This window comes from Sphingobium jiangsuense, from assembly GCF_014196495.1.
Lineage (GTDB): Bacteria > Pseudomonadota > Alphaproteobacteria > Sphingomonadales > Sphingomonadaceae > Sphingobium > Sphingobium jiangsuense.
The window spans coordinates 167214-218139 of sequence record NZ_JACIDT010000009.1; the positions used below are offsets into that span (position 1 = coordinate 167214).

The window sequence follows — 50926 nt, forward strand, 5'->3', positions numbered from 1 at the left end:
GGATGGAGGTGCTGCGCGGCCCGCAGGGCACGCTGTTCGGCCGCAACACGGCGGGCGGCGCGGTGCGCTACATCACCAAGAGGCCCACCGACGAGTTCGAGGGCAATGCGCGCGGCGTGCTCGGCTCCCGCAACCGGCGCGATCTCAGCGCGACGGTCAACATTCCGCTCGCCGATACGCTGGCGACGCGCATTTCCTTCTCCAGCAAGAACCGCGACGGCTATATCACGCGGCTGGTCGACGGCATCAAGACCGGCAACGAAAACAGCACCGCCGTGCGCGGGCAGGTGGAATGGAAGCCCACCAGCCGCCTGACCGTCAACCTTTCGGCGGATTCGGTGCGGACCAGCGACCATGGCTCTCCCACCACCATTTCCAGCTATTCGGTGACGGATATCTATCCCAGCGCCCTCTACGGCATTCAGGGGCCGGGGCATCCGCCGCTCAGCGCCGCGGCCTATCTGTCGATGCGCAACCTCAACCCGTCGGCCTCCGCCTCGGGCTGGACCAACGCCGCGTCCGACTTCGCGGGCTATACGACGACCGGCAAATATTCGGTCTATGGCGGCGATCTCGACCGCAACACCTATCGCGGCCTGGGTCTGGCGGCGACCATCAGCTATGAGCTGACCGACGACATCACCTTCAAGTCGCTGACCGGCTATCGCGATGTCCACCAGACGATGAAGCAGGACTGGGACCGCACGCCCATCTGGCTGAACGCGCTGTGGGAGACGATCGACATCGAATATTATACGCAGGAATTCCAGTTCACCGGCAACTCGCTGGACGGGCGCCTGAAATGGGTGGTCGGCGCCTTCTACTATCACGACCAGGCGGACGATTATCGCCGCCGCTTCGACCCGTCCGGCGGCGCGATCGGCTCCGACGGCCAGCCCGGCCAGATGGAGAACAAATATATCACGACCGAGAGCCTCGCCGTGTTCGGCCAGGGCACCTTCAGCTTCACCGACCGCTTCAGCGCGACGGTCGGCCTGCGCTGGAACAAGGACAAGAAGGACTATACCACCGAGCGCGACGGGCGGAACATCGTCGGCGGCCTGCCCGCGCCCTATTCGGTGTCGGGCAGCTGGAGCAACGTCTCGCCGCGCTTCAGCCTGGAGCAGCGCTGGACGCGCGACATCATGACCTATCAGTCGGCGGCGATGGGCTTCAAGGGCGGCGGCTTCAACGACACGATCCAGCGCAACTGCGCCGCGCCGGGCATCGTCAATTGCGGCCTGACCGAATATCAGCCCGAGAAGCTGTGGACCTATGAGGCCGGCATCCGTTCCGAATTTCTGGACCGCAGGCTGCGCGTCAACATCACCGGCTTCTACACGACCTATAACGACATGCAGGTCCAGCTGATCGACAACACGCCGCCGCCTTTCGCCTACACCACCAATGCGGACGCCACCGTCAAGGGGCTGGAGATCGACGCGCTGGCCGCCGTGACGCCGGAGCTGATGGTGCGCGGCAGCTTCGGCTACACCAAGTCGAAATATGACGGCAATATCGCGGCGCAGACCGCGGGCACCATCGGCGTGGGCACGCCGTTCCTGCGCAGCCCGAAGATCTCCTACTCCATCGGCGCCACCTACCGGCATCCGCTGAAGGACGACGCGGAGCTGGTGTTCAACACCGACTGGGGCTGGAAGGACAAGCAGGCCAGCACCTCGACGCCGACCAACATGCTGATGCTGCCGTCCTACGGGCTGCTGAACGGGCGCATCGAATATCGCTCCGGCAGGAACTGGAGCTTCGCGCTGTTCGGCACCAACCTGCTCGACAAATATTATCTCACCGGCGGCTTCGACCCGTCCGGCCCGGCATCCAAGCCCGCCTATGGCACGACCAAGCCGCACGACGCGCTGTTCGGCTTCACGATGCTGGACGTCGGCCGCCCGCGAGAACTGGGCGTCGAGCTGAACATCAGCTTCTGATCCCCTTGGGGCCTTTCCACCGGGAAAGGCCCCTTTTTTGTGGTGGCTATGCGGCGTGCAAAGCTGCTTGCCCCTCCTGCATTCGTCACCCCGGCGACCCGAAGGGGGCCGAAGGTCAACGCTGGGGTCTCAGGCCATGTCGCGCGCCGCCTCCCGAGATGCCAGCCTGCGCTGGCATGACGGGGGAAAATATATGACCGCTTCGGGGTGGTCAGACGACATAGCCTCACCCGTCATGCTGAACTTGTTTCAGCATCCATCAAGCCTGACAGACCAACGGTCAATCCGCGAAATGGACCCTGAGCAGGGCCAGCGCAGCCAAACAAGTTCAGGGTGACGGTAACGGCAAGGCCCCGTTTCTGCTGCAAACCCCGACTTTTCATCCCCAACATCGGAGATCAGCTTCATGGCCAATGAAATAGTTTTCAGCAGACGCGCGCTCGCGGCGGTCGCGGGCCTTGGCGCGGCGATGGCGGCGGGTGGGGCGGCGGGCGGGGCGGATGCCGCGCGGCCCGCCGCCTTCACCGAAAGCGACCGGGCCGCCGTGATCGACCTGTTCTCCGCCTTCTGCTGGAGCTTCGACTGCACCAACGAGGAGGCGTTTCTCGACCTGTTCACCGGCGATGCGCTGGTCGTCGGCATGGGCGTCGCGCATCGGGGCAGGGAGGCCATCGCCCGATGGTTCCGCTATCTGGTCGCGCTGCGCGAGAAGGATGGCGACGACTGGCTGCACGAGGCGGGCCAGTTCCGCTTCGTGCCCGATGGCGCGGGCTGCATCGCCTATGCTTATGCGACGCATTTCGGCGCCAATCCGCAGACCGGGGCCCGCTTCGTCCGCAGCCTCGGCTATTTCGTCGCCGACTGCGTGCGCGCGGACGGGCTATGGCGTTTCCGCCGCTTCAGCATCAGCGGCTGGGACAAGGCCCTGCTGCCCTGGAAAAAGCCGCTGCCGTGGGACGGCCTCTGACGGCTGCTAGCCAGCCTGATGTCCGCCCTTGGCCGCCCATAGCAGGATGGCCGCCGCGCATCCGACAAGGCAGGCGGCGATGGTGATCGCCAGTCCCGCGCCGCCGCCCCAGCCCAGCGAACTGGCGATCCACGAGGCGAGCGTGCCCGCCGCGAAGGTCGCGCCGCCGAACAGCGCGGATGCCGCGCCGGATCGCGTGGCGTCCACCGCCAGCGCTCCCGCCAGCGTATTGGCCTGCACCACCGCCACGCTCGATATGACGAGGAACAGCAGCAGCAGCAGCGTCCACAGCCCGCCCGCCCGCGTCAGCGCGAACAGCGTGAAGGCGATGGCGAGCAGGATGGCGTTGCGCGCCGACCCGCGCAGCATCCGGTCCGGCGAGCGGCTTTTCAGCAGGATGCGGTTCAATTGGTTCGCCGCGACCAGCCCGATCGCGTTGAGCGCGAAGAGCAGCCCGAAATGGGTGCGGCTGACGCCATAATCCTCCATCAGCACGGCGGGCGAGGTGGCGATATAGGCGAACATGCAGGCGCTGTTGCACGACGCGGCCAGCAGATTGCCGAGGAACAGCCGGTTGCCGAGCAGCTGGCGGTAGGAGCGGAACGGATGCTCGCCCCGCGCCTGCGCGGCGGTGGCGGCGGAGCGGGTTTCGGCAAGGCGGAAGGCCGCCCCGGCGAGCAGCAGCACGCCGCCCGCCGCCATCGCGCCGAAGATGGAGCGCCACGCGCCGAAGCTGATGACCAGATTGCCGAGGCTGGGCGCGAGGATCGGCGCCACCCCGCCAATCAGCGCGAGGAGGGAGAAGAGGCGCGCCGATTCCCGGTGATCCAGCTTGTCCCGCACCACCGCGCGCCCGGCCACCGTCACCGAGCAGGCCCCCAGCGCCTGAAGCAGTCGCGCGGCCATCAGCATCGCGAAATCCGGCGCGAGGCAGGCGGCGACCGATCCGGCGAGATAGAGCAGCAATCCCCCGATGATGAGCGGCTTGCGCCCCAGCCTGTCCGACAGGGGACCGGCGATCAGCTGCCCCGCCGCCAGCCCGGCGAAGAAGATCGACACGCTCTGCCCGGCCTGCTGCGCGGTGATGCCGAGCTCCCCGGCGAGCTGGGGAATGGCGGGCAGGTACATGTCGATGGACAGCGGGGCGAGCGCGCCGAAACCGGCGAGCAGCAGCACCTGGGTTCGGGTGAGCATCGGGGTGGATCGTTTCAGAGGCCCGGCCGCCTGCCCGCGATCAGCGCGGCGAGCGCCAGCAGCACCGACCCCGCGACGAGGGAGAAGAAGCCCTGCGTGCCCAGCAGGCCGAGCGCCTGCGCGCCGGTCAGCGCGCCGAGTATGGCGCCGACCCGCCCCATGGTCGCGGACAGCCCGATCCCGCTCGCGCGCACCACGGAGGAGAAGCTGGCGGTGGCGAGCGCATAGAGCGACGTCAGCGTCCCGTTGAGCATATAGCCGCCGATCGCGATCAGCCCGTAGAAATAAACGGGCGGATAGCCGTGATCGGGCGTCGGCAGCGTGATCGCCAGCAGGATGAGGGCGGCGGCGCCACCGGCCAGATGCCCCCGCAGCACCCGGCCGACGCCATATTTGCCGGTGAGCAGACCGGCGAAGAAGATCCCGCCGATGCCCGCGATGCTCCAGATGAAGAGGGCGGTCCCGGCGACCTTCTGCGAAAAGCCTGCGCTGGAAAGCAGCGCGGGCAGCCAGCTCAGCACCATGGTCATCGCCAGATAGGCGAAGAAGAAGGCCGTCAGCAGCGAAACCACCCGCGCCCGCTCGCCGGGGGCGAACAGCAGGCCGAAGCGATATTTCCCGGCCTTGCCCTCTTCCCGGTCGGCGGCGGGCGGTTCGGGCGCGGGCATGTCGAGCTTGCGCAGCAGATCCTCCAGCTGCTTCGCCTTACCGGGAAAGCGGATCAGATAGGCCGGGGATTCCGGCAGCGCCGCCAGCAGAATCGCGGCGGCGGCGATCGGCAGCAGGCCCGCGACGATGAACAGCATCTGCCAGCCGAAGGCGGGCAGGATCGTCATCCCGGCAAGCCCGGTCAGCGAAATGCCGAGCGGATGGCACAGCATGGCGAAGGACACGACCAGCCCGTGCCGCGCCTTCGGCATGGTTTCGGTCAGCAGCGCCAGCACCGGGGGCAGGCATCCGCCCAGGCCGAGGCCGGCGATGAAGCGGATCACCGCCAGCTGCCCCGGCGTGTGCAGGAAGGCCATGACGAGCGTGGCGAGGCCGAACAGCACCGCGCCGCCCACGGCGGTCGGCTTGCGCCCGAAGCGGTCGCCCAGCAACCCGCCCAGCAGCGCGCCCGCGGCGGACCCGGCATAGCCCGCCGCCATCGCCGTGCCGAAGCTCGAAAGCGGCAGGCCCCAATCCTGCGCCAGCGTGGATACCGCGACGCTCAGCACCTGCGTGTCGATGCCGTCGATGACGTAGAGCAGCAGCACCAGGAAGAGGATGCGCAGCTGCATCCTGCCGAAGCCGGATACGGAAAGCCCGCGCGGCGCGGGGAGCATGGTTTCGACGGGGCCTGACACTTGGTTTTCCTCTCGACTTTTCGCACTCGCTTCGGCTGGCGGCGGCGCGGCGGGCTTCGCCTCTGTCCGCGCCGTCGGCCGCGATGATCAGGCCCGGTGGAGCACGATGTCGCGCACGTCCTGCGCCGTGGTCATCCGGGGCCGGCTGTGCATCGCGAAGATCGGCAGATAATTGGGCAGATGCGCCAGCATCAGCGCGAACTGGGGCACCGCCAGCAGCATCGCGAATATCCATGTCTCCGCCGTGCCGATCAGCACGATGTCGGCATAGAGGATCACCACCGTCAGCGGCAGCATCAGCAGCAGCGAGAACGGAACGAAGCGGTTCGCCAGCAGCAGCACTCCCGCCGCGATCTCGACGAATTTGACGATTTCGAACAGGCCGGAAAAGACCAGTCCGTCCATCAGGCGGTTGGCGGTTTCCTGCGTCGGGGGCGTGATCGGGATCCAGTGGAACCAGAAGTTCAACCCGTTGGCCAGCAGGAACAGCCCCAGAAAAACGCGGAGGACAATTTCCAGCACTCTCATCTTCTTCTCCGTCGTTCTTTCCCGTTGCCTGTCGCGGTCACAGGGCTTTCCAGTCCTCGCTGTCGAGGACGACGCGATCATAGGACAGCGCGTGGCTGATGTCCTGAATATCGGATGCCTGCGGCGGCGACCCGTCCTGATGCTTCTTCACCGCGGTCAGCAGCATCTGGCGCAGCCGCATGACCGCGATATCCGCCGCCACCAGATTTTCCTCGCCGCGATCCCATTCCCGATCGTTGAGCGACATCGCCATCGCGACGTCCTCGAATTCGATCGCGTCGAAGCCGCTCCAGCTCGTCGTCGCCATCGCCGCGCGGTTCTGGCCCATGTCGTGCGGCCAGCTCATCGTGACCTCGCAGCTCTTCTCGTCATAGCGGGGGCCGTTGAAGCCCAGGAAGGCGCGCATCCAGTCGCGGTCCACCGGCTCGTCGCGGGTATAGGCGATCTGGTAGGTCGCGGTTTCCTGATCGTTCATCGGCACCTCGATGATCGCGATCGCGAAGGCGAGATGGCCGGGGATGATCCGCATATTGGGCAGCATCACCGGCACCGCGCGGGCGTGGCGCGCGTCGTCGCGGCCCGGAATGCCGCGAAAGGCGACATAGCGATAGCCATAGTCGGTATCGACCACCTCATAGGTCGGGGCGAGGCTGTCCCATGCCGAGCTTTCGACCTCCTCGCCGCGCCGCGCCGCGCCCCAGCTGGGCCGGGCGTCGTTGGTGTGCAGCATGCCGACGTGCGAACTGTCGACGCCGCCTTCCCACAGGGCGAGATAATTGGCCTTGCTGTTGGCGCGGAAGAGGGTGCGGTGGTCGTCGGGCACCCTGTCGAAATCGAAGCGGCGCAGCGGCGGCTGCCGATCGGCGGGGCCGATATAGGTCCAGATCAGGCCGGACCGTTCCTCGACCGGATAGGCCTTGGCGCGCTTGCGCTCGCGATAGACGGCATTGTCGTGGTTCGGCGTTTCCATCACGCGCCCGTCCACCGCGAATTTCCAGCCATGATAGATGCAGCGCAGCCCGCATTCCTCGTTGCGCCCGAAGCTGAGGGAGACGCCGCGATGGAGGCAATGGTCGTCGAGCACGCCCACCTTGCCCTCGGTGTCGCGAAAGACGACGAGCCGTTCGCCCAGCAGCCAGGTGAGCAGCGGCGCGCCGTCCGCCTCCACCTGGGAGGAGAGCGCCACCGGGTGCCAATAGCCGCGCATGAAATCGCCCATCGGCGTTCCCTTGCCAACCTGGGTGAGAAGTCGATGCTGTTCGCTGTTCATGGAAATATCCTCGTCCTGACTGGGCCCGCGCCGCATGCCCGACGCGGCGGGGCCGACCTTATGCCCTCAATATCGTCGGACAATCTTTCGTGTCAATCGAAATTGGATAAGTGTAGGATGATAAGGCTTATGTCTGTGGTCGCGATTATTATGACGATAAATCAATATTTTATCACGAAATTCAGGCATATGGAGCGGCTAAGCCGGTGCTTTTCACCACCAGAATTTTCGATTGACATGAAATATTGTAGGACGATAAAGTTCATTATCCAGAACAGATGAGATGGCAGGCGCGCCCGCTGCCATCGGCACCCAGGAGGGGGTTTCCATGAGTCAGTTACCGAGCAACTATGTCGACACGCTGGGCTATCGCACCCATTATATCGAGGCGGGCGCGGGCAAGCCGCTGCTGCTGATCCATGGCGGCGGCGCCGGGGCGGACGCGCGCGGCAATTGGGAAAGGCTGTGCATGCCGCTGCTCGCCGGGGAGCGGCGCGTGATCGCCTATGACATGGTCGGCTTCGGTTCCGGCGACGCGCCCGATCCCGAAAATTTCGCCTATACGCCGGATGCGCGGGTAGACCAGCTCGTCGCGCTGATCGAGGCGCTCCAACTCGGCCCGGTCGATATCGTCGGCAATTCCATGGGCGGGCGCACCGCGCTCGCCACCGCGATCCGGCGGCCCGATCTGGTCGGCGACATCGTGCTGATGGGGTCGGCGGGCCTCGACCGTTCGATGGGCGGCGCGCTCACCGCGCTGACCGAATATGATTTCACCTATGCCGGGATGGAGCGGATCGTCCGCGCGCTCACCAACGACCGGTACGAGCCGGACCCGGCGATGGTGCGCTATCGCCTCGACCTGTCGGTGCAGCCCGCGCAGGCGAAGGCGTTCGGCGCGACGATGAAGATATTGAAGGAACGGCAGGGCCTGTGGATCGAGGATGAGGAGATCGCCGGCGTCAAGCACCGCATCCTCGTCGTCAACGGCAAGAACGACAAGGTCGTGCCGATCGCCCATGCCTATTGCTATCTGGAACTGCTGGAGAATTCGACCGGCGTGATCCTGCCGCATTGCGGCCACTGGGCGATGATCGAGCACCCCGAAACCTTCGCCAATATCGTCAGCGCCTTTCTGGCGCGCAAATTCTGAGCGGCCCGGCCATGATCTTCGACACCCATGCCCATCTCGTCTGCGAGGACCGGCAGGCCTATCCGCCCAGGCCGCTGAGCGGGAAGCTCGCGCCGGGCGAGTTCGACCTGCCCAACAGCAAGGAACGCTTCCTTGCGCTGATGGACGCGAACGGCGTCGCCGCCGCCTGCGCGGTGCAGCGCGCGCATATCTATGGCTATGACAACAGCTATATCCTCGATTGCGCGGCGGAGCTGCCCGATCGCCTCCGCGCGGTCGTGGTGCTCAACTCGGCGGACCCGGCGACGCCTGCGCTGTTGCGCGATCTGGTGAAGCAGGGCGGCGCGGCGGGCGTGCGCTATGTCTCGCCCGGTTTCCCCTCCGCCTCGCTCGACTGGCTGGCGTCCGGCGAGGCGGCGGCGTCGTTCGCGGCGGCGGCCGATCTCGGCATTCCGATCTGCATCCATGTGCTGCATGTGCAGCGCGAGGCGGTGCTGCCCGAAGTGCGGCGGCTGGCGGAGCGCTATGGCGAGGCCGCCTTCGTGATCGACCATGTGGGCGGCGCCCATCCGGCGGTGATCGAGCAGAAATGGCTGGGCGAGCAGGGCCTGCCGATCGGCGCGGAGTTCATCGAACCGGCGCTGGCGCTGGCCGACTGCGCCAATGTGACGATGAAGATGTCGACGATCAATTTCGAATGCACGCCGGATGCGCGGGCGTTCGTGCGCACGGTGGTCGGCCGCTTCGGGGCGGAGCGGGTGATCTGGGGGTCGGACATCGGCCAGTCGCGCGGCGATTACGGCCATATGGTGGCGCAATTGCGCGATGCGGTGGCGGATCTGGAACCGGATGCGCGCGAAGCGGTGCTCTATCGCAACGCCGCCGCCCTTTATGCACCGGAAAGGAGTTGAGATCATGCGGCTATGTCGGTTTTCCTATGAGGACAGCGTGCGCAGCGGCGTCGTCGTCGGCGACGGCGTGCGGCCGCTCGGCGACCTGCTGCCGCGATTGGCGGCGAACGCGGCGGCGGGTGACATGCGGGCGGTGCTGGAAGGCGGGCCGGGCCTGCTCGACGCGCTGCGCGCCGCCCTTGCCGCTGACGGCGGCGCGGCGATCCCGCTCGACGCGGTGAGGCTGCTCGCGCCGATCGCCAATCCGTCGAAGATCATTTGCAGCTGGGTCAATTATCTCAACCCGGCGATGGCGAAGCTGCCGGACTCGCCGATCTTCTTTTCCAAATATGACAGCGCGATCATCGGCGACGGCGAGGCGATCCGGCTGCCCAGGGCGGGCAGTGACATCGTGGTCGAGCCGGAAATGACCGTGGTGATCGGCAAGCCGGGGCGGGAGATCAGCGAGGCGGACGCGATGGCCCATGTCGGCGGCTACACCATCGTCAACGACGTGACCGCGTTCAGCCACCGCCTCCAGATCCTCGTCGGCGCGACCGGCCCCTATATGATGGCCAAGACCTTCGACACCTTCGCGCCGATGGGGCCATGGCTGACGACGGCGGACGAGATCGCCGATCCGCATGCTCTGGAGGTGCGCCAATATCTCAACGGCGAGTTGAGGACGCATGCCAATACATCGGGCGCGGTGTTCAGGATACCGGCGCTGATCAGCTATCTCTCGAACTTCTTCGAGCTGCGGCCGGGCGACATCATCCTCACCGGATCGCCGCCGCCCGACAGCGGCAAGCCCGATTTTCTGACTGAAGGCGACGAGGTCAGGATCGAGATCGAGGGGCTGGGCGTGCTGCGCAATCCGGTCGTGGCCGCCGCGTGACCGGGCAGGCGCGATGAACCCTGCGCAGAAGCGGCAGATCCGCAATGAGATGATCGCGGGCGCGGCCGTCAACGCGGCGCTCAGCCTTGCCGCCGCCTGGCTGGTGTTCGGCGGCATGGACAGCGTGCCCTATTGCTGCGCGGTCGCGTCGCTGGCGGTCGACGCCGCGCCCCATGGCTTCGCCATATCCTTCATGGCGACGCTGGTGCCCTCGCTGTTCGTGCTGGGCCGCATCCGCAAGGGTCGGGTCGAGGGATGCCCGCCCGCCGCCGCCCTGCTGCCCGGCATACGCGGGCGGATAGCGGCACGGGCCATCGCCGCGGGCGGCATCGGCGGGCTGGCGGGCATCAGTGCGCATCTCGCCATGGTGGGAGTGGCGCCGCCGCACTGGCCGCTGGCCGCCGTGCTGCTGTTCAAGCCGGTCTATGGCGTGGCGGTGAGCCTGATCGCGACCGGCATCGCGCTGCGCCTGCTGTTCGCCCGGCTTTCGGCTGCCGCGCCGGGGACGGGGCGATGAACGCTTGATCCCGGCTTTTCCCGTCGCCGCCGCATGACGCCCGAACCGCTTTCCCCCGCCGCGCGGCGGATCACGCTGGCGGTTTCGGTGACGCTGTTCATGGCGCTGATGGACGAGGCGGTGCTAGTGACGGCGATGCCGGGCATCGCGCGGCACATGGGGGTGTCGCCGCTGGCGCTGGGGCTGGCGGTGTCGATCTACATGGCGGCCGCCGTCGCGGTGCTGCCGGTCAGCGGCTGGATCGCCGGGCGTTATGGCGCGCGCCGCCTGTTCGTGCTGGGCAATCTCGCCTTCGGGGCCGCATCGCTGTGGTGCGGCCTTGCCGACAGCTATGGATGGTTCATCTGCGCCCGCGCCTTTCAGGGCGCGGCGGCCGGGCTGATGACGATGGTGGGCCGCCTGATCCTGCTGCGCGCCATCCCGCGCGGCCAATATGTCGCGGCGCTCAACCTCACCACCGTGCCGATGCTGATCGGCCCGACCATCGGCCCCGCGATCGGCGGGCTGATCGTCACCTATGGCCAATGGCCGATGATCTTCTTCCTCAACCTGCCCGCGGTGCTGCTGGTCGCCCTCGCCGCGCCACGGCTGATCCCGCCGGTTCCGGTCGAAGGCAAGACGCCGTTCGACTGGATCGGCGCGCTGCTGAGCAGCCTGTCGCTGGCCCTGCTGCTCGCGGGCCTGCATGGCCTTGAAACGCCGGACCGGCTGCCGCAGGCGCTCGCGCTGCTCCTCGCCGGCCTGCTGACGGGCGCGGCGGCCGTCCGGCATTTTCGCGGCCATCCCGCGCCGCTGCTCTCGCTCGCCCCGCTGCGCTGGCCGCGCTTTCGCGCCGCGACGATCGCGGGGGGCATGCTGCTGCGCCTGCCGCTGCGCGCGCAATCCTTCGTCCTGCCGCTGATCCTCCAGCTCGCGCTGGGGCTGGAGCCGCTGCGCACCGGCCTGCTGATGCTGGCGCTCACCGCCGGGGACCTGCTGTTCAAGCCGCTGGTCGTGCCGGTCTATCGCCGGGTGGGGCAGCACCGGGCGCTGCTCTGGTCCGGCCTGTTCGGGCTGGGCGCGGTGGCCGCGACGCTCGGCTTTGCCGAGGGGACCGGCGAATGGATCATCGTGCCGGTGATCGCGGCCTGCGGCATGGCGCGCTGCGTGCTGTTCACCGGCCTGTCGGCACTGGGCCTTTCCGACCTGCCCGCCGCGCAGCTGGGCGCCGCCAATGTCCTGATGAACATCAGCCAGCAGCTTGCGGGCACCCTTGCGGTGGCGACGACCGCGATCGTCATCCAGCTGGCCGGGGCGGGCGGCACGGCGACCCTTGCCGATTTCCGCCGGGCCACGCTCTGCCTGCTGGCGGTCGGGCTGGCCGGGCTCGTCTCGCTTGCCCGGATGAAGGCGGATTCCCCTGCCGCCGGGGGCGGGGGGTCATGAATACGGGTCGTTGCACCTTGTCATCCGTAGTCGTATTGCGGTGCTGCGCGAATTTTTGAAGAAATCGGGAGAAAGTCGAAAATGGCGAGGTCTGGTTCTGATGACGATGATGCGAAGCGTTCTGTCGCCAGTCTGGTCTATGACAGAATATCGGCGCGCATCACTTCGGGCGATTTCGGCGCGAACGAGCGTCTGACCGAAGCCGAGCTGGTCAAGGAACTGGGCGTCAGCCGGGGCGCGGTGCGCGAGGCGATGAGCAAGCTCGCCGCCGACGGCCTGATCGAGATAGAGCTGAACAAGGGGGCCATCGTTCAGGCGATCACCCGCAAGGACATGTCCGATTTTCTTCAGGTGCGCGCGCTCTACGAATCCTTCGCCGCCCGTCTTGCCGCGAAACGGATCGACGAGCCGGGCTCGCGCGAGCTGGTGCACAGCGTGATCGAGGATTACGGCGCGCTGATCGACAACCCCAATTCCGACGCGCTGGTGGATGTCGACGCCCGCTATCACAGCGTGATCATGGACCTTTCCGGCAACGGCATCATGGCGGCGGAATGGCGGCGGCTGCGGCGGTCCCGCTATCGCGTGGCCTACATCCGCTCGCTGACCCAGGCCGAGATCATCGAAGCGGCGGAACGGGACCGGGAAACGCTCTACGCCATTCTGGACGGCGACGCGGAGCTGGCCGCGTCCTGCGCCGAGCGCAACGTGACCATGACCAACCGGCGCATCCAGCGCCTGCCGAACGAGCAGTTCGACGCGATCTTCAACCCTTCGGGCAAGCGCAAGTCGGGCGGCGGGCGGCTGGGCCGGGGGCGCAAGGCGGCGGCATCCGCCGACAGCTGACGCCCGCACCCGATCAGCGCGCCGCGCCATCGCGGCGGCGCGTGCGCCAGCGGCCGGGGCTCAGGCCGAAGCGGCGCACGAACGCCCGGTTGAACGCGGCCTCCGCGCTATAGCCGACGCGTTCGGCGATCGTCTTGACCGGGCTGCCCTCGCGCATCAGCATGTCCGCCGCCATGTCCATCCGCAGGCCGGTCAGGCAGTGCAGCGGCGGCACCCCCAGCAGTTCCTGAAAACGCACGGCAAAGGCGGTGCGGGACATGCCCGCCACCTTCGCCAGCCCCTCGACCGTCCACGGCGCGGCGGGCGCGCGGTGGAACGCCGCCAGCGCGCGCCAGATGCGGGAATCATGCAGCGCCGTGGGCAGGGCCTTGCGCAATTGCTCGGTTTCCTCCGACATGTGGCGGACCAGCACGATCACGATCAGCTCGGCCAGCCTTTGCAATATGCCCGCCCGGTCTATCCGCTCCCGATCGGATGAAAGCTCTAGCACGATCAGATCGCCCAGCTGCGCGATCCAGCTGGCGGCCGGCCCCGGATGATCGCTCGGCACATGCACCGTCGCCCAGAAGGACGCCAGCAGCAGATTGGCCTCCAGCGGCGCATGGCCCGCCACCAGTTCCAGCGGATGATCCGTATCGGGGACCCAGGGTTCGAGCTGCGCGAAATTGCGCGACCCGCCGGGCCGGGCCGATATTTCCGTGAACTCGAACGAGCGGCGGCCGTCGATGCCGATGCAGCTGCCGCACTCGACGAGAATCGGCGGTTCGTTCTCCAGCCGGACCGACACCGCCCCCCGGCGCACCTGAAAGAACCAGCTTCGCGGCGAGGGCGGAAATTTTATCCGTTCGCCTGCGCGGAAGCGCAGAAAGCCGAAATCGACCCCCTCCATGCGCGGTTCGGGCAGCCGCGCGAGCGATGTCATTTTGAACGATCGGTCAAGTGTTTTCATGTCGCAGCCAAAGCCTGAACGGGTGGTCAAGGATATAGATTTCTCCAGAAACGAAAATCAAAAATTCAGGAGACGGCAGTGACGGGCTTTGACGCCGCCATGGCGCGAGAGAAGGCGACGCGTATCTTCGACAGGGACGCCGGGACGATCGAGGCCAGCGCCTATGTCGATCCGGACATCTACCGGCTGGAGCTGGAGAATATTTTCCGGCGCACATGGCTTTTCCTCGCGCATGAAACGCAGATCCGCGCGCCCGGCGACTTTCTGGCGACCTATATGGGCGAGGATCCCGTCATCGTTGTCCGCCAGAAGGACGGCGGGGTCAAGGCGTTCCTCAACCAGTGCCGCCACCGGGGCATGCGCCTGTGCCGGTCCGACGCGGGCAAGGCCAGCAACTTCACCTGCGTCTATCATGGCTGGGTCTATGGCCTGGGCGGCGAGCTGGTCGGCGTGCCGCTGGAGGAACCGGCCTATGGCACGGTCGACCGCGCCGCGTGGAGCGCCCGCCCGGTGCCGCGCATCGCCCGCTACAAGGGGCTGATCTTCGGCTGCTGGGATGAGAATGTCCCCGATTTCACCGACTATCTGGGCGACGCGGCCTTCTATCTCGATATCTTGCTCGATCGTTCCCCGGCGGGCACCGAGGCGATCGGCGGCATCCATAAATGGGTGATCCCCTGCAACTGGAAATTCGCCGCCGAACAGTTCGCGTCCGATTCCTACCATGCGCTGTTCGCCCATCTTTCCGCCGCGGCGGTGACGATGCCAGACGGCAGCTATTCCGCCGACTGGGGCGGGGAGGGGTTCCAGTTCACCAGCGACCGGGGCCATGGCACCGGCTTCCTGCTCGACGCCGGGCGGCGCGAGATGCTCACCGCCTTCGTCGGGCCGGAGGTGGCGCGCTATGCGATGGAAGAGGGGATGGGCAGCGCGATCGAGCGGCTGGGCGCGATGCGCGGGCAGCGGATGCATGCGCAGCATATGACCATCTTCCCGAATTTCTCCTTCCTTCCGTCGGTCAACACCGTGCGGGTGTGGCACCCCAAGGGCCCGAACGAGATAGAGGTCTGGGCGTGGAACCTGGTCGAGGCGGATGCGTCGGACGCGGTGAAGGAAGCCTATCGCGTCGGCGGGCTGCGCTCGTTCAGCGCGAGCGGCATCTTCGAGCAGGAGGACGGCGAGAACTGGGTCGAGATCCAGCGCTGCCTGCAAGGGCCGGTGGCGCGCGACACGGTGTTTCATGTCGGCATGGGCCTCGGCCGTCCGGACGCCGCCGATCCCGATCTTCCCGGCCGACTCGGCTGGGTGTTCTCCGAAGTCGCCGCGCGCGGCTTCTACACCCAGTGGCAGCGCCTGCTCGCCGACCCGGACGCGCCGGTTATCCCTTCCGCCGACCATGGGGAGGCCAACCATGCCGCGCAATGACGCCGCCATGCTCGAAACCCTTATCCTGCACCATCGCATCGAGCGCTTCTATTATGACGAGGCGGCGCTGCTGGACGACCGCCGCTATGAGGAGTGGCTGGCGCTGTTTGCGGAGGACATTCATTATGTCATGCCGCTGCGCACCAACCGCGTGCGGCGCGAGCGGAAGCTGGAATATTCCGCGCCGCAGGAAAGCGCCTATTTCGACGAGGACCATGCCTCGCTCGACATGCGGGTGCGCAAATTCGCCAGCGGCACCAACTGGGCGGAGGAGCCGCCGTCGCGCACGCGGCACCTGATCGGCAATGTGCGGGTCGATGCCGGTGAGACGGGCGGGGGTGAGGCGAGCGAGATCGCCGTGCGCTCTGCCTTTATCATCTACCGCAACCGGCTCGAACGGCAGACCGAGGTTTTCGCGGGCGAGCGGCAGGACGTGCTGCGCGCGGAGGGCGACAGCTTCCGCATCGCCCGCCGCCGCATCCTGCTCGATCAGGCCACGCTGCTCACCAGCAGCCTCAGCTTTTTCTTCTGAACGGGGAGGCGCTTATGGGCAGGCTTGCAGGCCAATCCGTCTATATCACCGGCGCCGCCGGGGGGCTGGGGCTGGCGATCGTGCGCCGCTTCGTGGCCGAGGGCGCGCGCTGCGTGGTGCTCGACCGCCGGAAACCCGATCCGGACGTCGCGGCGGCGCTCGGTGAGGCCGTCCGCTTCCTGGAAGGCGACGTGCGCGACGCCGCCGCGCATCGCGGCGCGGTCGAAACCGCGCTCGCGCAGTTCGGCGCGCTCGATTGCTTCATCGGCAATGCGGGCATCTGGGATTTCAACCGCTCGCTGCGCGCGATGGACGCGGCGGCGCTGGAAAGCGGCTTCCACGAACTGTTCGGCATCAACGTGCTGGGCTATCTGCTCGGCGCGAAGGCGGCGGCGGCGGCGCTGGCGGATAGCGGGGGCAGCATGATCTTCACCCTGTCCAACGCCGCGACGATGAGCAATGGCGGCGGCGTGCTCTATACCGCGTCCAAGCATGCGGGGCTCGGCATCGTGCGCCAGCTTGCCTATGAGCTTGCGCCGAGGGTGCGCGTCAACGCGGTCGCGCCCGGCGCGATCCTCACCGGCCTCAGCGGCCCCGCCAGCCTCGGCCTCGATGATCAGACCATCCGCTCGCTGGGCTTCGAGGCGGTCGCCGACAAGATCGTGCCCTTGGGCCGGATTCCCGAAATCGAGGACTATGTGCCCGCCTACGTCTTTCTGGCCGCGCGGGACGAGAATGTGCCCGCGACCGGCATGGTGCTCCGCTATGACGGGGGCCTTTCCGTGCGCGGTTTCCTGTCGGCCAATGGAGACGGACAATGAATGGCGCTTGGAATGAAGAGGCAGCGGTGGGCGCGCTGGGCTATATCGGCATCGGCGTATCGTCGCCTGAGAAATGGGCGGATTTCAGCGCCCTGCTCGGCCTGATGCCGGGCGAGCCGGGGCCGGACGGGTCGATCCGCTATCGCATGGACGAGTGCGCCTGGCGCATCGCGCTGCATGCCGACGATATCGACGATTGCCTCTATGCCGGTTTCGATTGCGGCACGCAGGCGCGGTTCGAGGCGGTGCTCGCGCGGATCGCGAAAGCGGGCATCGCCGCCACGCGCGACGAGGATCTGGCGCGGGTGCGCGGCGTCATGAAGCTGGCGCGGCTGACCGACCCGGACGGCGTGCCGCTGGAGCTGTATTACGGACCGCGCGTGGTGCCGGAGCAGCCTTTCCGCTCGCCGCAGCCGCTCTCCCGCTTCATGACCGGCGCGAACGGCCTCGGCCATGTGATCGTCAACGCCGACGATCCGGCGGCGAGCGCGGCCTTCTACAGGGACGTGCTGGGGCTGTCGCTGTCCGACCGCATCCTGTTCGAGGCCGCGCCGGGCGTGGTCATCCCGCTGACCTTCCTGCATTGCAACGAGCGGCATCATTCGATCGCCATCGCCCCCAGGATGCCCGACAGCAAGCGGGTGCATCATCTGATGCTGGAGGTGCCGGGGATCGACGATGTCGGCTTCGCGCTCGATCGCGTCATGGCCGCCGGGCTGGAGATTTCCGCCACGCTGGGCCGGCATTCGAACGACCGCATGATCAGCTTCTACGTCCGCACGCCGAGCGGCTTCGAGGTCGAATATGGCTGCGAGGGCCTCGCCGTCGACCGCGCGACATGGACGGTCGCCGATCATGCCAGCATCAGCGTCTGGGGCCACCGGCGCGAACGTATCTGAAGAAAGCGCGGGAAACGCGCGACACGAATAACGGGGAGAATAGCAATGACCTCTCAACCCATCGGAGCCGGCCGGATCGTCGATGTCGACGGCATCGAAACCCATGTGCACGAGGCCGGGTCGGGCCACCCGATCGTGCTGATCCACGGCGCGGGGCCGGGCGCCACGGGCCTTTCCAACTGGTCGCGCAATATCGAGGCGCTGGCGCGCGATTTCCATGTCATCGTCGTGGACCTGCCCGGTTTCGGCCAATCGCGGAAGATGCGTATCCCGCCCGCCTTCTTCGAATTTTACGGGCTGCACATCGGCAAGCTGCTCGACGCCATGGGCCTGGAGAAGGCGCATATGGTCGGCAATTCGCTGGGCGGCGGCGCGTCGATGATGCTGGCGCTGCGGCGGCCGGAAAAGGTCGGCAAGCTGGTGCTGATGGGATCGGGCGGGGGCTTTCCGGTCACTTCGGTCATGCCCACCACCGGGCTCAAGATGCTGATGGGCTTCTACGAGGCGCCCGGCCCGTCGCGCGAGCGGCTGGCCGCGTTCATCGGCGAGATGGTGTTCGACAGGGCGATGATCACCGAGCAACTGCTGGAAGAAAGGCTGAGCGCGGCGCTGGCGCCCGATCTGGTCGCCTGCCCGCCCTTCGGCTTTCGCGACGGCCGCCCGCCGGTGCCGGACGATGTGTGGCGCGAGCGGCTCGATCGGCTGCCGCACAGGACGCTGATCGTCTGGGGCCGCGAGGATCGCGTGATGCCGCTCGACAACGGCTTCATCCTGCTGAAGCAGATCCCCGGTGCGCGCATGCATATCCTGCCCCATTGCGGCCATTGGGCGCAGTGGGAGAAGGCGGAGGAGTTCAACGCGCTGGTGGGACAGTTCCTCCGTGACTGAGACGCGCGTTTCCGCCGGACGGGTGGACGACTGGCCCGATGGCGACATTCGCCGGATCGAGGGCGAGCCGCCGATCGCCGTGTGCAACGACGGCGGCACCTTCTACGCCACCGCCGACTGGTGCACCCATGACCGCGCCTCGCTGGCCGAGGGCTGGGTGGAGGACGGGGCGATCGTCTGCCCGTGGCACATGGCGAAATTCTGCCTGCGCACCGGCGCGGCGCTGAGCGCGCCCGCGTTCGTCGACATCGAATGCTTCAAGGTGACGGTGGAGGATGGCGAGGTGTTCGTCATCCGGGAGGCGGCGGCATGATCGCGCTGCACCGGCGGCTGGCATGGCTGGCGCAGGCGCAGCCGGACGCCCCCGCGATCATCGACGCGCGCGGCCTTATGACCTTCGCGCAGGCCCGCGCGCTGGCGGACCGCATGGCGGCGGCGCTGGTCCGCGCGGGGCTGCGGCCCGGCGACCGTTTCCTCGTGCTGTCCGCGAACCGGCGCGAGAGCCTGCTCGCCTATGTCGCGGCCTCCGCGACCGGCACCGTCTGCACCCATCTCAACACCCGGCTCAGCCCTGTGGAGCTGGCCGAGATCGCCGCCGACGCCGGGCCGATGCTGGCGCTGGCGGATGCCGAGGGCGCGGCGCGGCTGATCGCCGGGCAGGGGGATGGGGCGGCCTTCCCGGTGCTGCGTTTCGACCGCGAAGATTTCGGCGCATGGCTCGAAGCGGGCGGCGGCGAGGATGCCGCGCCGGATTTCGCCGCCGATCCGCACACGCCGCTGTTCCAGCTCTACACCAGCGGCACCACCGGACGGCCCAGCGGCATCGTCATCGCGCAGGGCGCATGGGCCGCGCAGATCGAGCAGTTCCGCATGTCCCAGCCCTATGGCCCCGGCGACGGCGTGCTGGTGGTGACGCCCCTGTTCCACATCGCCGCCGCGATCACCGCCTTTGCCGCGCTGGTTTCCGGCGCGCGGATCGAATTGCCGGAGCGCTTCGACGCCGATCGGGCGCTCGACGCCTTTGCCGATGGTTCGGTCGCGGGCACGATGATGGTTCCGGCGATGATCGACAGCATCGTCGCGGCGGCCGACCGCCGGGGCCTCGCCCGTGTCGAGGGCGTGCGGCGCATCTGCTACGGCGCCTCGCCGATCACCGAGGGGCTGCTGCGCCGCGCGCTCGACCTGTTCGGCTGCGATTTCATCCAGGGCTATGGGCTGACCGAGACGGCCGGGGTCGCCACGCTGCTGCTGCCCGCCGATCACCGGCTGGCGCTGGCGGGCCGCGCTGAGCTGCTGCGCTCGGCGGGCCGCCCGGTGATGGGCGCGGACGTGCGGATCGCGCTGGAGGACGGAGGCATCGCCGCGCCCGGCGAGGTCGGCGAGATCCAGATGCGCGGACCCAACCTCTTTTCCGGCTATTACAACAATGCGGAGCGCACCGCCTCGGCGTGGACGGAGGATGGCTGGTTCCGCTCCGGCGATGCGGGCTATAGCGATGCGGACGGCTATGTCTTCGTGATCGACCGGATCAAGGATCTGGTCATCACCGGCGGCGAGAATGTGTTCCCGCAGGAGGTCGAACGCGTGATCGCGGCCCATCCGGCCGTTGCCGAGGTGGCGGTCTACGGCGTGCCGGACGCGCGCTGGGGAGAGGCCGTCGCCGCCGCACTCGTGCTGAAGGACGGGCAGGCATTCGACGAGGCGGCGATGCGCGCATTCGTCGACCGGCGCCTCGCCCGGTTCAAGGCGCCCCGGCACTATCGCCTCCTTGCAGAGCTTCCCCGCAACGCCACCGGCAAGGTCCTGCGCAGGGCGCTGGCGGGCGCGCATCGGGAAGAAGGGGCCGTGGCCGGCTGATCCGGCGGCGGAAGATAACGAGAAGAGAGACAGGAGAGAGAATATGATGAGGAGAGTGAAAACCCTGTTGGCCGGGTCGGGCGTGCTGCTGGCTGTCGTTGCCAGCCCCGCGCTGGCGCAGCAGGCGGGCGGGCAGGGCGCCGAATCCGAATCCGGGAATGTCGGCGTGGGCGATATCGTCGTCACCGCGAACCGGCGCTCGGAAAATCTGCAAAAGGTGCCGGTGACGGTGGCCGCGCTCGGTGCGAGCGAGCTGGAGGCGAAGGGCGTCAGCGACGCGACCGCGCTCAACGGCATCGTGCCCAATCTGCGCGTCAATTCGCCCTTCTCCGAAACCCAGCCCAATTTCACCGTGCGCGGCATCGGCGTCGCCAACGAGTTCAACCCCAATGCGCAATCGCCGATCGGCGTCTATTTCGACGAGGTCTATCAGGGCTTCCGCGCCAGCCACGGCGCGGCGCTGTTCGATCTGGAACGGATCGAGGTGCTGAAGGGGCCGCAAGGCACGCTTTACGGGCGCAACACCACCGGCGGCGCGATCAACATCATCACGCGGCGGCCGGAACTCAGCGGCGCGAACGGCTATCTGACCGCAGGCTACGGCAATTATAACCGCTTCACCATGACGGCGGCGGCGGAGGCCACGCTGGTCGAGGACAGGCTGGGCGTGCGCGCGGCGGTGACGCGGCTCTATCGCGACGGCGTGATCAGGAATGTGACCGGCCGCTATGGCGCGGCCAACCCCTATGTGGGGAACAAGGATTATGATTCGATCGACAGCTGGGCGGGCCGCCTGACCGTGCGCGCCCGGCCGACCGAAACGCTGGACATGACGCTGCGCGGCTATTTCTCGAACCAGAAGCCGATCGGCACCACCGGCGTCGTGGTCCAGCTCTCGCCCGGCGGCGCGGACCTTTCCGGGCGCACGCTGCCCGGCCTGGGCGAGCGCGAATCCGCCGCGACCAACCAGGGGCGCTATCGCACCAAATCCTGGGGCGTCAGCCTCAAGACCGACTGGGCGCTGGGCGCGGTCGATCTGACCTCGGTCACCGGTTACGATCACGGATCGCTGAACCAGCCGTTCGACTTCGACGGATCGCCCAGCCTGATCGGCCAGTGGGATCCCAACACCGCCAAATTCCGCTCGGTCGGGCAGGATCTGCACGCCACCTATGAGGGCGGCGGCTTCAAGCTGATCGGCGGCGTCTATTATGGCTGGCAGCGGGTGGACCTGCTCAACCGCTATTTCTACCTCGGCGTGTTCAACGATCTGGCGGGGCCGGGGCAGTTCAACCCGGCGGGCCAGTTCTTCCCCGGCCTGCCGCCGACGGCGATCGACGCGCGCCAGCAGATGCGGCAGTCGCAATCGACTTATGCCGCCTATCTCGAAGCGGAGATCAGGCTGGCCGAGCGCGTCAAGCTGACGCTGGGCGGCCGCCTGACGCATGAGAAGGTGGGGCTGACCGATTTCAGCTCGCTGCTCTACGACAGCAGCCGCAACCCGGCGCTCTACACTTATTCGTCGAGCGGGGCGAACAGCGCCGCGCCGGGCGCGCCGGTGCTGACCGGCATCGTTCCCGACGTCACGCGCAAGATCACCGAGCCGACGGGCCGCGCGATCCTGAGCTATGAGGTGACCGACAGCGCGATGCTCTACGCCAGCTACAGCCACGGCTATCGTTCGGGGTCGTTCAACGGCCAGTCGATCGTGCCCGTGCCGAACTTCGTGCCCGCCGAGTTCGCCGACGCGCTGGAGGCGGGCTTCAAGGCGCGCTTCTTCGACAACGACCTCCAGATCAACGGTGCGTTGTTCTACAACAAATATAAGGGCCAGCAGGTTCAGGAAATCCAGAACGGCGCGGCCTTCCTCCGCTCGCTGAACGGGCGGATGTACGGGTTCGAACTGGACCTGAAGGCGCTGCCGCATCCGCGTGTCCGGCTGGAGGCCTCGCTCGGCTATCTCAACACCCGCTATGACGACGGCCAGTTCCTCGCGCCCGGCGATCCGGCCGCGACCGACCCGCGCGGCATCGCGCTGGGCGGCAACGCCTTCCCCTTCGCCCCGCAATGGACGGCGAGCTTTTCGCCCGCCTTCACGCTCGCGCAGTTCGACCGGTCCAGCGTCACCTTGCAGGGCGACGTGACCTATGTGTCGCGGCAATATTTCGACCCGTTCAACGACCGGCAGGCCGCCGGGCCGCTGCGTGAGGGGCAACGCGGCTATGCGCTGGCCAATGCCAGCCTGCGCTACGACGCGGAGGCGTTCAGCGCGTCCTTCTGGGTGCGGAACCTGTTCGACAAATATTACAACGCCTATGGCCTCAATATCGAAAGCTTCGGCTTCGACTTCTTCACCCCCGGCGCGCCGCGCACCTATGGGGTGGAGGCGACGATCCGGTTCTGATTTTGGTCCCTCCGTCCCGGTGCTTTCAGCGGGGCGGAGGGGCTTTGTTTTGGCGATGATAGTCTTTGCAAACGGGTTCGGGCGGGCGACCGCTTTTGGCCAGGAGCTTATCTGATCCTTACCGTCACCCTGAACTTGATTAGCTGCGCTGGCCTTCGGCTCAGGGTCCATTTCGCCGGATTGGTCATTGGTCTGTGGGGCCTGATGGATGCTGAAACAAGCTCAGCATGACGATGGGCTATGGCAATCCCCCAACCCGGTTTCCAAACCCTCTATACCCACCTTTTTTCCCAAGGAGATATCCATGCGTGAGGCCGTTATCGTTTCCACCGCGCGCACGCCGATCGGGCGGGCCTATCGCGGCGCGTTCAATGCGCTGCCCTCGCCGTCGCTGGCCGCCCATGCCATTCGCGCCGCAGTGGAGCGGGCCGGCATCGCGCCGGAGACGATCGACGATGTGATCCTCGGCGCGGGGCTGCCGCAGGGGGTGCAAAGCGCAATCGGCCGCACCGCCGCCCTGCGCGCGGGCCTGCCGGTGAGCGTCGCGGGCGTCACCGTCGATCGCCAATGCGCGTCGGGCCTGATGGCGATCGGCATGGCGGCGCGGCAGGTGATCGTCGACCGCATGGACGTGGTGGTCGCGGGCGGGGTGGAGTCGGTGTCGCTGGTCCAGACCAGGGAGCTGCGCACCGGCACCGACCCGGAGCTGCTCGCGATCGCGCCGCATGTCTATATGCCGATGCTGGAGACCGCCGAGGTCGTCGCGCGCCGCTACGGCATCTCGCGCGAGCGGCAGGACGCCTATGCGCTGCAATCGCAGCAGCGCACCGCGCGGGCGCAGGCGGAAGGCGCTTTCGACGAGGAGATCGTGCCCGTCACCGCGACGATGGCGGTGCAGGATCGCGCCACCGGCGAAACGGCGATGCGCGTCGTCACCATCGACAGGGACGAAGGCAACCGGCCGGAAACGACCGCCGAGGGCCTCGCCGCGCTGAAACCGGTGGTCGAGGGCGGGGTGATCACCGCGGGCAACGCCTCGCAGCTGTCCGACGGCGCATCGGCCTGCGTCGTCATGGAAGCGCGCGAGGCCGAACGGCGCGGCCTGCGCCCGCTCGGCCGCTATGTCGGCATCGCGGTCGCGGGCACGGAGCCGGACGAGATGGGCGTCGGCCCGGTCGCCGCCGTGCCGAAGCTGCTCGACCGCTTCGGGCTGAAGATGGACGACATCGGCCTGTGGGAATTGAACGAGGCGTTCGCCGTGCAGGTGCTGCATTGCCGCGACCGGCTCGGCATTCCGGACGAGCGGCTGAACGTCGACGGCGGCGCGATCTCCATCGGCCATCCCTATGGCATGTCGGGCGCGCGCATGGTCGGCCACGCGCTGATCGAAGGCCGCAGACGCGGCGCGCGCCATGTCGTCGTGACCATGTGCGTGGGCGGCGGCATGGGGGCGGCGGGGCTGTTCGAGATAGTCTGAGAACAAGCTCCGAAAGGGCTGGGTGGACCTGCGGGCGACCGCAGGCCCACCTAATGCACCCTAGCCCGCCTGCGCCTTCAGCATGTCGAGCGCGACGTCGACGATCATGTCCTCCTGCCCGCCGACCATCTTGCGGCGGCCCAGTTCGACGAGGATCGCGCGGGTGTCGATGCCATATTCGGCGCTCGCCTTCTCCGCATGGCGAAGGAAGCTGGAATAGACGCCCGCATAGCCCAGCGTCAGCGTCTCGCGGTCGACGCGGACGGGGCGGTCCTGCAACGGGCGCACCAGATCCTCGGCCGCGTCCATCAGCGCATAGAGGTCCGTCCCGTGGTTCCAGCCATGGACGTCCGCCGCCGCGATGAACACCTCCAGCGGCGCATTGCCCGCGCCCGCGCCCATGCCCGCGAGGCTGGCGTCGACGCGCACCGCGCCGTTCTGCACCGCGACGATGCTGTTCGCGACGCCGAGCGACAGATTGTGATGGGCATGGACGCCGCGCTGCGTCTCCGGCTTCAGCACCCGGTCATAGGCTTGCAGCCGCGCCGCATACTGGTCCATCGTCATCGCGCCGCCGCTGTCGGTCACATAGACGCAATGCGCGCCGTAGCTTTCCATCAGCTTCGCCTGCTGCGCCAGCGCCTCCGGCTCGCTCATATGGCTCATCATCAGGAAGCCGGACACGTCCATGCCGAGGCCGCGCGCATAGTCGATATGCTGCTTGCTGACGTCCGCCTCGGTGCAATGGGTGGCGACCCGCACGGAGCGCACGCCCATCTCATAGGCATGTTTCAGGTCGTGGATGGTGCCGATGCCGGGCAGCAGCAGCGTGGTGAGCACGCTATGCTCCAGCACCTCGGCGACCGCGCCGATCCAGTCCCAGTCGGTATGCGCGCCGAAGCCGTAGTTGAACGAGCTGCCCGACAGGCCGTCGCCATGGGCGACCTCGATCGCGTCGACCTTCGCGCGGTCGAGCGCGCGGGCGATCGCCTTCACATGGTCGAGGCCATATTGGTGGCGGATCGCGTGCATCCCGTCGCGCAGGGTGACGTCCTGGATATAGAGCTTGTCCGTGGCGGGATCGAAGGTCATGCGTTCACTCCTTCACGCAGGCGCGCGGCGATTTTCTCGGCGGTCTTGAGCGCGGCCGAGGTCATGATGTCGAGATTGCCGGCATAGGCGGGCAGATAATGGGCCGCGCCCTCCACTTCGAGGAAGGTGCTGACCTTGAGGCCGGTAAATTCGCCGTCCATTTCCGGTATGCGCAGCGGGCGGTTGGAGCCGATATGCTCGAACTGCACCGCCTGCTTCAGGCGATAGCCGGGCACATAGGTCTGCACCTCGGCGACCATGTCGGCGATCGAGCGCTCGATCGCGGCGGTGTCGGTTTCCTCGCACAGGCAATAGACGGTGTCGCGCATGATCAGCGGCGGCTCGGCCGGGTTGAGGACGATGATCGCCTTGCCCCGCGTCGCGCCGCCGACATCGACGATCGCCTGGCTGGTCGTCTCGGTGAACTCGTCGATATTCGCGCGGGTGCCCGGCCCCGCGCTCTTCGAGGCGATGGAGGCGACGATCTCGCCATAATGCACCTTCGCCACGCGGCTCACCGCATGGACGATGGGGATCGTCGCCTGCCCGCCGCAGGTCACCATGTTGACATTGGCCGCGTCGAGGAAGCTGTCGCCATTGACCGGCGGCACCACATAGGGGCCGATGGCCGCAGGCGTCAGGTCGACCACGCGCTTGCCGTGCTGTTGCAGTATCTCGTTGTGCCGCGCATGCGCGCCCGCCGAAGTCGCGTCGAACACGATGCCGATGCGGTCGAAGCCGGGCATCGCGACCAGCCCCTCAATCCCCCCGGCGGTGGTGGGCACGCCCAGCCGCGCGGCGCGCTTCAGCCCGTCCGATTCCGGGTCGATGCCGACGAAGGCGCCCATTTCGAGGCTGTCGGACAGGCGCATGATCTTGATCATCAGGTCGGTGCCGATATTGCCCGATCCGATGATCGCCACTGGCAGTTTGTCGCTCATCTTCTCAATCCTTATACTGGAAGGAAACCGTGCCGAGGCCGCCGATGCTGACGCGGATATCGTCGCCCGGCGCCATCGGCACCATGGGCCCAAGCGCGCCGGTCAGCACGATATCGCCCTTGCGCAGCGGTTCGCCCTGCGCGGCGAGGGTGTTGGCAAGCCATGTCGCCGCCTCCAGCGGATGGCCGAGGCAGGCCGCGCCCGCGCCGAGCGAGGCGACCTCGCCATTCTTCTCCAGCACCATGCCGCAGCTCCACAGATCGAGCCCGGCCAGCGGCTTGCGCTCGCGCCCCAGCACGAACAGCGCGGAGGAGCCGTTGTCGGCGACGGTGTCGGCGAAGCTGATCTTCCAGTCGGCGATGCGGCTGTCGACGATCTCGATCGCGGCCATCGCCGTGTCGACGGCGGCCTCGACCTCCGCGCGGGTGACCGCGCGGGCGGGCAGGTCCGCGCCCAATATCACCGCGATCTCCGCCTCGGCCTTGGGCTGGATGAGGCGGGAGGGCGAGACGTTGGCGCCGTCGGCCACCTCCATGTCGTCGAACAGCACGCCGAAATCGGGCTGGTCGACGCCGAGCTGCGCCTGCACCGCCTTGGCCGTCAGCCCGACCTTGCGGCCGACGATGCGGCGGCCTTCCGCTTCCCAGAAGCGGGTGTTGATCGCCTGCACCGCATAGGCGCCCGCGCCGTCCGCCGGGTCGAGGCTGTCGCGCAGCGGCGCGATCACGCCCTCGCTATAGGCCCGGCGCAGCCGTTCCGCCGCCTGTTCATGATCGGACATCAATCCTCGTCCCTTGCCTTCGTTTCGTTGCAGCCTGTTTATCACCGGCAAGGGGTTGCAGCCATAGGAGGCGCCAGTCTATCTCCCACTCTATGAGAGATATGGAATCGCCGGACAGGGTGCTCGACCGGGGGCTGCGGCTGCTGGCCGCGCTGGTGCAGGATGGCGGGCGCAGGCCGCTGACGGAGGTGGCCGCCGCCATCGGCCTCTCCCGCGCCAGCGCGCACCGCGCCGCCTCGATGCTTCAGGGCAGCGGCTATCTGATCCGCAGCCGCAGGGGATATTATCATGCCGGCCCCATGCTGGCCGCGCTGGGGCAGGCCGCCCGCGCCGAGGCGGTGGTGGCGGGCATCGCCCGGCCCATCCTCGCCGGTCTGGCGCGGCGGCTCGGCTGCCTCGCCCATCTCGGCGTGTTCGAGCAGGACATGGTCACCTATCTGCTCAAGGAGGGCGCGGGCAAGGACGTGCTGTTCACCCGCGCCGACATGCAGCTGGAGGCCTATTGCTCCGGCCTCGGCAAGGTGCTGCTGGCGGCGCAGGAGGAGGAGGCGCTGGCGGCCTATCTGGACAACGGCCCGTTCGTGCGGCTGACGCCCCATACGCTTGTCGAGCCTGACGACCTGCGCCGGGAAATCGCGCGCGCGCGCGACCAGGGCTTCGCGCTCGACCGCTTCGAGGCGGCGGAGGATCTGTTCTGCATCGCCGTGCCGCTGCGGGACGGGGCGGGGCAGGTGTTCGCGGCCGTTTCGCTGTCCTTTCCGTGCCCGGACAAGACGCCGCCGGACTGGAGCCGCGCGCTGGAGTCGCTGAAACGCGCGGCGGGCCAGATCGAGGAGCGGATGAGGGACTATTGGGGTGGAGAGCGAAGCTCAGGCGCGGCGCCATAGAGCGTTTTCAAGTCAGATGGAACATCTGACGGCTCGGAAAACGCGGAAAACAAGGAACTTCCAGACTCTGTCCGGTTCAATCTGAACAGGACAGAGTCTAGAGTTCACGCGGAGGCGCGGAGACGCGGAGATAATGGCGCGAAGCGCTGTTTCTCCCGCTGACATCAGGAGCTGAGGCAGCTTGGACTCAGGGGGGCCTGCGGCTCGGACTCTCTCCGCGTCTCCGCGTGCTCATCATCTTCCGGGCTGGCCGCGCCTATTTCAAATAGCCCTTCCCCGCCTCGATCCGCGCGAGCAGGCGGTCGAGCGCCGCGCGGTCGTGCCAGAAGCCCGCGCGCACCACGCCCGCTATGCGGTGGAGGTTGCGCACGTCGGCGGTCGGGTCGCCGTCCAGCACGACCAGATCGGCATCCGCGCCGGGCGCCACGCGGCCCATCGTCGCGGTGCGGCCGAGGAAGCGCGCGGCGTCGCTGGTCGTCATCCGGAGGATGCGCAGCGGGGCGAGGCCCGCTTTCGCCAGCTCGTCGAACTCGGCATGGAGCGAAAAGCCCGCGACCGCCCACGCCCCGCTTTCGTCGCTGCCGGTCAGCATCGGCACGCCTTCCTCGTCGAACAGCTTCACCAGCCGCAGGTCGAGATCATATTCGCGGCGCATCAACGCGCGGGCGTCGGCCGGGACCTTCTCGACGAACTCGGCGGTCACGTCCTTCCACAGTTGCAGCGTCGCGGGCGGAAGATAGCGCAGCGCGGGATCGCGGGCGAATTCCGGGCGGTCGGCCTGCTCGGTGGTCTTGCGGCGGATCAGCGTCGGCACCTGCCAGTTGCCCGCGTCGCGCAGCGCCCGCGCCATCCGGCGGCAGCGCGCCTCGTCGAAGCTGGCGATCATGATCGCGCGCCGCCGCGTGTCGGCCGGGGTGGTCGCGGCGGCCGGGTTGATGATCAGCCGGTGCAGCAGCGCGTCGGCGAGCTTGTCGGAATAGGGTATGGTGAAGGGCGGCCCCTTCATCACCGGGATCGCGTCCAGTTCCCTGCGCAATTCGGCCTGGCGCGTGGAGCAGGCGACGAGCGCGGCCCCGCCCGGCCCCAGATGTTCGATCGCATGCATGCCCCGGCGCGCGGCGTCGACGATATCGACGCCCTGCGGCACATGGCCCGCGACCGGCAGGCCGAGCCGCCGCGCCTCGGGCAGCACCGCGTAGAGCACCGGCTTGCTGACCAGGCCGATCTTGATGAAATCGGCGCCGCGCTCCTTCTGGTGGCGCACCGCCTCGATGCCCCGTTCCGGCGTGGAGGCGTTGAGCGGGGTCAGCAGCCCGCCCGGCAGGATCAGCGCCCTGGGCGCGAGCTGCCCCGTGGGCAGGCGCGATTCCGCGCGCTGTTGCAGCATCGCGTCCGATCCATGCATCTGGCGGAAGCCCGTCACGCCGTTGGCGAGCATCAGGCCCAGCGTGCCGCTGGGGTCCGCATCGCCGAGCGGATGCGCGTGCATGTCGTTGAAGCCGGGGGTGACGAACCGCCCGGCAAGGTCGATGCGCTGCACGGCGGCGTCCCCGGCGGCGGGGTCCGCCGTGCCGACGCTGACGATCCTGCCGCCCTGCATCAGGATGAAGCTGCCCGGCGTCTTGGCGCCGGTCGCCGGGTCCACCACCGTCGCGCCGGTCAGCAGGACGCGGCCGGAAGCGGGGATATGCACGACCGGGCGATAGGGTTCGCGCGCCCAGAAATAGAGGGCGGCCCAGCCCGCCAGGAACAGCACCAGCAATGCTATCGCGATGCGCCTGATCCAACGCTTCATTTGGCTCTCCCCATGGCCGGATCCCGGTTGTTCGGATTCGATGCGGCGATATTTGGCATAAAAATATATATTATGCCAGAAAATCTGGAAGAGCCTGTCGCCTGCCCCCGTCGAAAGAAGAAAGGCCGGGGGTGAACCCGGCCTTCCGTTTCCTACCAGCGGATCGAGATCCCCGCATTGGCCGAATGCTGCCGCGCATTGGCCATGTCCCTGTAGCGATAGCCGAGCGAGAGCGCGACCCGCTCCGACAGCAGCGCCTCCACGCCCGCGCCGCCCTGAACGCCGGTCTTGCCCATGGAGGGCGCGCCGACCGTCATCGCGACGCCGCCCAGCAGCGGGTCGAGGCGCGTCGCCTCGTCCGCCAGCTCGCGGGTCACGCTCGCCTGCGCATAGGGGGCGATCGTCGCGCCGCCCATGGCGAAGCGGGTGCCGAGCTTCGCGCCGCCGCGCAGCTGCCACGCATTGCGCCGGTCGTTGGTGAAGCGCAGCGCGACCGCCGCGTCGCCGGTTTCGGCGAAGCCGTCCCGCTCGACCCGGTCATAGGCGATCCCGGCAAAGGGGGTGAGCGAGACGCCGCCCAGGTCCAGACGGTGCCCGGCCTCGACGTCCACGCCCCAGGAGAAGCCGTCCGGCCGCGATGCGAGCGTGCGGTTGCCGTCCGACAGCGCGACCTCGCGATCGATGCGGTAATCGTCGATCGCGAAGGAGAGGACGCCGCGCACATAGCTGTCGCGGGACGCCCAGCGGCCGTAGAGCATCGCCTGATAATGGTCGTCGTCCGACTTTCCGAGGCCGGAGGTCGAGACGTCCGACGTGCCGTAGGCGAAGGCCGCGCCGAGCAGCAGCGTGTCGGTCGCCTGCGTGTCGAGGCCGACCAGCAGCGTGGTGCTTTCCGCGCTGTAGCCCCGGCCGGAGCGATCCGCCTTCACCCGCACATGGTCGCGGTTGAAGCTGCCCCAGAGGCTGTTGCGGCCGCCGTCCGCACCGTCGAGATGCTGGCCGACCCCGGCGCGCGCCGCGCGCAGGCTGAGCGTCGCGGCGTCCATCGCGCTCGCATGGATGCTGCCCGACAGCTGCTCCATCGACAGGGCGAGCTGGCCCGCGTCGAGGCCGGCCAGGCCGTCGAACAGGCGGCCCGTGGCGCTGATGTCGCGCACCCCGGCCGGGCCGCGCAGGCCGTCCAGAGCCTGCCCCGCCGACCGGCCGTTGTCGCCGGTCGCGAAGCCCGCATAGGACAGCGGCGTCACCGCCAGCAGGATCGTGGTGTCGCGATAGACCACGTCGAAGCGCGTATCGGCGGCCAGCCCCGCGTCGGGCTGGGCCAGCGCCGCGAACGAGCCCTCGACCCCGCCTTCCGCACTGACGACCGTGAAGGTCTGGCCCAGCTGCGGCGTGAAGCTGTTGGTGGCGTCGCCGGTGATGCCGCGCAGCGTCGGGCTGATCGTGCCGCCTGCCGTATAGACGCTGTTCTGCCCCGTCAGCACCAGCATGTCGTGATGGCCTGCGCCGGTCCCGGCGGTGGTGCCGTCGATGTCGAGCAGCAGCGTGCTGCCCGCCGCCTGCGTCACATTGCCCGCGACGACGAGCACGCCGGGCGAGTTGCCGGGGGAGAGGATGCCGTTGACCTCGACATTGCCCGCGATCTGGCCCGATCCCCCCGCGATGCCCTGCTGCCCGACCACGACATTGCCCTGGAAGACATTGTTGAAGGCCAGCGTGCCCTGCTCGATGCAGGCGCCCTCGCTGCTGCCGCCCGCCGCCATCAGGCTGAGGCGGCCCGCGCCGGTCTTGGTGAAGCAGGCATTGCCGTCGACCGACCCGGCCAGCGTCACGTCATGGGCGCCGGTGTCGAAGGTGGAGTTGGTGCCGACGACATGCACGTTCTGGCTGATGTTCATGTCCGTTCCGGCCGTGAACCCGCCATCCTGATGCAGGAATATGTCGCCGCCCCCGCCGCCGATCGCGGCCTGCGACTGGGCGACGACGCGGCCGGCCACGACGTTGATCGTCACCCGCTCGTTGCTGCCCGTCAGGGTCAGCGTGCCCGCGCCGATCTTCTCGATATTGCCCTGGCCGGTGATGTCGCCCGCCATCACGATATCATGGCCGTTGCTGTCGAACCGGGCGCGCTGCGTGTCGTTGATGAAGAGGTCGTGGCTGATCGTGAAATCGGCCAGCGTGCGCAGCGTGGTGTCCTCCTCGATGCGGACGACGCTCCCCGCGATGCCCAGCGCGGCGTCGGAATCGAAGGCGAGGACGCCGCCGGCCAGCACGATGCCGTTCTGGCTGTTGGTGCCGGTCAGCGTCAGCGTGCCCGATCCGGTCTTGTTGAGCGTCCCCGGCCCGGAGAGGTTGCCGGAAAGGACGATATCATGCCCCGCGCTGTTCACGGTCGATCCGCTGTCGGTCAGCGTGACGGCGTTCGCCAGCGAAAGCTCTCCGCCCGCGCGGAATTCCGCCGCGCCGATGGTGAGCGGCCCGGTGCCGATCGCGGCGTTGCCGGTCGCGACGAGGGTGCCGCCGGTGACCGAAGTGCCGCCCGCATGGCTGTTCGCGCCGGTGAGCGTCAGCGTGCCCGATCCCGATTTCACCAGCCCGCCCGTGCCGGACAGCGCGCCCGCATAGCTGCCGTCGCTGCCCTGCGCGAATTCGACGGTGCCGTCGTTGGCGATATCGCCCTGGAGCGACTGGCTGTCCCCGATCAGGCGGCCCTCGGTGACGGCGGTGCCGCCGCTATAGCTGTTGGCGCCGGTCAGCGTCAGCGTGCCCGCGCCGGTCTTGGTCAGCCCGCCCGTGCCGGACAGGATGCCGGAAAGGGTGACCGCGTTCCCCTGCGTGTCGATGCCGCCGCCGCCCGCTTCCAGCGAGAGGGCGGTCGCAAGGACGAGGGGCGAGGTGAAGACGAGGGTGCCGCCGTCGAACACCGGCGAGATGGTGCCCGCGATCAGATCGCCGACATCGTGCGTGCCGGTGATGTTGTTGGGCCCGCCGACCGCCGCGGCGATGTTCGTGCCGAAGATATAGCTGTAGTTGATGACGATGCTTTCGCCCGTCAGCAGCGATCCGATGTCGAAGCCCAGGCCGATGGTGTTGTCGCCATTGCCGATATTGGTCCCCGCCAGATAGGAGGCGGTGTCCTGCGTCCAGCCGGTGACGGCCGAATTATGGGTGATGGTCGAATTGGTGTAGAGGCCGATCACATATTTGGACACCAGCGCCTCGGCATAGACGAGGTCGCTCGCCGGGACGCCGTCGGTCCCGCGGATATTGGTGGTGGCGCTGCTGTCGCCAGATGCGGCGACCGCGTCCGGGTCGATCTGCCGCGAAAAGGTGAGGCCGGTCAGGTCGGTCAGCGCCGAGATGGTCGTGCTGATCTCGATCTTCTGGCTGTCGCTGTTGAAATAATAGTCGTTGGTGATGTCGAACAGGCCGGCGATGTTCCCCGACCAGACCGCGCGCTTGTCGTAGGTCGTGCCGTTATAGGCGATGCCGCTATAGTCGGTCAGCGTGCCGGCGATGCCGGCGACGGAGGACGAGTTGTTGTTGCGGTAGCGGAAGGTCGCGCCGTCGGTTCCCTCGACCACGAAGCCTTCGAACGGGGTGCCGGGGGTGAGATAGTCATAGGCCGGGTTGAACGTGCCGGTGCCGGTGCCGTCGTAGAGGATGCCCGGCGAGGTGTTGCCGCCATAGCCCAGCGTGCCTTTGTCGTTGAGGCCGATCTTGATATAGTCGCCGCTCAGGATGATGGAGTTCGCATGGGCGCTGGCGGGCACCAGCATGGTCGAGGCGGCGAGCGCCAGCAGCAGCGGCTTTGCCGCCCCCGCGCGGCCCTGGAACGGGCGAGATGCGAACAAGGCGTTCGTGGCAGATGCGGCGAGATGGCGCACTAGATTCTCCCTTGGATTACAAAAGACTGGGAGGAAGGGCCGGAATTTGCCGGACCTTCGTTTCCCGGACTCTCCAATGGCCCTGCGCTGGTTAAGAAGGGGTTATCCTTTCCGCCCGGAAAGGATGCCGAGGAAGCGCGGCGAATTCCAGAAAACAGAGGCGCTCGCGCGGTGTAGTCATTGACTACATATGTAGTTATGCACTACATACCTGTCGTGAAGCAGATCGCATACACCGGATCAGCGCTCAGGACGCTCCGCCGTATCCCGGCGAACACGGCCAGGCTGATCATGGCGAAGGTGGAGCAATATGCCGCCGATCCGGCATCGCTTGCGAACAATGTCACCAACCTGAAGGGGCGCGATGGCATCAGGCTGCGGATACAGGACTGGCGGGTTATCATGCTCGACGGCGTGGTGATCGAGGTTCTGGAAATTGGCCCGCGCGGCGGCATCTGCGACTGAAGGAGGACGATATGGGCGAAATGATCACGATCCCGCTCGATGAATATAAGCGCCTTCAGCGCGCGGCGCATGACCTTGAGGATATCCGTATCCTCGACCGTGTCACCGCCGACCTGGCGGCTGGACGCGAAGAAGCGATCCCGGCCGAATATGTCGCCCGCATGATCGACGGCGAAAGCCCGCTTCGCGTGTGGCGCGGATATCGTGGACTGAGCCAGGCAGCGCTGGCGAAGGCTTCCGGCGTCAACCGGGTGCAGATCGTGGATATTGAAGCTGGACGGAGTTCCGGTTCGGTGGAGACGCTCAAGAAGCTGGCTGCGGCGCTTGGGGTGGCGTTGGACGATATCGCCTGACCCGGCCCATGCGCGTCGGGAACCGGCTCAGCCTTGCTGGATCGTCGTCCCTCATAACTCCCGCCCGCACGGTCACACTCGCATGCCATTGCGACGGTCCATCCCGTCACGGAGGGTTCGGGAAGGGGGCGGGCGTCTATCCGGCGATGCGCGAGACGGGGAAAAGCAGCTTCGTTTCGAACAGGCCGTCCTGCCAGACCTGCGAATAGGTGCCTTCCAGCCCGTGGATCGCGCTCTGCAACAGGCGGGAGCCGAAGCCCTGCTGCTCGCTGTCCGGCGCGCTGCCGCCCGTCTCGCGCCAGAGGATGACGATGCGGTCGTCCTCGATCGCGGTGCTGATGGCGAGCTGCCCGTCCGGCCGGGACAGGCCGCCATATTTGACCGCGTTGGTCGCCAGTTCGTGAAAGGCCAGCGCCAGCGAGGTGATCGCGCCCGCGCCGACCGGCGCCTCCAGCGCCTCTATGCTGATGTTCGCATGGGCGTAATAGGGGGCGAGGATGGCGTCGAGCAGCAGCGGCAGGCTGGTGTTCTTGCTGAGCGCGCCGAGCACGAGCTGATGCGCGGAGGACAGCGCCTGTATCTGCCCGCTCAGCCCGTCGGCGAAATCCTGAATGTCCCCGGCGCGGCGGCGGCCCACGCTGATCAGGCTCTGCACGATGGTCATCAGATTCTTGATCCGGTGGTTCATCTCGCGCAGCAGCAGCGCCTGCGCCTCGGCCTGGCGCCGCCGCTCGCTGATGTCGCGGGCGATGCTGGACGCGCCGATGATCCGGCCGGAGGCGTCGCGCACCGGCGAGACGGTCAGCTCTATGTCGATGGGCCGTCCGTCGCGCGTGCACCGCACCGTCTCGAACTGCTCGATCCGTTCGCCCTTGCGCAGCCGGGCGATGATCTCCTCTTCCTCATGCAGCCGGTCGTCGGGGATGATGAGGGTGATCGGCCGGCCCACCGCCTCCTCGCGGCGATAGCCGAACATCGTTTCCGCCGCGTGGTTCCAGCTGGTGATGATGCCGTCGAGCGACTTGCTGAGAATGGCGTCGAAGCTGCTTTCGATGATGGCGCCCAGCCAGAGCGCGGCCGCTTCGCCCGCCATCGGGCCTTCCATCAGGGATCCGTCCGCGTCTCTCCTGTCCGTCATTCCATCGCTCCGGTCCCTTGTCGCATCATGCGGGGCGGATGCTCCACCCCGGAACGCCGGGCGGGAGATCCCCGCAAAGATGTAGCGTCGTGCGATGGCATGGCAACTCCACACTTGGGGGCAAATGAATGATAAATGTTAAGTCGGGAAGGGGGCTTAACGCAAGGAGGGGTCTTCGCGCTGCTGCCGCAGGGCCTTTTCCCCCGCCTCGATCAGCCGCTGGCCGGTGGTGATCGCCGCCTGCGCCGTCATCGTGATCGCGACGCCGTCGGGCCCGTCGAGAAAGACGTGGCCTTCCTCGGCGGAGGCGGCGCCGGGGGTGGAAAAGGGGTCGGTCGGGTGACGGTCCTTCATGTCATCTCCCTTTTGCTGACGGGGCTGTCCTCTGGATCAGCCAGATAGAGATAATGGGGGCTGAAGTCGCCGCGCCGGGCAAGACCCTCCGGGTCCTGGATGTCGACGAGCGAGGATCGCACGAGGCACAGCCCCGATTCCCGCAGCTGGCGCATCGCGCGATTGGTGTGCACCGTCGTCAGCCCGCATATCTCGGCGATGTCCGACTGGGTGAGGCTGAGCACGAAGCGGCGCCCGTCGGAAAGGCCGACGGCGCGCAGCCGCGCCTCCATCTCGCACAGGAAATGGGCGACGCGCCCCACCGCGTCGAGCCGGCCCACGCGGAACAGCCAGGCGCGGTGCAGCGCCGCGTCGATCAGCGTGGAAAACCATAATTTGCGCGCCAGCTCCGGCCGGGGGTCGAGGATTTCCTTCAGCGACGCATGCGGCACCACGGCGATGGTCGCGGTGGTGAGCGTGCCGATCGCATGATCCAGCTCCAGCATCGGATAGGCGTGGAGATCGACGAATTCGCCCGGCACATGGATGGCGACGAGCTGGCGCAGGCCCCGGTGATCGTCGATGTGGCGGGACATGATCCCTTCCAGCAGCAGGGTGCTGATCGTCACCGTCTCCCCCGCTTCCACCAGCGTGCGGCGCGGATCGATGGTGAGCACCTCGCTGATCGCATCCTCCAGCAGCGTCCGCTCCTCGCGGGTCAGGTGGACGCCGCGGCGATTGGCAAGCAGTCGATCCATGAACATCGAATAGGGCCCCGCCTTGTTGCCGGAAGGAAATGCATAAACCCGCAATCGGTTCAATCGATCCCGTTTTCCTGTCCGCGCGCGCCTGGCGCGCGGACGGAAATGGGACAGCATCCGCTTGAAAATGCGCTTGGCTTATCCCCCGACACGCGATACGCCCGGCGAAACGACAGGAATATATTTTCGCCTTCGACTCCGATTCCGGCCGGCAACCGGACCCGACGCCCCGATGGAAGCGGCGCGTCGTCAGACGGGAAGGCATGGAGAGGAAGCTGGGGGGCATCCGGGCATTGGCTGGGTTTACGGGGGCATGTTTTTCGGTCTGGACCCGGCAGTCCTTTTCGATCGCCGTCGTCGCGTCCCTCCTCGCCCCGGCTCCGGCGGCGGCGGAGACGTTCGAGGCGGTGCTGCGGCGCATGGCGGACGAGCATCCGAAGATCGTTTCGGCAGAGCATATGACGCAGGCGGGCCGGGCGGACGTTTCGGCGGCGCGCGCGGGCTATCGCCCGCAATTCGGCGTCGACACCAATGTCGGCTGGGCCGACCGCACCTCCTCCAGCGCGTCCGGCTTCGCCGTGCTGCCGGAGGCGAAGGTCAGCCAGCTCGTCTATGACGGCGGCCGCACCCCGGCGGAGATCCGGCGGCGCAAGCTGCGGGTCGACCTGCTGGGGGTGCAGGAGCAGAATATCCTGGCCGACATCTCGCTCCAGCTTGCCGAGGCGTGGATCGACCATGCGCGCGCCGCCGAGCTGGTCGTGATCGGCGAGCAGCAGGTGGCCGCGCTGCGCACGCTGGAATCGCTGGTGGTGGACATAGCCGGGTTCGACCGGGGCCGCGCATCCGACGTGGTGATGGTGCAGTCGCGGCTGGAGCAGGCGGTCACCACGCTGCAAATGCGCGAGATCGCGCTGACCGAGGCGCGCGCGCGGATCCGCGAGATATCGACGCTGCCGGTGGAGCCCGCGGGCGGCATTCCCGACATCGCGCCTTTCCTGCCGCGCAGCGCGGCCGATTGCGAGGCGCTGGTCGACGCCAGCCCCGCCGTGCGCATCGCCGATATCGAGGTGGCGGAAAATGCCGAGACGGTGCGGGGGACGCGGAACTGGTGGCTGCCGCAGCTCGCGCTGGAAGGCGCGCGCACGTCGGAGCGGACGGTGCAGGGCGACACGCGGCTGTTCAACGGCTTCGCCTTCCGCCTGCGGGCGAGCGTGCTGCCGTTCGACAGCGGCGGCGGGCAGGCGCGGCACGAATCGGCGCGTGCCACGCTCCAGTCCGCCCGCTCGAATGCGGAGCTGACGCGCGGCTCGCTGGGCGACCGGGTGGTGCGCCTGTGGACGTTCCAGGCCCAGCGGTCGGAGCGGCTGCCGTCGCTGGAGGCGCTGGTGGGCCGGTCGGACGAGGCGCGCGCCATCGTGTTCGAGCAGTTCCGCATCGGCCGCCGTTCGATCCTCGACGTGCTGACCTACGACCTTGAGCGCTTCAACGTCCGCGTCCAGCTGGTCAATGAGCGCTTCGACATCGCGCAGACGCAATATCAGCTGATGGGCGTGCTCGGCCGCATCTACCCGGCGGTGGTGCACGACGCCGATGCTGACCCCGCCGCCACCCCTGCCGCCACCCCTGTCGAAGGCCCGACGCCATGAACGAAGTGACCGACATCCGGCCCGGCGGCGCGCTTTCGCAAGCGGTGGCGGAGTGCCTGGCGCTGCGCGGTGTGGCGGTGAGCGAGGCGGTGCTGCACGCGCAGCTGCGCGCGGCGGAGGGCGAGGATCAGGTGCTGCGCGCCTTGGCCGAACTGGGCGTCGAGGCGCGCTGGCTTCCCGCCGATATGCTGGACGAAGGGCTGCTGCCCGCCGTCGCGACGCTGGCGGACGGGCGTTCCGTCACGCTGACGGCGCTGGCGGGCGGGCGGTTCGCCACGGCGGAGGGGGAACATCTCGACGCGGCGGAGGCCGGGCGCTGCCTCGCCTTCGGCCAGCCGCGCCTGTCCGACCGGCGCGCCGACGATCTGGTGGGCGAGGCGCGCTCCGGCTGGTTCTGGCCCGTGCTGTGGCGCTATCGCCGCTATTATTACGAGGCGGCGGCGCTGTCGGCGGTCATCAACCTGCTGTCGCTGGCGGGCATCATCTTCATGATGACGGTGTATGACCGCATCCTGCCCAACCTCGCCTTCGTCACGCTCTGGTCGCTGCTCGCGGGCGTCGGGCTGGCACTGCTGTTCGAATTCGTCTCGCGCACGGTGCGCGGCCATGCGCTCGACAGCGCGGGGAAGAAGATCGACCTCGTGCTGGGCGACGCGGTGTTCTCGCGCGTGCTGGCGACGCGGATGGAGGCGCGGGCGCAATCGTCCGGCGCCTTCGCCAATGTGCTGAAGGAATTCGAATCGGTGCGCGGCTTCGTCACGTCGAGCACCCTGGTCGCGATCGCCGACCTGCCGTTCGCGCTGCTGTTCCTCGTCGTCTGCGCGCTGATCGGCGGGCCGCTGGTGCTGGTGCCGCTCGCCGCCTTCGTCGTCGTGCTGCTGCTCTCGCTGCTGGTGCAGATCCCGATGGCGCGGCTGGCGAACGAGAATCTGCGCGAAGCGGCGGTGCGGCACGGCACGGTGATCGAAAGCCTCGAAGGGCTGGAGACGCTGAAGGCGCTGCGGGCCGAGGGGCGGATGCGGCGGCGGCATGAGCTGTCGAGCGGTTTCATCGCCGACCGCGCCGTCACCAGCCAGAGCTGGTCCAACCTCGTCACCAACATCACCATCGCGCTGCAACAGACGGCGGCGGCGGTGCTGCTGGCCTGGGGCGTCTATCTCGCCAGCACCGGCGAGGCGACGGCGGGCGCGCTGGTCGCCTGCGTCCAGCTCAACTCGCGCGCGCTGGCGCCGCTGGTCACGCTGTCGTCGCTGGCGGTGCGGTTCCAGCAGGTGCGCTCGGCGCTGTCGAGCCTCAACGGCATCATGACCCTGCCGCTCGACCGCGACCCAGACCGCCATTTGCTGTCGAGCGACGCATGGCGCGGCGAGATAGAGCTGCGCGATGTCGGCTTTTCCTATGAGGAAGGCGCGCGGCCCGCGCTCGACGGCGTGTCGCTGAAGATCGGGCCGGGCGAGAAGGTGGCGATCCTCGGCCGGATCGGCAGCGGCAAGTCCACGCTGCTGCGCCTAATGGCGTCGCTCTATCGCCCGCAGCAGGGGCAGGTGCTGCTCGACGGGGTGGACATGACCGCGATCGAGCCCGCCGACATCCGCTCCACCCTGCTGCTGGTCGGGCAGGATGCGCGGCTGTTCCACGGCACGCTGCGCGAGAACCTGCTGATGGCCGCGCCGCGCGGCACCGACCAGCACATGCTCCGGATTTCCGAAGCGACCGGCGTGACCGCGCTCGCCGCCGCCCATCCGCTCGGCTTCGACCGGGGCGTGGGCGAGCGCGGCGACACGCTGTCGGGCGGCCAGCGTCAGGCGGTCGCGCTCGCCCGCGCGTTGATGGCCGAGGCGCCGATGTATCTGCTCGACGAGCCGACCTCGGCGATGGACCAGCAGACCGAGGCCGAACTGCTCAAGACCATCGCCGGGCTGGGCGAGAAGGGCGGCGGCTTCGTCATCGTCACCCACAAGCACAGCGTGCTGCCGCTGGTCGACCGGCTGATCGTGATGGATGCGGGGCGCATCGTCGCTGACGGCCCGCGCGAGGCGGTGATCCGGGCTTTGTCCGAAGGCCAGGTGAGGGCCGCGTCATGAGCGATGCGCGCACCCTCCGCTCGCCGCTGTCGCTCGCCGCGATGCAGGACCGCCACCCCGCCTGGCTGATCTTTTCCGTGCTGCTGCTGGTCATCGTCGTCTCGCTCGTCATCTGGTCGCGCTTCGCGGTGCTGGAGGAGGTGACCACCGGCTCCGCGCAGATCGTGCCGTCGGGCAAGGTGCAGGTCATCCAGTCGCTCGAAGGCGGCATCGTCTCTGCGGTGAAGGTGCAGGAGGGCGATCTGGTCGATGCCGGCCAGCCGCTGATCGTCATCGATCCGACGCGGGCGGCATCCTCCTATAACGAGATGGAGCAGCGCCGCCGCGCGCTGATCGCGTCGGCCGCGCGGCTGCGCGCCGAGGCGAGCGCCCAGCCGCTGCACTTCCCGCCGGAGATCGCGAAGGACACGGAGCTGGTCCGCTACGAAACCGATACCTATCGCGTGCGGCGGCAGGCGGTCGATCAGGCGACCGCCGCGCTCTCCGCCTCGATCGCGCTGATGCGGCGGGAACTGGCGATCACCGGGCCGATGAGCGAGCGCGGGCTGGTGCCGGAGGTCGACGTGCTGCGGCTGCGGCGCCAGATCAACGAGGCGCAGATGCAGATCGCCGAGCGCACCAACCGCTATCGCGCCGACGCGGGCACCGAGCTTTCCAAGGTCGAGGGCGAGCTGGCGCAGGTTTCCGAGGTGGCCGCGGGCCGCCGCGATGCCGTCGAGCGCACGATCCTGCGCGCGCCGATGCGCGGCACGGTGAAGAATGTGCAGGTGACGACGATCGGCGGCGTGGTCCAGCCCGGCGCGCCGGTTATGGAGATCGTGCCGTTCCGCGACGTGCTGCTGGTCGAGGCGAAGATCCGCCCGGCCGACGTCGCCTTCATCCGGCCGGGGCAGGAGGCGACGGTGAAGCTCGCCGCCTATAACTACCTCGTCTACGGTTCGCTGCGCGGCAAGGTGGAGAATATCAGCCCGGACACGCTGCGCGACGACCGCAAGACCGGCGAGGAAGCCTTTTACCGCGTGCTGGTCAGCACCGGCCGCTCGACGCTGGTGCACAACGGCAAGCCGCTGGAGATCATGCCCGGCATGACCGGCACCGTCGATATCCTGACGGGAAAGCGCACCGTTTTCGATTATTTCCTGCGGCCCATCCTCAAAATTGAGGAGGCGTTCCGCGAACGCTGATCTTATACGATTCGGTTTCGAGATAGAATGGGGGAGAGTTGAGATGGCACTGGTAGCGAGAATTGCTTCGAAATCCGGCAAGCCGGTTCGCGTCGTCGCCCTGCGCAAAGGCATCAACAAGCTGGTCGCGGACAGCGACGCCGTCATCGACGTGGTGGACGAGGCGACCGGCAAGACGGTCGATCAGGCGCAGTTCGTGCGCAACGGCACCGACGTCAGCGTCTCCGTGCCCGACGCGCTGTTCGCCGCGACGGCGGACATGGCCGGGCAGGAAGCCGGGGCGGGCGCGGCCACGGCGGCCGGGGACGATGCGGCGGCGGCGAGCGCGGGGGCCGGTGCGGGCGCCGGTGCGGGTGAGGGCGCCGGGGGCGGCAGCGGCCTTGCCTATGGCCTGCTCGGCGCGGCCGCGCTGGGCGGGCTGGTCGCGGCGGCGGCTGGCGGCGGCGGGGGCAGCAAGACCCCGCCCGACACGACCGCGCCCACCGCGCCGACCGGTCTCGCGCTGGCGGCGGCGGACGACAGCGGCGCGTCCAACAGCGACCGCGTCACCAGCCAGACCAGCGGCCTCACCATCACCGGCTCGGCGGAAGCGAACTCGACCGTCACCATCCGCAACGGCTCGACCGTGATCGGCACCGGCACCGCCAATGGCAGCGGCGCGTTCAGCATCGACGTTTCGCTGGCGCAGGGCGAGCACAACCTGACCGCCGTGGCGACCGACGCGGCGGGCAATGCCAGCCCCGCCTCCGCCGCGCTGGCAATCAAGGTCGACACCACCGCGCCGTCCGTGGCGATCACCTCCTCGGCCGACACGCTGCTGGGCGCGCAGACCGCGACGCTGACCTTCACCTTCAGCGAGGCGCCGACCGGCTTCACCGAAAGCGACGTCACCGTCACCGGCGGCGGCATCAGCAACCTTGCCGTCACGCCCGGCAGCGACGGCAAGGTCTACACCGCGACCCTGACGCCCGGCGCGACGCAGGCGGGCAACCTCGCCGTCTCGATCGCCGGGGGCGCGTTCGCCGACACGGCGGGCAACGCCTCCACCGCCGCCTCGCACACTATCGCCTTCGATCCGGGCGTCAGCGGGCAGGCGATCGACGGCTATATCGCCAATGCGCTCGTCTTCCGCGACAGCAACGATAACGGCGAATGGGATCATGAGAGCTTCACCGACGCCAACGGCAACGGCCTCTACGACGAAGGCGAGGACTATCAGGACCTCGATGGCAACGGCAGGTTCACCGCCGAATATGCGACCAGAACCGACCCGCAGGGCAATTTCACCGGCCTGTACGGCAGCGGCCGCATCGTCCTCACGCCGCTCGCGGATTCGGTCGATATCGCGACCGGCCTGCCCTTCACCGGCAAGCTGACCGCGCCCGACGGCTCCTCCGTCGTCACGCCGCTGACCACTATCGTCGAGGCGCTGGCGAGAACCGGCATCAGCGCGGAGCAGGCCGAGACGCAGGTGAAGGCCGCGCTCGGCCTCAGCAGCACGGTCGACCTCAGGACTTTCGACCCGATCGCCACGGCGGCGAGGGCGGGCGACGCCACGGCGCTCGCCGATGCGGTCGCGGTGCACAAGGCGGCGGTCCAGGTCGCCAACATCCTCACCGTGATGGCGAGCGCGACGCAGGCGGCGCAGGCCGCCGGGGGCGCGCAGGCGGGCATCGACGCCGCCGTCAGCGTCATCGCCGGGCAGATCGGCTCGACCGGCGCGGTGGACCTCGCCAGCGCCGCGCTGATCGACCAGATCGTCCAGACGGCCGCCAGCGACAGCGGCTCCGCGGGCGCGAGCAGCGCGCTTCAGGCGCAGGCGGGCGCGCTCGGCAGCTCGCTTTCCAACGTCAACACCGCGGTCGGCGCGGCATCGGGCGAGGGCGCGGCCAACACGCTCGCCGCCATCACCACCGCCCAGATCGTCGCGCAGGAAACGCTGGCCAGCGATGTGGGCACCGCGATCAGCACCAACGCGCCGCTCGACAGCAGCGGCTATCAGGGCGACGCGCTGACCGGCAAGCTCGATGACGCCTCCACCCAGGTCGGCACGGTGATCCAGAGCGAGCCGGTGGCGCCGGGCGCGCTGGCGGCGCCCGACAAGCCGACGGTCGATGACGGCGCGCGCATCTCCGCCGGGGAACTCGCGGACAATGTCGTCGTCACCGTCACCTATCCCGCCGGCGCGGGCGCGGTCGCGGGCGACACGCTCCAGCTGATGCTGGGCGGAACGGTGCTGAAGTCGGCGACGCTGACCGCAGGCGACATTTCGACGGGCGCGGTCGCCTTCATCCTTACGGCCGCCGATCTCGGCGCGGACGGCGCCAAGACCATCGCCGCGCGCTTCGTTTCGGCGGGCGGCACGGTCGGCAAGGAATCGGCCCCGGCGATCGTCACGCTCGACACCCAGACCGCGACGCCCACCGGCCTCGCGCTGGCGGCGGCGGACGACAGCGGCGCGTCCAGCGCGGACGGCATCACCAGCCAGAGCAGCGGCCTCACCATCACCGGCACCGCCGAGGCGAATGCGACGGTCGTGCTGAGCGAAGGCGCGACCGTGCTCGGCACCGGCGTCGCCGACGCGGCGGGCCGGTTCAGCATCGATGTCGCGCTGGCGCAGGGCACGCACAGCATCATCGCGACCGCGACCGACATTTCCGGCAATGTCAGCACGCCTTCGACGGCGCTGGCGATCACCGTGGACACGAGCGCCCCGGCGGCGCCCGCCGGGCTGACCGCCAGCGAAGGACCGCTCCTCACCGTGGTCGAGGCGGCCGACGGCACGACCATCACCGGCACGACCGAGGCGGGCACCGCCGTCGCGCTGACGCTGACCAACGGCAGCCAGACGCTGGTGAAGCAGGCGGCGGTTTCGGGCACGTCCTTCACCGTCACGCTGACCGCCGCCGAAGTGGCCCAGCTGGGCGAGGGCTATGTCCGCTATTCGGCGGTGGCGACCGATGCGGCGGGCAACAGCAGCGCGCCCTCGCTCACCGGCCAGTATCTCTACACGACGCAGCCGATCGTCGCGCCGGACGTGCGCATCGATGACAGCAACAGCCCGGTCGTGCAGGAGGATGACGGCGGCATCGCCGGGGTCACGCCGCTGCACGGCGGTGGCTTCGCGGTTCACTGGATCATCGACGGCGACCGCGACGGCGATGGCGACGCGATCGCCATCCAGCGCTTCGCCGCCGACGGCAGCAAGCAGGGCGGCATCATGCTGTTGCAGGGCATTTCGGACGATCTCGTCGCGAATGCGGGCGACAATGCGACCTATGATCTCGCCGCGCTCGCCAATGGCGGCTATGCCCTTGGCTATTCGCTGACGCAGGAAAGCTTCGCGCGGCCGGTCAATCTTGGCTATCTGCCGGGCGGGGTGTATCTGTCCGCGCCGATCGTCGGCAAGCCGACCGAGATATTCATCAACTCGGCGCCGTCCAGTGCGACCTATGCCCTGTCCGGCACCGGCAATGACGGCCTGCCCAAGACGGTCGCGCTGACGGTGAGCGACGGCTCCATCATCATCTCCCCGGAGATACTCGACCAATTCTCGGTGGACAACCGGTTCACCTTCGTCGTCAACGGCCTGACCCCTGGCCAGACCTTCAGCGGCGGGATCGAGGTGCAGGAGGATCTGCGCTACGACCTGTCCGAGGACCTGCAGATCATCAGCGGCAACGGCATCGTGCTGGAAAGCGGCGTCGGCGTGCTCGGCACCGGCAGCGGCGGCCGCGTCGAGGCGTTCCGCATCGACAGCTTTTCCGGCACGCCGACCTCCGTCTTCATACGCCTCGTACCCACCATCGGCGCCACGGCGATCGCGGGCGTGGCCGGCGCAGTGTTGATGCCGGACGGCGCCGCCATCATTCCGGTGTCGGCGGATGAGGACGGTGTCTTCCGTGTTCCCCCGGCGATCCTCTCGGTGCTGGGCGAGCATGATTATCAGGCATTCCTGATCGTCAACGGCCTCACCGCCGGATCGACGCTGACCGGCATGGTCGGCGTGCGCGAAGGCATCGCCATACCCGAAGGGGTCTTCGTCCAGACCTTCGACGCCAATGGCGCGGCGGTCGGCGGCGGCGTCCGCGTCGATGGCGGCCCGGCGCCGTTCCTCGGCGATGACGAGGATGACGCGACGGTCAAGGTGACGGCGCTGCACGGCGGCGGCTTCGTGGTCAACTGGGTGGTCGATGCGGACGGCGACGGCGATGCCGATGGCCTCGCGGTCCAGCGCTTCGCCGCCGACGGCGGCAAGCAGGGCGGCATCATGCTGCTGGACGTGCCCGAAGATCTGCTGGACCGGCTCGACGACGTCGGCTCCTACGATCTGCATGCGCTCGCCAATGGCGGCTATGCGCTGGCCTATTCGCTGGATCTGGAGGAGGTGCACAACTATGTGGCCATGACCCAGAACGGCAATATCCCGATCGTCGGGCGTCCGGTCGAAATCACCGTGAATTCGACGGGCAACCCGACCTATGCGATCTTGGGGACCGGCAATGACGGCAACCCCAAGTCGATCGCCGTCACCCCTGTCGACGGCACGATCCGGATCACGCAGGATATCCTCGACCAGTTCGCGGTCGACAACCGCCTCACCCTCGCCGTCAACGGCCTGGCGTCGGGGCAGAGCGCCGGCGTGGACATCCGCGCCCTTGCCGATGTGGGCTATGATCTTTCCGCGCCGCTGCAGGCCGTGACGTCGAGCCGGCTGGTGGAGAACGGCACCGGCGTCATCGCCGCGCCGGGAGGGCGCGCCGAGGTGTTCCACATCGACAGCACCACGGATACGCCCGGCCCGGTGACCATGCTGCTCGTTCTTCCTTATGGCGTGGGATCGATCGATCTGACGGGCATCCCGCATGTCGTGCTGCCCGGCGAGATGATCCTCCTCACCGGTGTGACGCCCGACTCCAACGGCGACTATCGCGTGCCGCAGGCGATCCTCAACCAGCTCTGGGATCAGGATTTCAGCGCGGCGCTGCTGGTCGGCGGCCAGACGGACGGCGGCACGGTGACCGGCACGGTCGGCGTGCGCGAGGCCATTCCCCATGCGGAGGGCGTCTATGTCCATAGCTTCGACGCCAATGGCGCGCTGCTGCCCGGTTCGGGCGAGCGGCTCGACGGCCCGGCGCATCCCTTCGCGAACGGCAATGACTTCGCCGTCCGGGTGACGCCGCTCGACAATGGCGGCTATGTGGTCAACTGGCTGGTGGACCAGAATGGCGACGGCGACGGCGATGGCTTCGCGATCCAGCGCTTCGCCGCCGACGGCAGCAAGGACGGCGGGGTCGTGGTGCTGCAAGGGCTGGCGGACAGCCTGCTGCGCAGCGACGACATCGATTCCTTCGATCTGCAGGCGCTCGACAATGGCGGCTATGTGCTGACCTATGTGGCCGAGATGAACGAGGTGGATCGTCCGCTGTTCTTCAACGGCCCGGCCTCCACCGGCCCGATCATCGGGCGGCCGACGGACATTTCCTTCAGCGGCTCGATCGGCGGGGCGACCATCATGCTCCACGGCACCGGCAATGACGGCCTCGCCAAGGCGGTCCAGCTCTATCCGGACGGCACGCATGTCCAGATCACGCAGGAGATTCTCGACCAGTTCGGCATCGACAACCGCTTCACGCTGGCGGTGAGCGGATTGCCCGCGGGGCAGCAGGTTGCCGCCTATTACACCGCGCTGGAGGATGTTCGCTACGACACCACTGCGGCCCTGCAGGACGTTTCGATCAGTCGCGCCACGTTGCAGCTCGCGCCGAATATTTTCGGCGCGGTGCTCTCCGTGCCGGACGGGCGGGTGGAATCCTTCCACATCGATGCGATGGGGGGCACGCCCACGGCCGTCAACCTGATGATCAATCCGGTGGAACCCGGTTCGATCACGATACCGGGCATCACCCCGGCGCCCAACGGCACCCTCACGATCAGCGGCATCACGCCGGACGGCAACGGCGTCTATCATGTGCCGCAGGCCGTTCTCGACCAGCTTGGCGAGCAGGACGCCCAGATCTCGCTGATCCTGATCGGCCTGCCGTCCGGTTCGGAAGTGAGCGCCACGCTCGGCGTGCGGGAGTCGATCCCGCTGCCGGAGGGCGTCCATGTCCAGACCTTCGACGCCAACGGCCATGCGGTCAGCGACAGCCTGCACCTGACCGGCACGGCGGGCGCGGACATGCTGGTCGGCGGGGACGGCGATGACGTGCTCACCGGCCTTGCGGGCGACGATGTGCTGATCGGCGGCGCGGGCCGCGACGTGCTGACCGGCGGCGAGGGCGCGGACCTGTTCGTGCTCGATGCGCCGGGTGGCCAGAGCCTGTCGATGGCGGACCTGATCACGGACTTCCAGGCGGGAACCGACCATTTCCGCCTGCCGGGCGGCATCCAGTTCGGCGATCTCACCATCGTCCAGGGCGATCCGGGCTCCAACGGCGCGGCCGCCGGGGACAGCCTGATCGTCTACACCGCCAGCGGCGATATCCTCGCCCATCTGGCCAATACGGACGCGGCGGCGATCACCCAGGCGTCGTTCCTCTAGAGCGTTTTCAAGTCAGATGGCACATCTGACGGCTCGGAAAACGCGGCAAACAAGGAATATCCAGACTCTGTCCGGTTCAATCCGAACCGGACAGAGTCGGATCTTTCCCGGCCGCCGGTTCGCGATGACGGGGCCGGCTGCCGTCCTTTTTGAAATCCGGCAATTTTTTGCAATAAAAACAGTATCACTAACGATCCGTTATCCACTTGCTCCTAGGCTCGCCGCGAATGACCAGAATCTTCGCGACGAGGAGAATAATGACAAACCGGGTTCTTAAATCGCTCGCTTCCATGCTGAGCCTGCGCGGAGCGATAGCGATCGCCTGCTTCGTGAGCGTGGGATCGGGCATCACCGGCTTCATGCTGGAGCATTCCGCCAAGGAGCGCGCCCGCGAAACCGGCGCCATCGTTGCCGATCAGGTCGCGGCGAGCGTCCGCAACCAGTTCGACCGCTCCATCGGCACGATCGAGGGCATGCAGTCGGCGATCGTTTCGACCCGCGCCATGTCGATCCTCGATCGCGCGACGCACAACGGCATATTGCGCGAAACGCTGGCGTCCAGCCCCGATCTGCTGGCGACGTGGACGGCGTGGGAACCCGATGCCTTCGACGGCAGGGACGCGTCCTTCGTCAACACCCCCGGCCATGACGAGAGCGGCCGCTTCGTTCCCTATTGGCACCGCTCCGGCAGCGACATCAGCCTGTCCCCGCTGGTCGGCTATGCCAGGCCGGGCGAGGGCGACTATTATCTGCTCGCCCGCAATTCGGGCAAGCCGGTGATGGTCGAGCCCTATTCCTATCAGGTCGACGGCCGCACCGTGCTGATGACTTCGATCGCGCTGCCGGTGGTGCAGAACGGCCGGTCGCTGGGCGTGGTGGGCGCCGATATCGCGCTTGACGAATTGCAGACGCGAATCGGCGCGCTCAAGTTGCCCTATAATGCCGATGTGAAGCTGATGTCGGGCAGCAACGCCTATATCTATGTCCGCGACAAGGCGCTGCTGGGCAAGAAGGGCGAGGCTGCTGCCGCGGCGGGGGCGGCGTCCGACGGCACCGTCATCGCCCATGATCCGGAGCTGGGCGACGTCATCCGGGTCGACCGGCAGGTGGCGCTGAAGGGTTTCGACACCGGCTGGACCGTGCGGGTCGAGCTGCCGCTGTCGGCGGTGCTGTACGACGCGCGCATCGCGGAGCTGTCGCTGCTGCTGTCGGCGCTGGCGATGATCGTCGGGCTGGCGCTGATCCTGCGGCGGACGGCGCTGCGCCTCGTCGGCGATCCGATCCGCGCGCTGTCGGACGAGATGAACGTGCTTGCCTCGGGCGACCTGTCCGAGCCGCAGCGCGAGGCTGCGCAATCGATCGAGATCGCCACCATGCGCGAGGCGATCGACGTGTTCCGCCACAATGCGCGTGAAAAGCTGAAGGCCGACCGCGAGCAGCAGCTGGTGGTGGACACGCTGGGCGAGAGTCTCCAGAAGCTGGCCGACGGCGATCTCGCCGCGCGTATCGAGCCGGATTTCACCGGCGCCTATCAGCAGATCAAGCTCAACTTCAACGATGCGATGCAGCGGCTGGAAAGCGCGATGTCCGCCGTTTCGACCAGCGTGACCGATGTGCGCCACGGCTCGGACGAGATCCGCTCGGCCTCCGACAATCTCGCCCAGCGCACGGAGCAGCAGGCCGCCGGGCTGGAGGAGGTCGCCGCGTCCATGGCGCAGATCACCTCCGGCGTCGGCCAGACGGCGGCGGCGGCGCAGAAGGCGAACGAGGTGGTCGGCGAATCGAAGCGCGACATGGAAAGCGGCGGCGCGGTGATCCGCCGCGCGATCGACGCGATGGGCGGCATCGAGCTGGCCTCGAACGAGATCGCCGACATCATCTCGGTGATCGACGGCATCGCGTTCCAGACCAACCTGCTGGCGCTCAACGCCGGGGTCGAGGCGGCGCGGGCAGGGGATGCGGGCAAGGGCTTCGCGGTGGTCGCGTCGGAGGTGCGCGCGCTGGCGCAACGCTCGTCGGAGGCCGCGCAGGACATCAAGGACAAGATCACGACCAGCTCCAACCAGGTGAAGGCCGGGGTCGCGCTGGTGGGCGAGATGAACGAGGCGCTCGACCGCATCGTCCAGCGCATCGATACCATCAGCACGCTGGCGGGCGGCATCGCCCATGCGGCCGAGGAACAGTCGACCAGCCTGTCGGAGATCAACATCACGATCAGCCAGATGGACAGCTTCACCCAGCAGAATGCGGCGATGGTGGAGGAAAGCACGGCGGCGGCGCGCAACCTTGCGGGCCATGCGGGCATGCTGTCGAGTCTGGTCGCTCAGTTCCGGCTGAGCCAGCACGGCGCCCCGCCGCAGCAGCGCGAGCCGCTGCGCCTGGCGAACTGACGCCCGGCTTTCGGGCCGGGGAAAGAATGCGGGGTTCCGGGGGGGCATTTCCGGGACCCCGTTTTCGTGCGTGCCCGGATCGTCCGGCTTTCATATATATCATATGGAGGCTTTTATCGGAAAATGTTACAGGAATATCGCCTTTATAGCGTGCTTGATAATACCAAATGGTATATATTGCCCTCTCGCCACGCCAATGGCATGACCGCGATGGCGGCGGCATTCGTCATGCGGCTGGAGCAAGGGAGAGGAGAAGAGATGGTTCCGACGGGGATAGAGGTTGCGCACGCGGACCGGCTTTACATAGGGGGTTTGTGGGTTGAGGCGCGGAGCGGTCGGATGATCGAGCTGGTATCGCCTAACAGCGAGGAAGTGATCGGCCATGTGGCCGAGGCGGACGAGCAGGACATGGACCGGGCGGTGGCGGCGGCGCG

Annotated in this window: 38 protein-coding genes (1 of these 38 running past the window's edge); 25 read left to right on the top strand and 13 right to left on the bottom strand. The window is 67.9% G+C overall.

The genetic code is table 11. The features are described 5' to 3' along the window. Positions 1–1946, top strand: the 3' portion of a protein-coding gene (locus tag GGR43_RS13815; protein ID WP_188072560.1) for a TonB-dependent receptor. Its footprint begins 463 nt before the window's first position; 1946 of the gene's 2409 nt are visible here — the last part of the coding sequence; its start codon lies beyond the left edge, outside the window; it ends in the stop codon at positions 1944–1946. A gap of 406 nt (positions 1947–2352) precedes the next feature. Then, entirely contained in the window at positions 2353–2913 is a 561-nt protein-coding gene (locus GGR43_RS13820; protein ID WP_188072561.1) for a nuclear transport factor 2 family protein, read from the top strand. A 6-nt stretch (positions 2914–2919) separates the two neighbouring features. Here GGR43_RS13820 and GGR43_RS13825 read toward each other — a convergent pair whose 3' ends face one another. From GGR43_RS13825 to GGR43_RS13840, 4 genes are all read right to left on the bottom strand, one after another. Then, positions 2920–4107 carry a multidrug effflux MFS transporter gene (locus GGR43_RS13825; protein ID WP_188072562.1) on the bottom strand — a complete coding sequence of 396 codons (1188 nt, stop codon included), beginning with the start codon at positions 4105–4107 and terminating at the stop codon, positions 2920–2922. Between the two features lie 14 nt (positions 4108–4121). Further along, complete coding sequence (locus tag GGR43_RS13830) at positions 4122–5453, bottom strand: MFS transporter (protein ID WP_188072563.1); 1332 nt, start codon at positions 5451–5453, stop codon at positions 4122–4124. A gap of 87 nt (positions 5454–5540) precedes the next feature. After that, a complete protein-coding gene (locus GGR43_RS13835; protein ID WP_223177452.1) occupies positions 5541–5975 on the bottom strand; it encodes a DoxX family membrane protein in 435 nt (144 codons plus the stop codon). Positions 5976–6018: 43 nt separating this feature from the next. Continuing rightward, complete coding sequence (locus GGR43_RS13840; protein ID WP_188072565.1) at positions 6019–7251, bottom strand: Rieske 2Fe-2S domain-containing protein; 1233 nt, start codon at positions 7249–7251, stop codon at positions 6019–6021. Between the two features lie 328 nt (positions 7252–7579). Between GGR43_RS13840 and GGR43_RS13845 the strand changes: the two genes are divergently transcribed. The 6 genes from GGR43_RS13845 (at position 7580) to GGR43_RS13870 (ending at position 12959) form a co-directional block, all read left to right on the top strand. After that, positions 7580–8404, top strand: coding sequence for an alpha/beta fold hydrolase (locus GGR43_RS13845; RefSeq protein WP_188072566.1), 825 nt, complete (start codon positions 7580–7582; stop codon positions 8402–8404). 11 nt (positions 8405–8415) lie between these two features. Continuing rightward, positions 8416–9294 carry an amidohydrolase family protein gene (locus GGR43_RS13850; protein WP_188072567.1) on the top strand — a complete coding sequence of 293 codons (879 nt, stop codon included), beginning with the start codon at positions 8416–8418 and terminating at the stop codon, positions 9292–9294. Between the two features lie 4 nt (positions 9295–9298). Beyond that, complete coding sequence (locus GGR43_RS13855; protein ID WP_188072568.1) at positions 9299–10171, top strand: fumarylacetoacetate hydrolase family protein; 873 nt, start codon at positions 9299–9301, stop codon at positions 10169–10171. A gap of 13 nt (positions 10172–10184) precedes the next feature. Beyond that, positions 10185–10688, top strand: coding sequence for a hypothetical protein (locus GGR43_RS13860; RefSeq protein ID WP_188072569.1), 504 nt, complete (start codon positions 10185–10187; stop codon positions 10686–10688). 33 nt (positions 10689–10721) lie between these two features. Continuing rightward, a complete protein-coding gene (locus GGR43_RS13865) occupies positions 10722–12113 on the top strand; it encodes an MFS transporter (RefSeq protein ID WP_188072570.1) in 1392 nt (463 codons plus the stop codon). A gap of 81 nt (positions 12114–12194) precedes the next feature. Further along, entirely contained in the window at positions 12195–12959 is a 765-nt protein-coding gene (locus GGR43_RS13870) for a GntR family transcriptional regulator (protein WP_188072571.1), read from the top strand. A 13-nt stretch (positions 12960–12972) separates the two neighbouring features. Here GGR43_RS13870 and GGR43_RS13875 read toward each other — a convergent pair whose 3' ends face one another. Then, entirely contained in the window at positions 12973–13881 is a 909-nt protein-coding gene (locus GGR43_RS13875) for a helix-turn-helix domain-containing protein (protein ID WP_188072572.1), read from the bottom strand. 105 nt (positions 13882–13986) lie between these two features. Between GGR43_RS13875 and GGR43_RS13880 the strand changes: the two genes are divergently transcribed. The 9 genes from GGR43_RS13880 to GGR43_RS13920 all read left to right on the top strand — a co-directional run bounded on the left by GGR43_RS13880 (position 13987) and on the right by GGR43_RS13920 (position 24211). Continuing rightward, positions 13987–15333, top strand: a complete 1347-nt coding sequence (locus GGR43_RS13880; RefSeq protein WP_223177453.1) for an aromatic ring-hydroxylating oxygenase subunit alpha — start codon at positions 13987–13989, stop codon at positions 15331–15333. Beyond that, complete coding sequence (locus GGR43_RS13885) at positions 15320–15865, top strand: aromatic-ring-hydroxylating dioxygenase subunit beta (RefSeq protein ID WP_246343745.1); 546 nt, start codon at positions 15320–15322, stop codon at positions 15863–15865. The genes GGR43_RS13880 and GGR43_RS13885 overlap by 14 nt, the downstream gene beginning before the upstream one ends. Positions 15866–15879: 14 nt before the next feature. Next, positions 15880–16686: an SDR family NAD(P)-dependent oxidoreductase gene (locus GGR43_RS13890; protein ID WP_188072574.1), complete on the top strand. Its 807-nt coding sequence runs from the start codon at positions 15880–15882 to the stop codon at positions 16684–16686. Then, positions 16683–17585 (top strand): VOC family protein, encoded by a 903-nt coding sequence (locus tag GGR43_RS13895; protein WP_223177454.1) that lies wholly within the window; start codon positions 16683–16685, stop codon positions 17583–17585. Before GGR43_RS13890 ends, GGR43_RS13895 begins: the two co-directional genes overlap by 4 nt. Positions 17586–17630: 45 nt before the next feature. Continuing rightward, the gene (locus GGR43_RS13900; RefSeq protein WP_188072575.1) at positions 17631–18473 is read left to right on the top strand and encodes an alpha/beta fold hydrolase; all 843 of its coding nucleotides are present in this window, start codon (positions 17631–17633) and stop codon (positions 18471–18473) included. Next, on the top strand, positions 18466–18786 hold the full coding sequence (locus GGR43_RS13905) for a non-heme iron oxygenase ferredoxin subunit (RefSeq protein ID WP_188072576.1): 321 nt from the start codon (positions 18466–18468) through the stop codon (positions 18784–18786). The genes GGR43_RS13900 and GGR43_RS13905 overlap by 8 nt, the downstream gene beginning before the upstream one ends. After that, complete coding sequence (locus tag GGR43_RS13910) at positions 18783–20330, top strand: class I adenylate-forming enzyme family protein (protein WP_188072577.1); 1548 nt, start codon at positions 18783–18785, stop codon at positions 20328–20330. The genes GGR43_RS13905 and GGR43_RS13910 overlap by 4 nt, the downstream gene beginning before the upstream one ends. Positions 20331–20373: 43 nt before the next feature. After that, the gene (locus GGR43_RS13915; RefSeq protein ID WP_188072578.1) at positions 20374–22734 is read left to right on the top strand and encodes a TonB-dependent receptor; all 2361 of its coding nucleotides are present in this window, start codon (positions 20374–20376) and stop codon (positions 22732–22734) included. Positions 22735–23038: 304 nt separating this feature from the next. Continuing rightward, positions 23039–24211 (top strand): acetyl-CoA C-acyltransferase, encoded by a 1173-nt coding sequence (locus tag GGR43_RS13920; RefSeq protein WP_188072579.1) that lies wholly within the window; start codon positions 23039–23041, stop codon positions 24209–24211. Positions 24212–24271: 60 nt separating this feature from the next. Here the strand turns inward: GGR43_RS13920 and dmpG are convergent, their stop codons facing one another. The 3 genes from dmpG to GGR43_RS13935 are packed head-to-tail and all read right to left on the bottom strand — an operon-like array spanning position 24272 to position 27025. Beyond that, positions 24272–25303 carry a 4-hydroxy-2-oxovalerate aldolase gene (gene dmpG / locus GGR43_RS13925; protein ID WP_188072580.1) on the bottom strand — a complete coding sequence of 344 codons (1032 nt, stop codon included), beginning with the start codon at positions 25301–25303 and terminating at the stop codon, positions 24272–24274. Then, entirely contained in the window at positions 25300–26244 is a 945-nt protein-coding gene (locus GGR43_RS13930; RefSeq protein ID WP_188072581.1) for an acetaldehyde dehydrogenase (acetylating), read from the bottom strand. Before GGR43_RS13930 ends, dmpG begins: the two co-directional genes overlap by 4 nt. Positions 26245–26248: 4 nt before the next feature. Next, positions 26249–27025 carry a 2-keto-4-pentenoate hydratase gene (locus GGR43_RS13935; protein ID WP_188072582.1) on the bottom strand — a complete coding sequence of 259 codons (777 nt, stop codon included), beginning with the start codon at positions 27023–27025 and terminating at the stop codon, positions 26249–26251. 101 nt (positions 27026–27126) lie between these two features. Here GGR43_RS13935 and GGR43_RS13940 point away from each other — a divergent pair, with 101 nt between their 5' ends. Continuing rightward, on the top strand, positions 27127–27912 hold the full coding sequence (locus GGR43_RS13940) for an IclR family transcriptional regulator (protein ID WP_188072583.1): 786 nt from the start codon (positions 27127–27129) through the stop codon (positions 27910–27912). Between the two features lie 256 nt (positions 27913–28168). Here GGR43_RS13940 and GGR43_RS13945 read toward each other — a convergent pair whose 3' ends face one another. Both GGR43_RS13945 and GGR43_RS13950 read right to left on the bottom strand, forming a co-directional pair. After that, entirely contained in the window at positions 28169–29707 is a 1539-nt protein-coding gene (locus tag GGR43_RS13945; RefSeq protein WP_188072584.1) for an amidohydrolase family protein, read from the bottom strand. Between the two features lie 152 nt (positions 29708–29859). After that, positions 29860–33561 carry an autotransporter outer membrane beta-barrel domain-containing protein gene (locus GGR43_RS13950; RefSeq protein ID WP_188072585.1) on the bottom strand — a complete coding sequence of 1234 codons (3702 nt, stop codon included), beginning with the start codon at positions 33559–33561 and terminating at the stop codon, positions 29860–29862. A 249-nt stretch (positions 33562–33810) separates the two neighbouring features. Between GGR43_RS13950 and GGR43_RS13955 the strand changes: the two genes are divergently transcribed. Together GGR43_RS13955 and GGR43_RS13960 are read left to right on the top strand one after the other, a co-directional pair. Further along, positions 33811–34059, top strand: a complete 249-nt coding sequence (locus GGR43_RS13955; protein WP_188072586.1) for a type II toxin-antitoxin system RelE family toxin — start codon at positions 33811–33813, stop codon at positions 34057–34059. A gap of 11 nt (positions 34060–34070) precedes the next feature. Continuing rightward, a complete protein-coding gene (locus tag GGR43_RS13960) occupies positions 34071–34412 on the top strand; it encodes a helix-turn-helix transcriptional regulator (protein WP_188072587.1) in 342 nt (113 codons plus the stop codon). A gap of 136 nt (positions 34413–34548) precedes the next feature. On the opposite strand, the gene GGR43_RS13965 is transcribed toward GGR43_RS13960, so the two are convergent. From GGR43_RS13965 to GGR43_RS13975, 3 genes are all read right to left on the bottom strand, one after another. After that, positions 34549–35550, bottom strand: coding sequence for a PAS domain S-box protein (locus GGR43_RS13965; RefSeq protein ID WP_246343746.1), 1002 nt, complete (start codon positions 35548–35550; stop codon positions 34549–34551). Between the two features lie 156 nt (positions 35551–35706). Beyond that, positions 35707–35904, bottom strand: coding sequence for a hypothetical protein (locus tag GGR43_RS13970; protein WP_188072588.1), 198 nt, complete (start codon positions 35902–35904; stop codon positions 35707–35709). Continuing rightward, positions 35901–36647, bottom strand: coding sequence for a Crp/Fnr family transcriptional regulator (locus GGR43_RS13975; protein ID WP_188072589.1), 747 nt, complete (start codon positions 36645–36647; stop codon positions 35901–35903). The genes GGR43_RS13970 and GGR43_RS13975 overlap by 4 nt, the downstream gene beginning before the upstream one ends. Positions 36648–36907: 260 nt before the next feature. Between GGR43_RS13975 and GGR43_RS13980 the strand changes: the two genes are divergently transcribed. From GGR43_RS13980 to GGR43_RS14000, 5 genes are all read left to right on the top strand, one after another. Beyond that, entirely contained in the window at positions 36908–38290 is a 1383-nt protein-coding gene (locus tag GGR43_RS13980) for a TolC family protein (protein WP_223177456.1), read from the top strand. Next, the gene (locus GGR43_RS13985; RefSeq protein WP_188072591.1) at positions 38287–40374 is read left to right on the top strand and encodes a type I secretion system permease/ATPase; all 2088 of its coding nucleotides are present in this window, start codon (positions 38287–38289) and stop codon (positions 40372–40374) included. The genes GGR43_RS13980 and GGR43_RS13985 overlap by 4 nt, the downstream gene beginning before the upstream one ends. Then, a complete protein-coding gene (locus tag GGR43_RS13990) occupies positions 40371–41558 on the top strand; it encodes an HlyD family type I secretion periplasmic adaptor subunit (protein WP_188072592.1) in 1188 nt (395 codons plus the stop codon). Before GGR43_RS13985 ends, GGR43_RS13990 begins: the two co-directional genes overlap by 4 nt. A 43-nt stretch (positions 41559–41601) precedes the next feature. After that, positions 41602–48102, top strand: a complete 6501-nt coding sequence (locus GGR43_RS13995; RefSeq protein ID WP_188072593.1) for an Ig-like domain-containing protein — start codon at positions 41602–41604, stop codon at positions 48100–48102. Positions 48103–48359: 257 nt separating this feature from the next. Continuing rightward, positions 48360–50492, top strand: coding sequence for a methyl-accepting chemotaxis protein (locus GGR43_RS14000; protein WP_223177457.1), 2133 nt, complete (start codon positions 48360–48362; stop codon positions 50490–50492). Positions 50493–50926: the final 434 nt, after the last annotated feature.

Bases quoted from the DNA above. Each gene is read 5' to 3' on its own strand.
- GGR43_RS14000 (WP_223177457.1), top strand. From the start codon at position 48,360: ATGACAAACCGGGTTCTTAAATCGCTCGCTTCCATGCTGAGCCTGCGC.
- GGR43_RS13860 (WP_188072569.1), top strand. From the start codon at position 10,185: ATGAACCCTGCGCAGAAGCGGCAGATCCGCAATGAGATGATCGCGGGC.
- GGR43_RS13865 (WP_188072570.1), top strand. From the start codon at position 10,722: ATGACGCCCGAACCGCTTTCCCCCGCCGCGCGGCGGATCACGCTGGCG.
- GGR43_RS13855 (WP_188072568.1), top strand. From the start codon at position 9,299: ATGCGGCTATGTCGGTTTTCCTATGAGGACAGCGTGCGCAGCGGCGTC.
- GGR43_RS13970 (WP_188072588.1), bottom strand. From the start codon at position 35,904: ATGAAGGACCGTCACCCGACCGACCCCTTTTCCACCCCCGGCGCCGCC.
- GGR43_RS13895 (WP_223177454.1), top strand. From the start codon at position 16,683: ATGAATGGCGCTTGGAATGAAGAGGCAGCGGTGGGCGCGCTGGGCTAT.
- GGR43_RS13935 (WP_188072582.1), bottom strand. From the start codon at position 27,025: ATGTCCGATCATGAACAGGCGGCGGAACGGCTGCGCCGGGCCTATAGC.
- GGR43_RS13840 (WP_188072565.1), bottom strand. From the start codon at position 7,251: ATGAACAGCGAACAGCATCGACTTCTCACCCAGGTTGGCAAGGGAACG.
- GGR43_RS13965 (WP_246343746.1), bottom strand. From the start codon at position 35,550: ATGACGGACAGGAGAGACGCGGACGGATCCCTGATGGAAGGCCCGATG.
- GGR43_RS13940 (WP_188072583.1), top strand. From the start codon at position 27,127: ATGGAATCGCCGGACAGGGTGCTCGACCGGGGGCTGCGGCTGCTGGCC.
- GGR43_RS13945 (WP_188072584.1), bottom strand. From the start codon at position 29,707: ATGAAGCGTTGGATCAGGCGCATCGCGATAGCATTGCTGGTGCTGTTC.
- dmpG (WP_188072580.1), bottom strand. From the start codon at position 25,303: ATGACCTTCGATCCCGCCACGGACAAGCTCTATATCCAGGACGTCACC.
- GGR43_RS13910 (WP_188072577.1), top strand. From the start codon at position 18,783: ATGATCGCGCTGCACCGGCGGCTGGCATGGCTGGCGCAGGCGCAGCCG.
- GGR43_RS13820 (WP_188072561.1), top strand. From the start codon at position 2,353: ATGGCCAATGAAATAGTTTTCAGCAGACGCGCGCTCGCGGCGGTCGCG.
- GGR43_RS13930 (WP_188072581.1), bottom strand. From the start codon at position 26,244: ATGAGCGACAAACTGCCAGTGGCGATCATCGGATCGGGCAATATCGGC.
- GGR43_RS13845 (WP_188072566.1), top strand. From the start codon at position 7,580: ATGAGTCAGTTACCGAGCAACTATGTCGACACGCTGGGCTATCGCACC.
- GGR43_RS13875 (WP_188072572.1), bottom strand. From the start codon at position 13,881: ATGACATCGCTCGCGCGGCTGCCCGAACCGCGCATGGAGGGGGTCGAT.
- GGR43_RS13900 (WP_188072575.1), top strand. From the start codon at position 17,631: ATGACCTCTCAACCCATCGGAGCCGGCCGGATCGTCGATGTCGACGGC.
- GGR43_RS13990 (WP_188072592.1), top strand. From the start codon at position 40,371: ATGAGCGATGCGCGCACCCTCCGCTCGCCGCTGTCGCTCGCCGCGATG.
- GGR43_RS13920 (WP_188072579.1), top strand. From the start codon at position 23,039: ATGCGTGAGGCCGTTATCGTTTCCACCGCGCGCACGCCGATCGGGCGG.
- GGR43_RS13995 (WP_188072593.1), top strand. From the start codon at position 41,602: ATGGCACTGGTAGCGAGAATTGCTTCGAAATCCGGCAAGCCGGTTCGC.
- GGR43_RS13870 (WP_188072571.1), top strand. From the start codon at position 12,195: ATGGCGAGGTCTGGTTCTGATGACGATGATGCGAAGCGTTCTGTCGCC.
- GGR43_RS13890 (WP_188072574.1), top strand. From the start codon at position 15,880: ATGGGCAGGCTTGCAGGCCAATCCGTCTATATCACCGGCGCCGCCGGG.
- GGR43_RS13960 (WP_188072587.1), top strand. From the start codon at position 34,071: ATGGGCGAAATGATCACGATCCCGCTCGATGAATATAAGCGCCTTCAG.
- GGR43_RS13915 (WP_188072578.1), top strand. From the start codon at position 20,374: ATGATGAGGAGAGTGAAAACCCTGTTGGCCGGGTCGGGCGTGCTGCTG.
- GGR43_RS13850 (WP_188072567.1), top strand. From the start codon at position 8,416: ATGATCTTCGACACCCATGCCCATCTCGTCTGCGAGGACCGGCAGGCC.
- GGR43_RS13985 (WP_188072591.1), top strand. From the start codon at position 38,287: ATGAACGAAGTGACCGACATCCGGCCCGGCGGCGCGCTTTCGCAAGCG.
- GGR43_RS13980 (WP_223177456.1), top strand. From the start codon at position 36,908: ATGGAGAGGAAGCTGGGGGGCATCCGGGCATTGGCTGGGTTTACGGGG.
- GGR43_RS13825 (WP_188072562.1), bottom strand. From the start codon at position 4,107: ATGCTCACCCGAACCCAGGTGCTGCTGCTCGCCGGTTTCGGCGCGCTC.
- GGR43_RS13885 (WP_246343745.1), top strand. From the start codon at position 15,320: ATGCCGCGCAATGACGCCGCCATGCTCGAAACCCTTATCCTGCACCAT.
- GGR43_RS13975 (WP_188072589.1), bottom strand. From the start codon at position 36,647: ATGTTCATGGATCGACTGCTTGCCAATCGCCGCGGCGTCCACCTGACC.